The organism is Sphingomonas sp. GW821-FHT09E03 (assembly GCF_059416225.1).
The window spans coordinates 549,697-606,743 of record NZ_JBWKOS010000001.1 but is presented as its reverse complement, the minus strand read 5'-3'; the positions used below and the strand labels follow the sequence as shown (position 1 = coordinate 606,743).

Sequence of the window (57,047 nt, the reverse complement as noted above, 5' to 3'; positions counted from 1 at the left end):
AACATTGTCCGCGCGTCCGCGGCCAGTTCGGCCCATGTATCCTAAAACAAGTTCAGGATGACGGCGGGAGAGTGCCCCTAGCCGACCATTCATCAGCCGAACCAATCGCCCGCGCAAAGGCATCGATATCCACATTGCCGCCGGACAGGATCACCAGCATCCCCGGCGCGGCGGTCACCTGCCCCGCCAGCACCGCCGCCAGCGCCACCGCCCCGCCGGGCTCCACCACCAGCCGCAGCGTTTCCGCCGCCCACCGCTGGGCGGCACGGATCTCCGCCTCGCTCACCGCCACTCCCGTCGCATCGCGGCGCGACAGCACGTCGAAGGTCAGCGGCGACACCAGCCGGGTCTGCAGCGCGTCACAGGCGGTTGGCGGCGGATTGTCGCCCACCGGCTCGATCCATGACGCCTCCAGGCTGCGGCGCATGTCGTCCCAGCCCTCCGGCTCGACCACGGTGATCCGCGCCTCGGGCAGCGCCAGCGTGATCCCCGCAGCCAGCCCGCCGCCGCCACAGGGAATGACTGCATGCTGCGGCGCCCCGAGCCCCGCCACCGCCATCTGCGCGGCCGCCTCGATCCCGGCGCTGCCCTGGCCCTCGATGATCCAGGCATCATCGAAGCTCGGCACCAGCGTCGCCCCGCGCGCCTCCGCCAGCCGCGCCGCGATCGTCTCGCGGCTTTCGGTAGCGCGGTCATAGCGCACCACCTCGGCGCCGAGCGCCAGCGTGCCCTCCAGCTTCGCTCGCGGCGCATCCGCCGGCATGACGATGGTCGCGGCGATACCGAGTCGCTTCGCCGCCCAGGCCACCCCTTGCGCATGGTTGCCGGACGAGAAGGCGACCACGCCCCGCGCCCGCGCCGCATCGTCGAGCGCGGTCAGCCGATGCCACGCACCACGGATCTTGAACGCGCCGATCGGCTGCAGCGATTCCGCCTTAAACGCGATCGTCACACCATTGATTTCATGCGTGAAAAGCGGCGTCGGCGGCAGCACCCGGGCGATCTTGGCGGCGGCATCGCGCACGCCGGCCCGCGTCGGTTGTCGCAGAATAGTCACTTTTCACCCCTTCCGTCGCATAGCCACTTTACATGGGACCGCAGCGACCATAGATCGCGCCTCCGCTGCCCCATGGGACTTCCAACCGCAAGGCAGCTTTTGTCACCGTATGCCGAAAGGCAATTGGAGGTCCCTTGAATTGGCCAAGCACTATAGCGCGTTGGGGTTAGCGCCCCTCTCGACCGCCGGCTCCTCCGTTCTCGGAGGCGGCATCGATATCGCCACGCGACGTCCGGTTGATCCGGTCACGCTCGTTCGTCCGCATGCAGCTGCGCGGGCCGCCCGTTTCTTCGTCGAGAAGTTTCCGGGTCGCTCGATGTATGCGGTCAAGGCAAACCCGTCGCCCGACCTGCTCCAGATCCTCTGGGACAATGGCATCACGCATTACGACACGGCGTCGATCGCCGAGGTGCGTCTCGTCAAGGCGACGCTGCCGGACGCCGTCTGCTGCTTCATGCACCCGGTGAAGTCGGAAGAGGCGATCGCCGAGGCGTATTTCAGCCACGACGTCCGCACCTTCTCGCTCGACAGCCTGGAAGAGCTCGACAAGATCGTTCGCGCCACGACCCAGCAAGACGGGAACGCTGCGACGGATCTGACGCTCTGCGTGCGCCTGCGCGTGTCGTCCGAATATGCCAAGCTCAGCCTCGGCTCGAAGTTCGGTGCCGGCCCGGCCGAAGCCAAGGAGCTGCTGATGGCTACCCGCCAGGTCGCCGACGCGCTCGGCATCTGCTTCCATGTCGGCAGCCAGACGATGTCGCCGGACGCCTACACCAATGCCATGGAGCGGGTGCGGGCGGCGATCGTCGATGCGGCGGTCACCGTGGACGTGATCGACGTCGGCGGTGGCTTCCCGTCGGCCTATCCGGGCATGACCCCGCCGCCGCTGGAGCGTTTCTTCGAGACCATCCACCGTGCGTTCGAGAGCCTGCCGATCAGCTATTCGGCCGAACTCTGGGCCGAGCCCGGCCGGTCGCTGTGCGCGGAATATTCCTCGGTGGTGGTCCGCGTCGAGCGCCGCCGCGGCTCCGAGCTGTACATCAACGACGGCGCCTATGGCACGCTGTTCGATGCCGCGCACATCGGCTGGAAGTATCCGGTGCAGCTGCTCCGCGAGCCGGAGTCCGACGCGCGCGACATGGACTTCAGCTTCTGGGGCCCGACCTGCGACGATCTCGATTACATGGCGGGGCCGTTCCCGCTGCCGGCGGATACCAACACCGGCGATTATTTCGAGATCGGCATGCTCGGCGCCTATGGCGCGGCGATGCGCACCGCCTTCAACGGCTTCGGCTCGGGCGAGACGGTGATGGTGAGCGACGAGCCGATGCTGTCGGTGTACCTGCACGACGAGGCGGCCGAAGAGCATCGCGGCTCCAACGTCGTAAAGCTGTAACGCCAATCACTTAGATAAAGGTTCTCTCCTCCCGCTGTGGCGGGAGGAGACGCTACGGGTTTCCGCGTCCCCATTGAACGACGACGGGTTCTGGATAGCCAAAGGCCAGCCATGACCGATACCCTCACCAAGACTGCCGGCAGCAACGCGCCGATCAACGACACCCGCAAGGCGGAACTGCTTTCGAAGCAGGTCAAGCACATCGACATCAAGAGCTTCGACGCCCGCCCGATCGTCGATGCGATGGCCGACATGAGCTTCACCAGCCGCGATCTCGGCCGCGCCACCAATATCTACAACCAGATGCTGGCGGACAAGGACTGCTCGATCTTCCTGGTGATCGCGGGCTCCACCTCGGCCGGCGGTTGCATGGACCTCTATGCCGAGCTGGTCCGCAACAACATGATCGACGGCATCGTCGCCACCGGCGCCTCGATCGTCGACATGGATTTCTTCGAGGGCCTCGGCCACAAGCATTACCAGGCGCTCGAGGTGCCGCACGACGACGTGCTGCGCTCGCTGTACATCGATCGTATCTACGATACCTACATCGACGAGGAAGCGCTCCAGAACGTCGATCATACCATCTTCGAAATCGCCGAGACGCTCGAGCCGCGGCCTTATTCGAGCCGCGCGTTCATCCGCGAGATGGGCAAGTATCTCGTCGAGCACGGCAAGAAGGATAACAGCCTCGTCAAGCTCGCCTATGAGCATGACGTGCCGATCTTCTGCCCGGCGTTCGTCGACAGCTCGGCCGGCTTCGGGCTGGTCAAGCATCAGGTGGATCGCGCCAAGGCCGGCAAGCCGTACATGGTGCTCGACGCCATCGCCGACTTCCGCGAGCTCACCCAGATCAAGATCGAGGCGGGCGTCACCGGGCTGCTGATGATCGGCGGCGGCGTGCCTAAGAACTTCATCCAGGACACCGTGGTCTGCGCTGAGATCCTCGGCCATGACGACGTCCAGGTCCACAAATATGCGGTGCAGATCACCGTCGCCGACGTCCGCGACGGCGCCTGTTCGTCCTCGACGCTGCAGGAAGCAGCGAGCTGGGGCAAGGTCAACACCGCGATCGAGCAGATGGTGTTCGCGGAAGCCGGCAGCGTGATGCCGCTGCTCGCCTCCGACGCCTACCACCGCGGCCTGTGGAAGGATCGCCCGGTCCACAAGTGGGCGACGATCTTCGACAAGTAAGCGCTGACGACGAAGGGAACTGACGATGGCCAAGGGTGAAGCATTCGAACGCCATCGTCAGCCCTGGACGACCGACGAGATCCAGAAGCTGCACCAGTTCGCCAAAAAGGGCATGGCGCTGAAGGCGATCGCCAAGGCGCTCAAGCGCTCCGAGGAATCGACCAAGGACCGTGCCAAGGCCGACGGCCTGTCGATCGCCAAGCTGCGCTGAGGGCTGACATCCTTTACGCTCGACGCGCGGCGTGACATCCCCGCTCGACTTACGTCACCACCCCCGGCAGGTAACGCGGCCATGACCGTTGACCGCCGCCACCTTATCGCTCTGTCGCTCGGTCTCGGCGCGGTCGCCGCGCCGGCGATCGCGCGCGCGCGCGCCGCCGCGCTGGCGGCGGACGGCAGTTTGCCGAGCTGGCCGCCGGCCGAGCGCTTCGACCTGTGGCCCGCCGGCGAGTTGCGCGTCCCCCCCGGCCTGCGCCCCCGCCCGCAGATCACCCGCGAACGCACCGACGGCTATCGCAACCTGCTGATGCGCGGCACCGTGCGCCCCGACGTCGGCGTGTTCCGGCCGCGGCGACCGGACGGCCGCGCGGTGCTGATCGTGCCCGGCGGCGGCTATTCGGTGACTTCGCTGCGCGGCGAGGGCATCGATGTCGCGTTGACGCTCGCCGCACAGGGCATCACCGGCTTCGTGCTCAACTATCGCCTGCCGGGTGAGGGCTGGGCCGATCGCGCCGACGTGCCGCTCAGCGACGCCCAGCGTGCGATGCGGCTGATCCGGGAGAATGCGGCGCGATTTCGCATCGATCCCGCCAGGCTCGGCGTGCTCGGCTTCTCCGCCGGGGGCCACCTCGCCGCGTCGCTGGCGACGCTCCACGACCTGCGCGTCTACCGCTCGCTTGACGCCGCCGACCGCCAGTCGGCGCGCCCGGCCTTTGCCGGACTGATGTATGCGGTGTCGAGCATGGACCCCGGCCGCAGCCACGGCGGCTCGCGCGCCAACCTGCTCGGCCCCGATCCCGATCCGGCGATGCAGCGCCGCTATGCGGTCGATCGCCACATCAATGTCGTCACCCCGCCGCTGTTCGTCCTCGCCGCCGAGGACGATCCGACGGTGCCGGTCACCAACAGCCTCGATCTCCTCGCCGCCGCGCGCGAGGCGCGGGTGCCGGTCGAGGCGCACATCATCGAGCGCGGCGGCCATGGCTTCGGCACCCGCCTGCCGCGGATCAACCCGGGCTCGCTCTGGCCCGACCTGTTCGATCGCTGGACGCTGCAGACGCTGGCTGGGGTGCGCTAGGCGAACGCCTACAGCGCCGCCACCACGCCCACGAACCCCTGCGCCCGCTCGCGCAGCCGATCGGTCGATCGCGTCAACGTCGCCGACAATCGCTCGAGCACGCGCGCATCGTCGCCCAGCGCCGCCGCCTGCTCGCTGATCGCCCCCACCCGCGCACGGATGTCGCCGCCGGCTTCCACCGATTGTTCGACGTTGACCGCGATCGCATGGGTGGCGCCGGTCTGCGCCTGCACCTCGGCGTCGATCGAGGCGCCGGTCTCCGCGATCGCCTCCATCGCCAGCCCGAGCAACTCATGGCCGCCGACCACGTCGCCGAGCAGGTCGTTCATCTCCACCACGTGGAGCGCGATGTCCTTGGCCGCGGCGCTGGTCTGCTGCGCCAGGGTCTTCACCTCCGCGGCGACCACCGCGAAACCCTGGCCCACCTCGCCCACCCGCGCGGCCTCGATCCCCGCGTTGAGCGCGAGCATGTTGGTCTGGGCGGCGATCGTCTGGATCAGCCGCAGCATGTCGTCTACCGCCACCGCGGACTGGGCAAGCGCCGCCACCCTCGTGCCGGTCTGATGCACCGCCGCGCGCGCATCGCCGCGGATCCGCGCGGCCTGCGCGGTGTTGCGCGCGATGCTGTCGAGCGTCGCGGCGAGGCTGCGCCCGCGCCCGGCGATCTCGCCCAGCGCCTGCACCGTCTGCCCCGCCGCCGCCGCCACCGAGGCGGAGCCGTCGCGGGTGCTGCCGGCGCGCTCGATGAGATGGCCGGCGAGGCGCTGCACCTGACCGGCGATCTCGCCCAGTTCGGCCACCAGTGCGGCCACCTCCTGGGTAAAGCCCCGTCCCGCCGCGTCGATACGTTCGGCCCGGGCGCTGCGCTCGGCCGCCTCGTCCAGCTGGCGCTGGGCCGCGAGCCGCGCCAGCTCGCGCGCGTCGATCACCGAATGGAAGACGCCGCCGCTGGTCAGGATCATCCCCTCGCCGCCCGGCGCGCGATTATAGGCATCGAGCAGCGCGGCCGGGGCGAGCTGCGCGTCGGCAGTCGCGCACGGCCGGATCAAGCCGTCCAGCGAACCGCCGATGCTCGGATTCTGCATCAGCGCATGGCCGAACGGGTTGAACAGGATGCTGCGCACGTCGATCTCGTGGATCGCGCCTACCGGCCGGCGGGCATCGTCGACGATCGGCAGCAGCCGGAGATCGGCATGCGCGCGGAACATGTCCACTACCGCAGCCAGCGTCGCGGTGCGCGGCAGCGCCTGCCGGTTGACCTTGATGGACGAATTGATTGAGCCGATCGATCCGCTGCGCAACATCTCTACGTCCAACAACATGGCGCCGCTGCTAGAGCCCGATGGTAAAGGCCGCATTATGTTTTGGTGACGGAACGATGACGGTACTGCCGCCCCCAGCCTGACGGAAAGTTAACCAAACAATCGCCTGAGACTGCGCTCGAGCATGGTGAACTGCCACAGGGTGCGGCCATGCTCGGCGCGACCGGCGCGGTGGTCGGCCGCCAGCGTCGCCAGCGCGCCCTGGTCGAACCAGCCGGTATCCGCCAGCAGCCGCGATCGCCCCATCCCCGCGGCTGCCTCGGCGAGCGGGCCGCGGAACCAGGCACTGATCGGCGTCACGAACCCCATCTTGGGCCGGTAGAGGATCTCGCGCGGGAGATAGGGCTGTAGCGCGCGCTTCATCAGCCACTTGCCCTCGCCATGGCGCAGCCGCATCGCCGCCGGCAGCGTCGCGCAATATTCCACCAGACGGTGATCGAGCAGCGGCTCGCGCGCCTCCAGGCTCACCGCCATGCTGGTCCGGTCGACCTTGGTGAGGATGTCGCCCGGCAGCCAGATCTTCATGTCGGCATATTGCGCGCGGTCGAGCGCATCGCGCGCCGGCGCCGCGCGCATCGCCGCGACATAGCGGTCCTCGGCGCGATGCCCGCCAAGCGCGGTGCGCGCCTCGGGCGAGAACAGCCGCCGGCGCATCGCCGGCGCGGTAACCCCCACCGCCATCGCATAGGCCTCGTCGCCATCGGCAGCGAGCGCCTGGAACGTCGATTTGGCGCGCAGCGGCCGCGGTGCCCAATCCGCCTTGGGATACCACCGCCCGAGCGCGCCAAAGGTCGAGCGGCGCAGCTCGGTCGGCAGCAGCCCGCGCACCCGCTCTTCCGCCGCCTGGAACTTGTAGCGGCGATAGCCTGCCATCGCCTCGTCGGCACCGTCGCCGGACAGCGCCACCGTCACGCTCTCGCGCGCCAGCGCCGAGACGCGATAGGTGGCGAGCGCCGAGGCGTCGGCGAACGGCTCGTCGAAATGATGCACCAGCGTGTCGATCAGCCCGAAGTCGTGCGGAGAGACCACCCGTTCGTGATGATCGGTGGCGAAACGCCGCGCCACCGCATCGGCATGCGCGCGCTCGTCATGCCCCGCCTCGTCGAAGCCGATCGTGCAGGTCTTCACCGCCTTGGGGCTCGCCTCGGCCATCAGCGCGACCACCGCCGAGCTGTCCACCCCGCCCGATAGGAACGCACCGAGCGGCACGTCCGCGACCATCCGGCTGCGAACGCCATCGCGCAGATGGCCGATCAACTGCTCGCCGAGCGCCTTGGCCGACCCGCTTGCGCGGTCCGCGAAGCTCACGTCCCACCATTGCCGCTGCCTCGGCACCGGCCGGCCGCGCTCCACCAGCAGGAAATGACCCGCGGCGAGCTTGCGCACCCCGGCGACCAGGCAGGCATCGTCGGGCACATAGCCAAAGGCGAGATAATCCTCGACCGCGGTGAGATCGGGCACCCGGCGCAGCAGCGGGTGCGCGAGCAGCCCCTTCAATTCCGACGCGAACGCCAGGCTGCCGTCGGACAGCTCAACGTAATGGAGCGGCTTCACGCCCATCCGGTCGCGCGCGAGGAACAGCGTCGCCGCATCGGCGTCGTGCAGCGCGAAGGCGAACATGCCGTTGAGCCGATCGAGCAAGCCCGGGCCCCACGCGCGCCAGCCATGCAGCAGCACCTCGGTGTCGCCGGCGGTGTTGAAGCGTGCGCCCTTGCGCTCGAGCTCGGCGCGGAGGTCGGCGAAATTGTAGATCTCGCCATTGTAGGTTACGGTGAGCCCGCCCGCCTGCATCGGCTGCGGCGAGCCCTCAAGATCGATGATCGACAGCCGGCGATGCCCCAGCCCGACGCCGGGCGCGGTGAAGATGCCGTCGCCATCGGGCCCGCGATGCGAGAGGGCGGCGATCATCGCCGCGATGCGGTTGGGGTCGACCGGCTTGGGGGTTGCGGGATGGAAAATCCCGGCGATGCCGCACATTTAGCGCAGGCCCGCGGCGCGATCGGCGAGCGCGTCGACCGGGCCGATCGCGGCAAGCAGCCGCTCGATCGCCCCGCGCGGATCGCGCCCCGGCCCCGCCTCGGCGGACAGATGGATCGCGACCGCACGCTGCGGACCGCCGAGCAGCCTTGCCTTCATCGTCTCGATCTTCACCAATCGCTCGTCCGCCGTCACCAGATCACCGACGCAATACCATGTCGCGACCACGCGCTCCACCGGCCCCGGCGCGGTGATCCGCATTGCCGATCCACCCCGGATTGCCGGCTCGTCCGCAACCCGCACCCAGCGATCCTCCTCGCGCAACACGCCGGTGCCGAACGCGGCCAGCTTCTTGCCTTCGCGCTGGCTGCCATAGACCGCGATCGCGACATCCACGGCGTTGGGGCCATCGCTGTAGCGGCCGAACAGGTAATGATCGGCACCCGGATAATAGGGCTGCCACGGTGCCACCGTGCTGAGCGGCGCGCGCGTCCACCCCTTCACCGCGGGCAGTTCGATATGCGCCGGCAACGCCGCGGCGCGCCCCGCGACCAGTCCGCTCCACCCCGGCGCCATCGCGATCACCACGATCGTCAGCCCCAGCGCCGCGGCGAGCGGCAGTCGGCCACGCCGCGGCGGCGGCAACGCCGCAGGGTCGAACGCCGGTGCATCGGGGGCGCGATCGAACCAGCGCCAGCCGATCGCCAGCACCGCCGCCATCACCAGCCCGAAGAAGATCCAGCCGTAGACGATATGGTCGAAGCCGGTCGCCGCCTCGACGCTGGTGAGATTGGCGGCATAGATGGTCGCGAACGCCCGCAGCGCATTGGCAAGGACGGGCACGATAACAGCCGCAACCATGAACAGCGCGCGCCGCCGCCACGAGATGAAGCAGACGTTCGCCACCAGCAGCCCGAACGCGACCATCGCGATCACGAATTTGGCGCCCGAACAGGCCTCCGCAACCTCGAAGAAAAAGCGGCCCGCATGGATCAGCACGCCGTTCGATGCGGCTGGCACGCCGACGAGGTGGAGCATCGGCATCACCAGTGCGACCGTCACCGCCTGGAGCGGCGGCTCCAGTTCCTCGCCGAACGGCACCAGCAGCAAGGCATAACCGAGCGGAAACGCGAGCGCGCGGGCGACATGCGGGCCGAGCAGCGTCACGGCCGCGCCCTGCAGCATCACCACCAGCCCGAGCTGCCGCGCGAAGCTTACCGAGCCGGCGTCGCCCATCAGCCAGCACGCCGCTCCCACCGCGACCAGCGCCAGTCCCGGCCCCCACGCAGTCGGGCTTAGTTGGTCAAGCTCGTCCCGCCGCTGCCACACAAGCCAGGCGATCACCGGCCCGATGAACAGGCAGTGGCCGAAGGTGGTGCTGGTCCACCAGATGCCGACCAGCCGCGCCACATCGGCGCGGAACACCAGCAGGATCGCTGCCACGGCCACCGCCAGCGCCGCGCCATGCAGGCGCCAACCTTTTGCAGCAACATCCGTCATCCCGGGCTCGACCCGGGATCCAGGGCCACGGGCAATAACGGCTGCATCAGGTCCCCCCAGCAAAAGCCGGCGTCTCCCGCGGCTCCTTTCCCGCCCTCACAGCCGAAGATCCCAGCTTGCGCTGGGATGACCAAGGGGTTCAAGGGAATGGTACCACCATCCGTCATCCCAGCGCACGCTGGGATCTCTAGCGGCTCCTGTCCCGCCCCAATGCCAAAGATCCCAGCCTTAGCCGGGATGACGAAGATTTGTGCGGATGAAGCCAGATCAGCCATTCGCCCCGCCCCCGCCGGCAATCTCGGCCAACACCCTATCCAGCGGCGCCAACCTAGCCGCCCAGTCATAGCGCGCCAGCACCCGCGCCCGCGCCGCTGCGCCCAGCGCCGCCGCGCCAAGTGGGTCTCCCAGCAACACCTCGATCGCCGCGACCTGTGCCTCGGCATCGGCGGCCACCCGGATCGTCCCGCCATGGTCGATCCCCTCCGCCGCCGCGGCCGAGGCGACCACCGGCCGCGCCATCGCCATCGCCTCGAGCACCTTGTTCTGGATCCCGCGGGCCTGCTGTAGCGGTGCGACGCACACCGTCGCCGCTGCAAGCCACGGCCGGACATCGTCCACCGCCCCGGTCACCACCACCTGAGCGCCGGCGAGCGCCGTCACCGCCGCGGTCGGCGCGCGGCCGACGATCGCGAGCCGCAGGTCCGGATGCCGCGCCACCAGCCGCGGCAGTACCGTCGTCGCGAACCAGCGCACCGCCTCGATATTGGGCGGGTAATCCATCTGCCCGGTGAAGACGATCAGCGGCCCGCGGCCCGACCCTGCTTCGGGTAGTGCGGTGACACGCGCGGGATCGTACTGCCCGGCGTCGATGCCGTTCTCGACCGCGAGGATTCGCCCGTCGGCGCCAGCCGCGCAAAACAGCGCCGCCTCCGCCTCGCTGACCAGCAGGCTGGCAGCCACCCGGGTGGCCATCTGGCGTTCGAACGCGCCGAGCAGCCGCGCCTCGCGCCGCATGAGCCAGCGCAGCGGCGGCAGGCCGCGGCTCGCATAACCGGCGAACTTGGCCGAATCCACGTCGACGAAGTCCATCACTACCGGCGGGCCGATGACGGGAAGATATTGCGCCATCTGCCCCGAGAAACAGTAGATCGCGTCGATCGCATGCCCGGCGAGCACCGCGTTCACCGCGCGCCGCAGCGCCGGCGCCGCAAAAGCGGTGAGCGACACCGGCTTTCCTCTGGCCAGCGCTTCCATCGCCGCGACCGCCCGCGATTTGCCGCGCGGCACGATGGTGCAGCTCGCCAACAGCTCGCTGAACGCCGGCGGGGGCGTCAGATCCGCCGCTTCCTCGCCGAACGCGACCAGATGGACCCGGGCCGTGCCGGCGAGATGGCGAAGGATGTTGAAGCTGCGGATCTTGTCGCCGCGGTCGGGCGGGAACGGGGTACGATGGGCGAGGAACAGGATGTCCATCACCCCAGGCCCCGAGATATCCATGGCCCGACGAGGTTGGCGATCGGCAACGGCAACCGCTGCCATGTGCGCACCATCAGTGCATATTTGGGGTTGAGCGGATTGACCTCGCGCACCGGCCCGTCGCTGCGCTTGGCGTAGCGCCGCGGCTCGGGTGCGAACCCCCAATTCTTCTTGAACGCCGCCGCGCCGGTGCCGGTCTTCGATCGCCCGAAGTCGAACCGCGTGCAGCCGCGCGCGCGGGCGTGCGCCATCAGCGCGAAATACATCCGGTCGTTGGCGCGCAAGCCCCGCGCCGCCGCGGTGCCACCGCCCCAGTAGGGATAGACGGTGCCATTGAAATACAGGCTGAGCACGCTCGCCACGGCCTCGCCGCCGTGGCGCACGGTGAGCACGTCGGCGTCCAGCTCCCCGGCGACCGCGCGCAGCAGCCTGGCGGGGAAGACCGGCGTGCCGAGGTTGCGCACCGATTCGGCGTAGACCCGGTGATGCTCGGCGTAGGCGTGTGCATCGGCGCCGGTCGCGACCTCGAGGTCGAACCCCAGCGCCCGGCGCACCTCGGCACGCTGCTTGCGGGGGATCGCGAGCAACTCGGCCTCGTCGTCGGCGGCCAGCGCGCGGACGAAGCCCAGATAGGATCGGTCGTCGGTCGCCCAGCCTTCCGGCGCGGCGCCGCCGCGCAGCTCGACCTCGGGGCAGCCAAGCCTTTCGGCCAGCGCCCAGGCCGCAGCGGCGAGCGGCTCAGCGCCCGCGCCGAGGATCCCGCCATCCACCGCGAACGCCGCCGAGACCAGCGCCTTGCCGAACAGCGGCGAACGCATCGCGGTGAGCGGCAGCACGCCCGTGATCCGCCCCGCCCCTTCGGCGACCAGATAATGCGCGCGCTGGCCGCTGCCCGCCTGCACGCCGCGGCTCCATCCCGGCAGGTGGAACGGCGTCGCATCGGCCTGGCCGCGCACGAACGCGTCGATCGCCGCGCTGTCGCGCGCGTCGGCGAGGTCGGCGTCCCGCACCGTCAGGAGATGGGTCACGGCAGCGCCGCCGCCTCGCGCGCGACCACCGCATCCACCCGGCCCCAGTCGTGCCGGGCGATCAGCCCGCGCAGCTTGCCCGCCATCGCGCCGAGCCGGGAATAGTGGCGGATCTTCGAGCGCAGCGGCGCCGCCGCGACCCGCGGCTGATCGGGATCGATCTCCCAGGGGTGGAAATAGAACACGGCGCCGTGGCCGGCGCCGTTCACCTGGCGCACCGCAAAATCGGTCAGCGCCGCGGGCAGCAGCCGGAAGAAGCCGCCGCCGGTGGCGAGGTGCTTCTGCCCGATCTTCGCTACCGTCACCGGCAGTTCGACCAGCGCGCTGTCGGCGAGCGGGCGGAACGCATAGCGCGGCGCCTCGCGCCAGCCATAATGGTCGTGCCGCACCGGCGCGACGCTCGACGAATAGGCATAGCCCGCCGCGGCGAGCTCGGCATGCGCGAACGGGGTACGGGTGTCGATCGAGAAGCTCGGCGCGCGATAGCCGGTCACCGCCTGGCCGCCGGCATCCTCCAGCGCGGTGCGGGCACGCAGCAGATCGGCGCGGAAGGTCGCGGCGTCCATGGTGAACACGCGCTGGTGATCCCAGCCGTGGCTGGCGATCTCATGGCCGGCATCGGCGATGCGCCGAATCAGCGCGGGGTAGCGATGCGCCACCCAGCCGAGCGTGAAGAAGGTCGCCTTGACCCCGCTCTCGGCAAACAGCGCCAGCACCGCATCGCTGTTCTGCTCCACCCGCGCGGGCAGCCGGTCCCAGTCGCCCATGTCGATCACGCGTTCGAACGCGCCGACCTGGAACCAGTCCTCCACGTCCACCGACATGCCGTTGAGAAGGCGGGCGTTTGCCGCCGCAGCGCTGCTCACCGGATCAGGCCGCATCGCCCCAGGCGGTGCCCCGCCGGATCGGCGCATAATCGGTCTGGTCGGCGATCCCCGCGGCATCGGTGCGATCCGATTCCACCCAGTCCACCAGCAGCGTCAGCACCCGGCGCAGCGCCGCATCCTGCTCGTCGACCCGCGCCTCGAGCGCCTCGAGCCGGTCGCGGTCGATCGCCGACGGCTCGGGCACCGACGCCGGCTCGGGGTCAGGCTGCGGCTCGGGCGCGTCGTTGTTGACGATGTTGAGCCAGCGGTCGGTGCGCGGGGTGAAGCGGCGCGGCTCCTCATCCCCGACAGGTTCGGCCGCGGCGATCGGCAGCGGTGCCGCTTCCCCGGCGTCCGCCTCGATCGTCACCAGCGGCAGGTCCGCCGCGAGATCGCGCAGCACCGCGCGCACCACGCGGGCATCGATCAGGTCGAGATCCTCGATCGCGGCATGCAGCATCACCCGGCCGGCAAGCAGGTTGAGCCGCCGCGGCACGCCGCCCGAGCCGCGATACAGCGCCTCGAACGCATCCACCGCGAAGTCCGGCCGCCCTTGCCAGCCGACGATCGACAGCCGGTGGGCGATGTAGTCGGCCACCTCATGCTCCTCCATCGGATCGAGATGGTGGATCGCGATCACCCGCTGGCGCAATTGCTCGAGCCGGTCCGAGCCATGCAGCCGGTCGCGGAACTCGGGCTGGCCGAGCAGCACGATCTGCAGCAGCGCATGGCCGCCGGCCTGGAAATTGGAGAGCATCCGCAGCTCCTCGAGCGCCGAGACCGGCAGCGCCTGCGCCTCGTCGACGATCAGCAGCGTGCGCCGCGCGCTACGCGCCACCGCGTGGAGGCCGCGCTCGATCGCGGTGAGCAATTGCGCCTTGGCGAGCCCCTTGGGATCCACCGCGAGGCCGGTGGCGACGATCCGCAGCAGGTCGTCTGCCTCGATCGCGGTGGAGACGATCTGGATGACGTTGAGATGCGCAGGATCGATGCCGTCGGTGAGGTGCCCCATCAGCGTGGTCTTGCCCGCGCCGATATCGCCGGTGATGACGATAAAGCCCTCACCCTGCGCCAGGCCATAGCCGAGATAGGCCATCGCCTTGCGGTGCGTCGCCGTCTCATACCAGAATTTGGCATCCGGGGTCAGCTGGAACGGCCGGCCGCTCAGTCCATAATGATTATCGTACATGAGCCGCCCTCAGAATGAATAACGCGCGGCGAGCAACGCCTGCGCCGACCATTGGGTATCCAGATCGCCGATGTCGAACGCATACACGCCCGCCGAGGCGGTGGTGGTGACGCGTCCGAAGCTGCGCCCGTAGCTGGCGGTGCCGCCGTACGACCACACGCCATCGGTGTCGGCGATACCCGATTGATAGTAATTGACGAAGAGATTGCCGTCCAACGACGACCGCGCGGTCAGGCTGCGATTGTAGAACAGCTCGCCATAATAGCTCTCGTCCTCGATGCCGTAGAGCAGCACACCGGGCACGTCGTCGCGGTTGAACAGCTTGCGGTTGGCATAGCCGACGCCGCCGCCGAACGTCGTCCGCCCGCGCGTCGCCGACAGCAAGGCATCCACCCCGCGGGCGCGATAGCTCGCCGTCGAAATCGACTGGAACACGTCGTTGAGGCAGCCGCCCGGCGCCGCACCGCTGGTCGCGAACACGCAGCCGTTATACTGCTGGGTGAAGGCGTCGCGCGCGGCGATGAAGCTGGTCGGCAGGTTGGCGAGCCCGGCGCGCAGCTGCTGGCCGAACGTCGTCACCTGGTCATAGACCTGCGCGGTGAACCCCACCGACTGGCTCGCCTGATAGGCGATCGTCCCGGTATAGCTCCACGAGCCGTAACGCCGGCCGACATGCGCCTCCGCCGAGGTCCGGTGATTGGGCCGCCACACTACGCCGGCGTCGTAATAGACGCCATCGGTGCGATAGGCGATCTGCCGCGGCGATGCCTTGTCGGTAACGTAGCGGCCATCATTGCCCAGCACCGGCGTGCCATCGGCCGCCACCAGCGCAGAGCGCTCGCTCGTCTCGATCTTCTCATAGCCGACACCCGCGGTGAGCGCGACATTGGCGGAAACCGGCGCGAGCACATCGCCGCGGACGTGATAGCCCTGGTAACGGCCGTCGAGCTGACCGGCGTCCTCGCGCTCCCAGCCGGCGCTGGCGGTGGCGCCGATCGGCGCCACCTGCCCCGGCTGAACGCCGACGCTCACGCCCGCGACCTGGCCGAACGAGTGATCGTAATTGTCGAGGCGCACCTGCCCTGCAGGCACCGCCGTATAGCTCGGCTGCTCCACCTTGGTGTAGCCGGCCTGATAGCTCGCCGCGATCGCCAGCGGCCCCGCGCGGGTGGCGTAGCTCGGCCCGGCATAGACCGCATAGACCTGGCTGATGTTGTCGTTGTTGCCGGTCAGCACGCCCGGCGCCGCGCCGCGGATGTCGCTGCGCGTCCGCGTCGCGAGCCCGCCGGCTTCCAGCGTCAGCCCGGGTGCCACTGTCGCGGCCACGCGCGTCAAGCCGGTATGGACGTCGCTGTCGCCGACATCCTTATCCCACGAGATCTGCCGCTCGTAGCGGTAGGACAGCTGCCCATCGACGCGCCGCGTGCTTGCCGACAGGTCGATCCCGGCCGCCACCGTCGAATAGGTCAGCACATCGCCGTTGGTGAGGTCGGCGTCGAGGATCTGCCCCACCTCGATATAAGGCGTCGCGGTGACGCGACTGCTCTGCGCGGTGGCAGGTGCCCCCCCCAGCGCGGCGACACCCAGCACGGCGCCCCCCGCGCCGCCCCGGATCAAGGCACGGATCATCTGTCGATCTCCTGGCCATAATAGGTGCCGAACCGTTGCCCCCCCGGCACGAACGACACTGCGTTGAGCACGAGTGCGATATGCTCGCACCCGTCGAGTTGATGCACCGCCTGGCGCAGCTCGCTTTCCGGCGTGCGATCGGCGCGCACCACCAGCAGCACCTGGCCGACCAGCATTGCCAGCACCGAGGCGGGCGACGCCGCCAGCGCCGGCGGCGAATCGAAGATCACGATGCGGCGCGGATTGGCCTCGAGCAGCCGCGCGATCACCGCGCGGGTCCGCGCCGAGGCGAGCAATTCGGTGTCGGTCGCGGTCTTGGTGCCCGCCGGCAGGATCGAGAGCCCGCCGACGTCGGTGCGGATCACCAGCGATTCGACATCGAGGTGGCTGTCGCTCAGCGCATCGAGCAGCCCCGGCGTCTCGGCGATGCCGAGCTGATCGAGCACGTCGGGCTTGGCGAAATCGGCGTCGACCAGCAGCACCTCGGTATCGCGCTCGGCCGCCATCGACAGCGCCAGATTGACCGCGCAGAAGGTCTTGCCGTCGCCCGGCTTGGCCGAGCACACCAGCACGGTACGCGCCTTGTCCGGGCTGCCGCCCTCGGCAACCCGCTCGCGGGTGATCAGCAGCTGCCGCTTGATCAGCCGGAACTCCTCGGCGAGCGGCCCCACCGGTGCGCCCGGCACGATCATGCCCGCCTCGGCGAGCATGCCGCGATCGATATGCGCGATGTCGGTGAGTTCGGGTGTGTCGTAGAAGGCGTCGGGCAGCTCGTGGCCGATCGGCGCGCGCAGTTCGGGCGGGATAGCGAGGAAGGTCGGATCCTCGTTCACCGCCGCCGCGGCGTCCGCCTCGCCGGTCCAGGCGATCGGCTCGGGCGCGTAGACCGGCGCGTCGTCCGGCTCGGCCGGCGCATCGAACGTCGGGATGAAGCGGATCTTCTCCGGTTCGATCGGGATCGGCGGCTGCGGCCGCACGGCCGCGCCAAGGTCGTAGATCCTGGCGGCACGCTCGAGCAGCGAGTCCCCGCTGGCGGGGTCGGGGCGGGCGGGATTGGGCATCATGTTCATGTCCTCGGCTGCCCGCTCACGCCGCCATGCCGCGCTGGAGCACTTCGACGAACAGCAGCAGCACATAGGCTGCCGCCAGGCCCGCGCCGCCGCCGAGGAACAGCTTCAGCCGCTTGGCCCGCTGATCCGATTGCGCGCGCGTCACCACCTCGCCGATCGAGCCGATCACCGGCATGCCGGTGGCGCGCTCGAGCCGGGTGCCGGTCGCGAAGGTGGAGCGGAGCTGCCCCATCGCGAACGCCGCGCCGATCCCGGCGGCGACCCCGGCGATCAGCACGCCGGTGAGCAGCAGCATCCGGTTGGGTGCCGTGGGCGTGCGCGGGGTCGTCGGCGGGTCGATCACGCTGAACTTCACCGTATCGGTCTGGCTCTGCGCGTCGCCACGCAGCGCGATCTGCTGGCGCTGGGTCAGCAGCGTGTCATACTGGTCTTTCAGCACCTGATAGTCGCGATCGATCTGGCCCTGCTCGGCAGCGACCTGCGGGTCGCCCGCAAGCTTGGCGTTGAGCTGGTCGAGATCGCCCTGCAGCTGCGCCTTGCGCATCTTCAGCGCGGCGACCGCGGATTGCTTGTCGGCCGCCATCGATTGCAGCGACAGGTACAGCGGGTTGGGCGAGCCGCCCCCGGCGCCGCCGCCGGTCAGCGGCTCGCTGCGGGCGGCGGCCTGCGCCGCGACCAGCTGGCTCTTGAGCGCGATCACGTCCGGATGGTTCTCGGTATAGCCACGCGCGCGGGCATCGGCGAGCTGGCCCTGGATGGCGATCAGCCGCGCGCGGGCCGGGCCGGCCGTGCCCGCCCCACCGACGCCGGCGATGCTCTGCTGGGTGCCCGCCATCTGGCCCTGCACCGCGGCGAGGCTCGATTGCGCCGCGGCAAGATCGCCGTCGACCTGCGCCATCTGGCTGCGCGAGGCGCCGATCCGATCGCTCACCGATCCGGTGCCCGGCAGCGAGCCGAGATAGCGATTCTGGAAGTCGGCGCGCTTGGCCTCCGCGTCGGCGAGCTGCTTGGTGAGATCGTCGAGCTGCTTGTTGAGGAAGGTCAGGCTCTGGCTGGTCTGGCGGCGGTCGCCGGCCAAATTCTGCTCGACGAAGATGTCGATCAGCTTCTGGGTGATCGATCGCGCCAGCTTGGGGCTGGAGGCGGTGGTGGTGATCTGGAACAGGTTGTTCTGCTGGCTGTCCACCTTGATCGCATTGGCGAGCCCGGCCACCCGGTCGGCGACATCGCGGTCGCTCGACACGGTGTTGGCGAGATCGGTGCCGCGCACCACCTTTTCCAGGTTCACCGCCGAGATCAGCGTTTGCCGGATGGTGTCGACATTGTCCTGCTGGCTTTGCGCGGGCGCGTCCACCGAGGCGGGCAGCAGCGACTGCATCTGCACGAACACCCGCGCCCGCGATTCGTAACGGCTCGGCATCTGCGACACCACGAACCAGCCGAGCACGCACACGCCCCAAGCGACGCCCAGCGCCAGCCAGCGCCGCGTCCAGATTGCGTGCAGCGCGAGCCGCACCTCATCGTAAATGCCGTTCACCCCCGCGGCCCCTCAGAACATCGATTCGGGGATGATGATCACGTCGCCGGGCTGCAGGCCGACGTTGGCGCTGCTGTCGCCCTTCTTGAGCAGGTCGGCGATCTGCAGCCGATATTCGTGCTGCTCGCCGGTCTTGCGATCGTGGCGCACCAATTTGGCCTTGTTGCCAGCGGCATATTGGTTGAGCCCGCCCACCGCGATCATCGCGTCGAGCAGCGTCATGTTGGCGCGGTACGGGATGGAGGCGGGCTTCTCGGTCGCGCCGATGATCCGCACCTGCTGGCTGTAGGTGCCGGAGAAATTCTCGACGATGACGGAGACGATCGGGTCCTTCACATAGTCGCCCAGCGCCGCCTTCATGTCGGCGGCGAGCATCGACGGCGTCTTGCCGACTGCGGGCATGTCGTTGATCAGCGGCGTGGTGATGCGGCCATCGGGGCGCACCTGCACCTTGGCCGATAGTTCCGGGTTGCGCCACACGAAGATGTTGAGCTGGTCGAGCGGCCCGATCACATATTCCTCGCCGGGCTGCTCCTTGCTCGCGACATAGGTGGCGGGCGGCAGCTGCGGGCGATTGCCGTCGCTCGCACACGCGCTCAGCGTCGACGCGGCCAGGCCGGCGATGAGGAGGGAACGGACGGCAACCCCGGAACGCATAGTCAGTCTCCTGTCGGCGCGCCGCGAACGGCAGGCGCACGATTGGCTTGATCCGGAGGTATGAGGTAAGAGAGGTGAAGATAGCGTTAGGAACGCTGTGACAGCCCGGACGCCGCGACTAACAACCGACGTTCATTCCCCCGTTCGTGCTGAGCCTGTCGAAGCACAGTGAGACTCATGCCCTTCGACAAGCTCAGGGCGAACGGCTTGCCTAGGCGATGATCTCCGCGGCCGGAGGATGCCCCAGGAACGCCGCCGGGCTCGCCGAGGCGCCATAGGCCCCCGCCAGGAACACCGCGACCAGATCGCCCGGCGCGCCGTGCGGCAGCCCGACGCGGTCGCCGAGCCGGTCGAGCGGCGTGCACAGCGGTCCCACCACCGATACCGTCTCGCTCGCCGCCGCGCCCATCTGTGCGGCAAGCGCGAGCGGGTAGTTGCGCCGCACCACCGTGCCGAAATTGCCCGACGCGGCGAGCTGGTGGTTGAGCCCACCGTCGGTGACGAGGAAGGTCTCGCCGCCGCTCTCCTTTCGGTCGACGATCCGGGTCAGATACACCCCCGCTTCCGCCACCAGCCAGCGGCCGAGCTCGATTGCGAACCGGCAATCCGCCAGCACCGCGGGCCGCGACGCCAAGGCGTCGGCGAGCGCCGCGCCGACCCGCTCGATGTCGAGCGCGACGTCGCCGGCGAAATAGGGCACGCCAAAGCCACCACCGAGGTTGACCAGTGGCGGCGCCGCGCCGGCCTCGTCGGCCAGCTGCGCGGCGAGCGCCAGCGTCGCGCTTTGAGTGTCGATGATCGCCTGCGGGTCGAGCGCCTGGCTGCCCGCATAGATGTGGAAGCCCCGCCAGTCCGCCCCCGCCGCCACGATGCGCCGTACCAGCGCCGCGGCGCGCACCGAGTCCACCCCGAATGGCGACGGGCGCCCGCCCATCTTCATCCCCGAGCCGCGCAGCTCGACATCGGGGTTGACCCGCACCGCGAGCCGCGGCGCCGTCCCCAGCGCCTCGCCGATCGCGATCGCCCGCGCCGCCTCGCCCTCCGATTCGACGTTGAGCGTCGCCCCCGCCGCCACCGCGGCGCGCAATTCGTCGTCGCGCTTGCCCGGTCCGGCGAAGCTGATCGCGCTCGCCGGCTTCACCGCCAGCGCCGTTGCCAGCTCGCCACCCGAGGCGACATCGAGTCCGTCCACCCACGGCGCCACTGCCGCGAGCAGTGCCGGCAGCGGATTGGCCTTGATCGCATAATGCAGATCGACCCCCGCGAACGCCGCGCGGAACCGCACCACCCGCGCCGCGATGATCGCGCGGTCGTAGACGAACACCGGCGTCTCCACCGCCCACGCGCTGGCCGGCCGCCCGGCGATCACCAACTCGCCCTGCTGGCCGGCGAATTCCGCCGGCAACGGTCCCATCGGCTTCATGCCGTCACCTCGGCGCGGATGCCGGCGCGATCGAGCTTGCCGTTGGCGTTGCGCGGCAGGTTGTCACGCCACGCATAGCGCGCCGGCTGCATGAAGCTCGGCAGCATCGCCCGCAACCGCGCCCGCAGCGCCGCCTCACCCGCCGGGTCGCCCGCCAGCACCACCACGATCGCCTGCCCAAGCCGCTCGTCGGCGACCCCCACCGCCACCGCCTCGCGCGCCTCGCCGCCGGCGAGCACCGCTTCCTCCACCTCGAGCGGGCTGATCCGGTTGCCCGCCGACTTGATCATCTCGTCGTCGCGCCCGACGAAGCGGAACAGCCCGTCCGCGCCCTCGATCACCGTGTCACCTGACCACACCGCCATGCCCCCGCTCCTGGCCCAATCGGGCGCCGGCCGAAACCGCTGCGCCGTACGCTCGGAGTCGCGCCAATAGCCCTGTGCCACCAGCGGCCCGGCATGGACCAGCTCGCCCGGCACCCCCACCGCGCGGCGGCCGTCCGCCGCCACCGCCATCACCTCGGCAAAGGGGATCGCGCGCCCCATCGCTTGCGGATGGGCATCGATCAGCGCGGGATCGAGATAGGTCGAGCGGAACGCCTCGGTCAGCCCGTACATCGCGAACAGCCGCGCCTCGGCAAACCGGTCGCGCAGCCCGCGCACCAGCCGCGGCGTCAGCGCGCCCCCCGAATTGGTCAACCGCCGCAGCCGCGCCGCGGTCGCCGCCGGCCAATCCGCCTCGAGCAACTGCACCCACAAGGGCGGCACCCCGGCGAGCGTCGTCGCCCCGACCCGGTCGACCGCCTTCACCACGTCGCGCGCGGTGAGATAATCGAGCGGCGCCACCGCCGCCCCCGCTGCCCAGGTCGAGAACAACTGGTTCTGCCCATAATCGAAGCTTAGCGGCAGCACGCCGAGCACGCGATCGTCCGGCTCCAGCGCCAGATAATGCGCCACCGCGATCGCCCCCAGCCACAGATTGGCGTGGCTCAGCATCACCCCCTTGGGCCGCCCGGTCGATCCCGAGGTATAGAGGATCGCCGCCAGATCGTCCGGATCTGCCGCCGATCGCCCCGGCCCCGCCCCCGCGAGCGGCACCGCGCGCTCGTCCACCACCCTCGTTGTCGACACGTCGACAGGATCGAGCGTCGTCGCTCGCGATCCTTGCGTCACCAGCAGCGCGGCGCCGCTGTCGGCGAGGATATGCGCCACCTGCGCGCGCCTCAGCGCCGGGTTGATCGGCACATGGACAAACCCTGCCCGCGCCGCGGCGAGCGGCATCACGCACGCCAGCCGCGTCTTGGGCAGCCAGCTCGCCACCCGCGCACCCGGCGCCAGCCCCTGAGCCGCCAGCCATGCTGCCGCCGCCGTCACCGCCGCCTCAACCTCGGCGAAGCGCCAGTCCCCTGCACGATCGACCAATGCCACGGCGTCGGGCGCGCCGCGCAGGACGTGATCGATCGGACAGGGCTGTGGGTCGAGGCTGATCATCGCCCCCTCATAGCGCCTCCCCGTTGCCGAATTCACCCCCGGCGATTATCGCGACGCACAACCATGGATCCCGACGAGGCCCCGATTTGCTCCCCGAAGGCATGAACCAGGTCGATCAGACCGTCCGCGCGGTGCTCGCGGACGTGCTCGGCCTCTCCCCCGAGCGCACCGCCGCCTTTACCGCGGCGACGCCGCTGTTCGGCGCATTGCCCGAGCTCGATTCGATGGCGGTCGCCGGCGTCCTCACCGAGATCGAGGACCGGCTCGGCATCCTGATCGAGGATGATGAGGTTGATGGCGACATGCTCGAGACGTTCGGCGCGCTGGTCGCATTTGCCGCGGGCAAGGCGCTGGTCTAGCCTCCGCCCGGCATGGCGCCGCGCTTCGATCACTATGACTGGCCCGGCGGCCGCGAGACGCTGCTGCGGTTCGGCCCCGATCATGGGCCGGTGGTGATCGCGCTGCTGCCGCTGTTCGAGGAAGCCAACCGCACCCGCACCTTCACCGTCGGCCTGCTGCGCAAACTGGCCGACCGCGGCATCGCCAGCCTGCTGCCCGATCTGCCGGGGCAAGGCGAAAGCCTCGTGCCGCTCGCCGCGTTGACTGGTACGGCGATGACCGAGGCTGTCGCGGCGCTGGCCGATCGCTGCGGCGCCGAAGGTAGCCAGGTCTATACGCTCGGCATCCGCAGCGGCGCGCTGCTCGATACTCGGGCCCGGCTCGGCGGCCGCTGGCGGTTCAGCCCGCAAACCGGCGACGAGCTGCTCCGCGAGCTGCGGCGCGTCTGGCAGGCCGCCGGCCATCGCGGCGGCGCCGAGGCGATGATGGACCCGGGCGCCGGGCCGATCGAGATCGCGGGCAACCGCCTGTCCGCGCCGCTGCTCGCGTCCTTCGCCGGCGCAACACCGTTCGACCAGCCCGGCGTCCCCCGCCGCGTGATCCGCCTCGCCACCGACCCCGCGCCCGCTGACCGCAGGATCGACGCCGCCCCGCTGTGGCGCCGCGCCGAACCCGGTGACGACCCCGCGCTTGCCGCTCTGCTCACCGACGACATCGCCCAGTGGCTCGCCGCATGCGACGCCTGATCGCCTTTCCGTGCGAGCGCGAGACGCTGATCGCCACGCTCGATCCCGCCGCCGGCCGCACCGGCCTGCTGATCGTCTCGGGCGGCAACGAGCCCCGGATCGGCGCCCACCGCGGCATGGCGCTGCTCGCCGAGCGCATCGCCGCCGCGGGCCATCCGGTGTTCCGCTACGACCGCCGTGGCATCGGCGATTCGACCGGTGACAATCGTGGCTTCCTCGGTGCCCGGGCCGACCTGATCGCCGCCGCCGCCGCCTTTCGCGCCGAGGCGCCGCAGCTCGATACGCTGCTCGGCTTCGGCAATTGCGACGCCGCCAGCACCCTCGCCTTGTTCGGCCGCGACGCCGGCGTCGACAGGCTGCTTCTCGCCAACCCCTGGGTGATCGACCAGCCCGACGATCTCCCCCCCGCCGCCGCGATCCGCGCCCGCTACCGCGAGCGCCTGCGCGACCCCGCCACCTGGCGGCGCCTGATCAGCGGCAAGATCGATTTAGCGAAATTGGTCAAAGGCTTGAAGAAACTGGCTACCACCCCGTTGCAACCCGATGACCTTGCCAGGCGTGTCACCCAAGCCATCGCTGACTGGGGCGACCAGGCGCGCATCCTACTCGCCGCGGGCGACGCCACCGCAATCGCCTACCAGGCCGCGGCCACCGGCGCGTCGACCAGAACGACGATCATCGACACAGATTCCCACAGCTTCGCCCGCGAAGCCGACCAGCACCAAGTGCAAGCCGCCATAACAGCCGCCCTGACAGCCACCGCCTAACCGTCATCCCAGCGAACGCTGGGATCTCCCGCCGCACGCCGTTCGGATCAACAAAAAGGATGTTCGCGCGGAGACGCGGAGGCGCGACGATGCGGCGCCAGCATCAGCCGTTGCCCGATCCGCCAGCCGAGCTCGAACCGCTCCGCGGAGATTCGAACCAGCCGGCCACCACATGCCTCGTCACGCCGGACTTGTTCCGGCGTCTACTCCGCCTTCAAGGGATTTGCAGCGCGAGGCCCCGGAAGACTCCGGAACAAGTCCCGCGTGACGAAGGGACAAGCGCGCCCGCAAGGCCCCTCCGCGCCTCCGCGCGAACCACCTTCTTCTCTGAAACGCTCGCTCACGCCGACAGGCAGTCCCACTCTCCAACGTCACCCCGACTTGCACCGACGTGACGATGGCGCCCTGCATCCCTTTCTTCGCGCCATCGCGCCTTCGCGCGATCATCAAATCCAGAAGCCTATTCAGCCGCCTCGGCCAGCTCGGCAAATTCCGCCGCCGCCAGGAAGCGCTCGGCGTCCAGTGCCGCCATGCACCCGGTCGCCGCCGCGGTTACCGCCTGACGATACACCTTGTCGGCGACGTCGCCACAGGCGAATACGCCCGGCACGCTGGTCCGCGTCGATCCCGTCTCCACCGCGACATAGCCGTCGCTGTCGAGATCGAGATGGCCACGGAACAGCTCGGTCGCGGGATGGTGCCCGATCGCGACGAAGCCGCCGTCGACGTCCAGCCGGCTATGCTCGCCGGTCACCGTGTCCTCGAGCTCCAGCGCCACCAGCCCCGACGTGCCGCCGCCGTCCACGAATGCACGCACTTCCTTGTTCCACAACACGGTGATCCCCGGATGGGCGTGCAGCCGCTCCTGCAGGATCCGCTCGGCGCGTAGGCTGTCGCGCCGGTGGATCAGGGTCACGTCGGGCGAATGGTTGGTGAGGTACAGCGCCTCCTCCACCGCGGTGTTGCCGCCGCCGATCACCGCCACCTTCTTGCCGCGATAGAAGAAGCCGTCGCAGGTCGCGCAGGCGGAGACGCCCTTGCCCTTCATCGGCTCCTCGCTGTCGATCCCCAGCCACTTGGCCTGCGCACCGGTGGCGATCACCAGCACCTCGCCCTCGTAAACGTCGCCGCCGTCGCCGATCAGCCGGAACGGCCGCCGCGACAGATCGACCTCGACGATCGTGTCCCACATCATCCGCGTGCCGACATGCTCGGCTTGGCGTTGCATCTGCTCCATCAGCCACGGCCCCTGGATCACCTCGGCAAACCCCGGGTAATTTTCGACATCGGTGGTGGTGGTGAGCTGCCCGCCCGGCTGGATGCCCTGCACCACGATCGGGTTCATCCCGGCGCGCGCGCCGTAGATGGCGGCGGACAGACCGGCCGGGCCGGAGCCGAGGATGAGCATGCGGGTCGAGTGGGTGGTCATGGGACGGCCTTGTGGTGGACGGGGTGACGAACGGACGAAGGAAGAATCACCCCTGATCTAGGTGATGAGGACGCGAATTTGAACCGTCGCTAAATCTGTTGCCGCTGCATCGAAATCTGGGGCACCGCGTTGACCTGCCAGCGGAGGGTAAAGTGTGACCGACAAGATCGATATCGAACCATATACCGGACCAGCAGGCGGCTGGGGATCGATGAAGTCGGTCGCGGAAATCAGCATCCGCGAGAAGGTCGGGCCCGAAACCGCGCGCGAACTCACCCGCCAGAACAAGCCGGGCGGCTTCATGTGCGTGAGCTGCGCCTGGGGCAAACCCGCGCACCCGCACATCGCCGAATTCTGCGAGAATGGCGCCAAGGCGACCGCCTGGGAGCTGACCAGCTATCGCAACACCCCGGCCTTCTTCGCCGAGCATACCGTCACCGAGCTGCGCACTTGGAAGGATTATGATCTCGAACAGGCCGGGCGGCTCACTCATCCGCTCAGATATGATGCGAGCAGCGATCGCTATGTTGCGGTAAGCTGGGAAGAAGCGTTTGCCGACATCGGCGCGCATCTCAAGACCTACGATCCCAAGAAGGTGGTGTTCTACGCCTCGGGCCGCGCCAGCCTCGAGACCTCGTACATGTGGGGGCTGATGGCGAGGATGTACGGCAGCCAGAATCTGCCGGATTCGTCCAACATGTGCCACGAGACCACCTCGGTCGGTCTCAAGTCGGCGATCGGTTCGCCGGTCGGCACCATCCATCTCGCCGACTACGACGAATGTGATGCGATCTTCTATTTCGGCCAGAATCCGGGCGTCAACAGCCCGCGCTTCCTCCACCCGCTGCGCAGCTGCGCCAAACGCGGCGTTGAGATCGTCGTGTTCAACCCGCTCAAGGAGCGTGGGCTCGAGCGCTTCACCGATCCGCAGAACCCGCTCGAGATGGCGACCGGCAAGTCCACCCCGATCGCCAGCCAATATCATCAGGTAAAGGCTGGCGGCGACATCGCCGCGCTGATGGGCATCTGCAAGTTCGTGATCGAAGCCGATGACAAGGCGCGCAAGAACAACGCGCCGGCGGTGCTCGATCACGCCTTCCTTGTCGAGCACACCAAGGGCTTCGACGCCTTCGCCGCCAAGGCGCGCGCGACCAGCTGGACCGAGATCGAGCGCGAGAGCGGCCTCGCCCGCGCCGACCTCGAAGCGGCGGGCGCGGTCTATGCCCGTTCGCAGCGGGTGATCGCGGTCTATGGCATGGGTCTCACCCAGCATGTCGGCGGAATCGACAACGTCCACATGCTGGTCAACATGATGCTGCTGCGTGGCAACATCGGCAAGCCGGGTGCCGGCATGGGCCCGGTCCGCGGCCACTCCAACGTCCAGGGCCAGCGCACCGTCGGCATCACCGAAAAGCCCGAGCTGGTGCCGCTAGACCGGATCGCCGAGCAGTTCGGCTTCGAGCCGCCGCGCGACAAGGGCTGGGACACGGTCGCGGCATGCGAGGCGATCGTCAAGCGCGAGGCTCAGGCTTATATCGGCCTCGGCGGCAACCTCGCCCGCGCGGTGCCCGATACTGCCGAGATCGAGCCCGCCTGGCGCGATCTCGATCTCACCGTCACCATCGCCACCAAGCTCAACCGCACCCATCTGCTGCCCGGCAAGACCTGCTATCTGCTGCCCTGCCTCGGCCGCATCGAGACCGACGAGCAGGCCGCCGGCGCCCAGGCGGTGACGATGGAGGATTCGTTCAGCCGCATCTACGGCTCGCGCGGCCGCGCGACACCCGCGGCGGAGACGCTCCTGTCCGAACCGGCGATCCTGGCGGGTATCGCCAAGGCGACGCTCGCGCCCAATCCCAAGCTCGACTGGGATGCCTGGGTCGCCGATTATGGCGTGATCCGCGACGCGATCGAGATCACCTATCCGGACAAATTCTCCCGCTTCAACGAACGGATGTGGACCCCGGGCGGCTTCTGGAAGGGTGTCGAGGCGTCGCACCGCCAGTGGCTCACCGAAAGCGGCAAGGCGGAGATCAACATCCCCAAGGCGCTGAACGCCACCGGCTTTGCCGAATCCGCCGGCCGTTTCCGACTGATGACGCTACGCTCCAACGATCAGTTCAACACCACCATCTACGGCTATTCGGATCGCTTCCGCGGCATCAACGGCACCCGCGACGTGGTGCTGATGAACCGCGCCGACATGGCCCGCATGGGCCTCGCCGGGCATGACAAGGTCGATCTGGTCGGCGACGCCGGCGACAATGGCGAGCGGCGCGTGTCCGGGCTGCTGGTGGTGCCCTACGACATCCCCGCCGGCTGCATTGGCGCCTATTATCCCGAATGCAACATCCTCATACCGGTTGCTCACCACGCCGTGGAAAGCCATGTTCCCGCAGCGAAATCCGTGCCGGTGCGGGTGGAGAAGTCGGCCTGATCCTCGCGGCCATCCTCGCCGGCGGCCGCTCGAGCCGTTTCGGTTCCGACAAGGCTGCTGCCCTATTTCAGGGTCGGTCGCTGTTGGCGCATATGCGTGAGGTTAGCGAAGTTAGCGCCGACGCGGTGGTGATCGTCGGGCGCGCTGAAGGCATCCCCGATCTGCCCGCGCCCGGCCTCGGCCCGCTCGGCGGCATCGCAGCGGCGCTCGACTATGCCGCCGATCACGGCTTCGCCAGCGTCCTCACCTTGCCCTGCGACATGCCGGGCGTGCCCCCCGCGCTGGTCGAGGCCCTGCTCCGCCGCGCGCCGGCCTATTGCGCCGACGCCCCGGTGATCGGCCACTGGCACGCCGCGGTCGGTGCCCAGCTCCTCGCCCACCTCGACCGCGGCGAGGATCGCTCGGTGCGCCGCTGGGCCCTTATGATAGGCGCCATCCCGATCGCCTCGTCCGTCCCCCTTGCCAACATCAACACGCCGGCCGACCTGTCGGCGCTATGACGCCTACCCGCCACGAACAGACCCTCATCCTCCGCCCCGATGGCAGCGCCACGCCCGGCACCCGCGAGGTCGCGGTCGAGGCGCCGGTCGCGATCGAGGTGGATGGCCTCGGCTACGCGGTGATGATGATGACCCCCGTTGATCTCGAGGTGTTCGCGATCGGCTTCATGCTCACCGAGCGGCTGGCGGATAGCGCCGCCGACGTCGTCGCGGTCGAGCCGTTCGAGGCCGAGGCCGGCTGGATCGTCCGCGTCGTCCTCGCGCCGCGCTGCGCCGGCCGCATCCACGACCGCGTCCGCCACCGCACCAGCGACTCCAGCTGCGGCCTGTGCGGCATCTCGGGGCTCGAGCAGCTGCGCCGCCCCGTCGCGACGATGCCCGCCGCGCCCCTAGCCAGGCCTTCCGCGCTGTTTGCCGCACTAGGCGGCCTGCGCGCCCACCAGCCGCTCAATGCGCTCACCGGCGCCGTCCATGCCGCGGCGGCGTGCGACGACGAGGGCGCGATCCTCGCCGCCTGCGAAGACGTCGGCCGCCACAATGCGCTGGACAAGCTAGTCGGCACCCTGGCGCAGCGCGGCGACGCCGGCGGCAGCGACTTCATTATCGTAACCTCGCGGATCAGCTTCGAGATGGTCGACAAGGCGCTGGTCGCGGCGACGCCGATGCTCGTCGGCATCTCGGCCCCCACCAGCACGGCGATCGATCACGCCCGCGAGCACGGCCTCACCCTCGCTGCGCTGGCCCGTGGCGATTCGATCCTGGTGCTCAACGATCCCTTTGCGGCCTTCGCCTAGCGCTCCCAGCCCCACAGATGGGCGGACCAATAGCGGATGCCGTCGAACAGGCCGTTGAACCAGCTGAGGAACTGGTGCCGATAATAGCCATCAAGGCAGCTCGCATCGACGACAACGAGGACGGTGAGCACCGCCACCCACAGCAGCGTGCGGTTGATCGGTTGCTTGTCACGGACCAGCTTCACCTCGGTGTTGCGGCGATCGGCGAGGCGGCGCTCCGGGCCGGCGTAAGCCGGGCTCGGATGCTGGCGGCGCTCGATCCTGCGCCGTTCGTTGGGAAAGTGGTACGCCATGCCCCGTCTTCTGCCACGCCTCACGGAGGCTGATGCCCCACCATGACCGACAAAGATTGACGAAGCGTTCGCGCTGGTAAGGTAGCCCAATGGTAGCGGAGGAGGGACTTGAACCCCCGACCCCAGGATTATGATTCCCGTGCTCTAACCAGCTGAGCTACTCCGCCCTACCGATTGGGAGCGGCGCCTATAAGAGCGGAACAATGGCATCGTCAAGCGAACATGTGACGAGACAGCGGCTCCCACGGCCCGCCGCGGTACCACCAGGTGGCAAGACCTGCGATCTCGATGTCGCGCGGGGCGAAATCGCGCGACAGCGTTGCCATCAGCACCTTGGCGATGGCGGGCTGGACCTTGTTTTGGATGGTGATGTGCGGGCGCCACCCCGCCGCGTCCTGCGGCGTCAGCAGCCCCGTAAATGCCTCGGCGAGCGCTTGGCGGATGGCAACGAGCCCCGGCGCCTCGATCCGATAGGCGACCCCGCGCCCGAGCGACATCAGCCCGCCGACCCGCGCCACCGGCGCGCGGACTCCGCGCGTCTCCTCCACCAATCGGTGCTTGAGCTCGGCCTCGCTCGACGGCGGCAGATGGTGGAACATCGTCAGGTGCGCCGCGAGCTGGTTGCGCTCGGGCGGGAAGAATTCTGCCCGCTGCGCATCGAACCAGCCCTGATCGCGCCGCCCGAGCAGCGCGGTGACGATGATCGGTGCCGCGCCGCCGCCCAGCGACGACGTCAAATCTCCACCTGGCTGCCGAGTTCGACCACGCGATTGGTAGGAAGGCGGAAGAACTCCATCGCGCTCTCGGCGTTGCGCAGCATCCAGGCGAACAGTTTCTCGCGCCAGATCATCATGCCGGGCCGCTCCGACGGCAGCAGCGTCTGCCGCGACAGGAAGAAGCTGGTGTCCATCATCTTGAAGTCGCTGCCGCATTCATGGACGCGATGCAGCGCAGCGGGCACGTCCACCTCCTCCATGAAGCCGTAGCGCAGCACCAGGCGGTAGAAGCCCTCGCCCATCGGCTGGCGGTCGGCGCGCTCGGCCTCGGGCCAGTAAGGCTGGCCGACGATCTTGACGGTGAGCAGGATCACCCGCTCGTGGAGCACCTTGTTGTGCTTGAGGTTGTGCAGCAGCGCGTGCGGCACACCGTCCGACGCCGACGTCATGAACACCGCGGTACCCGGCACCCGGCTCGCTGAGCTCGCGGCCGAGGTGATGAACACCTTGATCGGCATCGCTGCCTCGTGGAGCCGCTCCATCATCAGCTTGCGCCCCTTCGACCAGGTGGTGAGGAAGGTGAAGATGATCAGTCCGACCAGCAGCGGGAACCAGCCACCGTCAGGCACCTTGGTGAGATTGGCGGTGAAATAGGCGCCATCGACCAGGAAGAACACCGCGAGCAGCGGATAAGCGGCGTAGCGCGGCCAGTTCCACAACCGGGTCAGCGCCACGCCCAGCAGGCACGAATCGATGAACATCGCGCCCGTCACCGCAATGCCATAGGCCGAGGTGAGGTTGGACGAGGTGCGGAAGAACAGCACGAGCAGGATGACCATCGTCATCAGCGCCCAATTGACCAGCGGGATGTAGATCTGCCCCGCGGTTGCGGCGCTGGTATGCTCGATCCGCAGCCGCGGCATGAAGCCGAGCTGGATTGCCTGCTGCGTTACCGAGAAGGCGCCCGAGATCACCGCCTGGCTGGCGATGATCGCCGCCATTGTCGCCAGCAGCACCAGCGGCAGCTGGAGATTGTCCGGCGCCAGCATGTAGAACGGACTGCGCAGCGCGGCGCTGCCCTCGCGGAACAGCAGCGCCCCCTGCCCCATATAGTTGCACATCAGCGCCGGCAGCACGAACACCAGCCATGACAGGCCGATCGGCCTGCGCCCGAAATGCCCCATGTCGGCATAGAGCGCCTCGGCGCCAGTGACGGCGAGCACCACCGATCCCAGCGCCAGGAAGGCGCGGACGGGGTCAATCAGGAAGAACTCCACCGCATAATGCGGCGACAGCGCCCACAGCACGCCGGGCGTCTTGGCGACGCTGAGCAGGCCGAGCACGGCGATGACGGTAAAATACACCAGCATGATCGGCCCGAACACCAGCCCGATCCGCGCGGTTCCGCTCTTCTGCACCCAGAACAGCGCAATCAGGATCGCGATCACGATCGGCAGCACAAGGTTGGTAAAGGCGGGCGCGGCGATCGCCAGGCCTTCGACCGCGCCGAGCACCGTCACCGCAGGCGTGATCATGCTGTCGCCGTAGAACAGCGACGTCGCGAACACGCCGAGCAGGATGATGCCGGCGGACCAGCGCTTGCTCTTGGTGCGACCCGAGACGAGCGCGAGCAGCGCCAGGCTGCCGCCTTCGCCCTTGTTGTCGGCCCGCATGATGATCACGACATATTTGATCGTCACCACGATCATCATCGACCAGAACATCAGGCTGATCACGCCCATGATGTGCGCGGGGTCGAGCGTCAGCTTGTGGTGGCCCGCGAAGGTCTCGCGGAAAGCGTATAGCGGACTGGTGCCGATATCGCCGAAGACGATGCCGATTGCGCCCACGGCGAGCTTGAGCATGCCCTCGCTATGGCCGTGGCCATGGCTGTCTTCGTCGCGCGCTGCTGGCAGCGCGGCCATTGCGGGCTCGCTCACAGGACGCGTAACGCCCCGGGAAGTCGTGCAAAATGCGCCATGTTCACAGCCTGTTCTTCGCCCCTCGAAGGGCGCCACTTAGCATGGGCAGCGGAACGCAGGCAACGGGACAGCCCATCCTCGCCTCTGTATAGGCGCCTCCATGCTAACTGGAGAGATAGTGATGCGAGTCGGTGTTCCCAAGGAGATCAAGAACCACGAATACCGCGTGGGCCTGACCCCGCCATCGGTGGCGGAACTGGTCGCTGCCGGCCACGAGGTGGTGGTGGAAACCGGCGCCGGCGCCGGAATCGATTTCGACGACGACGCCTATGTCGCAGCGGGCGCGTCGATCCTGCCCGATGCGCGATCGGTGTTTGCCGGCGCGGACATGATCGTGAAGGTCAAGGAGCCGCAGGCCGGCGAGATCGCGATGCTCGAACCGCGCCACCTACTGTTCACCTATCTGCACCTTGCTGCCGACAAGCCGCAGGCCGAGGGGCTGATCGCCTCGGGCGCGACCTGCATCGCCTATGAGACCGTGACCGCAGCCCGCGGCGGCCTGCCGCTGCTCAAGCCGATGAGCGAAGTCGCCGGCCGGATGTCGGTGCAGGTCGGCGCGCATTATCTCGAGAAGGAACAGGGCGGCCGCGGCGTGCTGCTCGGCGGTGTGCCCGGCGTCGCCCCGGCCAAGGTGGCGATCCTCGGTGGCGGCGTGTCGGGCGTCAACGCCGCGCAGATGGCGGTCGGCATGCGGGCCGATGTCACCATCTATGACATCTCGAACGATCGACTCGCCGAACTCGACATGTTCTTCTCGAGCCAGATCAAGACGGCCTATGCTTCCAAGGCGGCGATCGCCGCCGCGGTGAAGAGCGCGCATCTGGTGATTGGTGCGGTGCTGGTGCCCGGCGCCGCCGCCCCCAAGCTGGTGACGCGCGAGATGGTCAAGACGATGAAGCGCGGCGCGGTGATGGTCGACATCGCCATCGATCAAGGCGGGTGTTTCGAGACCAGCCACGCCACCACCCATGAAGATCCGGTCTTCGAAGTGGACGGCGTCACCCATTATTGCGTCGCCAACATGCCGGGCGCCGTGGCGCGGACGTCTGCCATCGCCCTCAACAATGCGACGCTACCGTTCGCGATCAAGCTCGCGACCTTGGGCGCCGACGCGGCGATGAAGGCGGACCCGCATCTAGCCAATGGGCTCAACGTCTCGGCCGGCAAGATCCGCCACCAGGCCGTCGCCGAAGCGCTCGACCTGCCGTTCGAGGCCTGGGCCGGCTAAGCGCGGCCGCAAGGGAACGAAAAAGGAACACGGCGGTTGGGGTCTCCTGAAAGGAAGACCCCATGACCGACACGCCCAATCCCAAGGACCACCCCACCGGCAACGCCGAAAAGAACCCGGACGACTGGACCACCGGCGGCGAGCCGATGACCGGCGCCCAGGCCAGCTACCTCAAGACGCTGAGCGAAGAAGCACATGAGGAGTTCGACGACGCGCTGAACAAGGCCGATGCCTCCAAGCGGATCGACGAGCTGCAGGCGGAAACCGGCCGCGGGCAGTAAGGCCTGCGTCGCCGTACGTGGTACGACGTTCGATCGGGCCAGCCGCTTCCCGCCAAGGCTGGAGTGGCTGGTCCCCGATCCCGGCAAAAAGCGCGACGTTAAAGCGAATTACGTCGCTTCCCTCGTCATCCTGAACTTGTTTCGGCCTTCGATCGATTCGCTCAACGGGCCTTAGGTCTTAAAGATGTAAAAGGCGGCACGCCTGCTAGCCGGCGGCCTGCCTACTTTTGCGCAGCGAGATAACGGTCCAGCAACGCGAGACGCACCGCGATATCCGGCCGATACGAAGCGGAGGCCGACGTCAATGCCAGCGCTTTCGCCCAATGATCCCGCGCCGTCCGGAAGTCGTTGCTGCGCACCGCCGCCAGCCCCAGAAAGAAGCGCGGTGCTGGGTGCCTCGGCGACAGGCGGATCGCCTGCTGAAACGCAAAAAGCGCCGGTGGCGACAGCTGTCCTCCATCATGCGCCGCCAGGGCGGTGCCGAGCGCGGTCCACAGCATCACGCTTTCGGGAATATGGCTGATCCCGCCGAGGATCACTCGCACAGCCGCATCGCGATTGCCCGATCGCGCCATCGCATCGGCCGCCGCGAGGTAGGGATAGTCGCCACTGAATGTGCCCAGCATCCGGTTGCGCAGGTCGATTACTACAGGATCCTCGGCGTCGACGTGGAGGTCAGACTGCGTCGGTTGTGCAGGCAGCAACGGCCGGCCCTGCCAAGCATAGCCGGCCGCCGCGAGCATCAGCGCCGCGCCGAGCATCGACCATAATGGCCGGCGCACGCCGAGCCTGATTGCCGCTGCCAGCGCGGCAAGGCCAAGCAGCAGAAGCGCGATCCAGCCCATCAACGCCGCCGCCGGAAGCTCGAGCGCGCGATCGCCGCGCCGATCAGCAGCAGCGCGAGCGGCGTCAGCCACAAGGGCCAGGTCGCCGCGCCGAGCGGCGGATCATAGGTAACGTAGGCGCCATAGCGATCGATCAGCCAGCGGCGCACCGCGGCTGGGGTGTCACCTTGACGGATCCGTTCGCGCACCATCGATCGCATGTCGCCAGCCATCGCCGCATCGCTGTCGGCGATCGACTGGCCCTGGCACACCAGGCAACGAAGAGTACCCATCAAGGCACGCGCCGCCGCTTCCTGGCCAGGATCGCGCAACTGGGTGTTGGCGAGCGGCGCTGCCGGCGTCGACGGGTCCGCCGACGCCCCGACGGGCGCCAGCATCAGCATGGCAGCCGACCAGACGACACCGGCAACGCGTCGACCCCGGGCCATCATCGAGCGGCTCGCACGGCGGCGGCGATCGCATCGACCTCGTCGGCCCGAATATCGCCGACGTGCTGGAGAACGATCCTTCCCCGACCATCGACCACGAAGCTTTCGGGAACGCCCGACGACCCCAGGGCGAGCTGGACGGCACTCTGCGGATCGTCGCCGACATGGGCGTACGGATCGCCGTTGCGGGCAAGAAAGTCGGCGAGCGCCGGTGCGGTATCGCGGATCGCCACCCCCTCGATCGGTACGCCCAGCTCCTTCAGCCTCATCAGCTGCGGCGCCTCGGCGGCGCAGGGAATGCACCAGCTCGCGAACACGTTGAGCAGACGCGGCTGCCCCTGCCGGAACACCGCCACGTCCAACCCCGGTTTCCCCGCTGCCAGCGGCGCGAGGCGGAACGCGGGCAGCGGCTTGCCGATCATCGCCGAGCGAACCGTGCGGTCGGCGGGCTTGAGCAAGCCGAGCGCGACGACCGCGAACACGGCCGCAAACGCCGCCAGCGGCAGCCACAGCAGCCAGCGCCTCATGCCCAATACTCCGCCAGAGCACGAAGCTGCGACCGTCGCTCGCGCTGCCAACGCCCGACCAGCGAGAGCAGACCGCCGAACGCCACCAGCACACCGCCAAGCCAGATCAGCGTGACGAGCGGCTTCCACCACAGCCGCAGCTGCCAGCGTCCGTCACCGTTGGGCTGGCCAAGCACCGTATAAAGCTGGCCATCCCAGGCGGTGGCGATCGCGCTTTCGTTGGTGGTCGTCGCCGGCGTGCTGAAGAAGCGCGATTGCGGGCGCAGGATCAGCGTGTCGTCGTCGCGGGTGGCGCTGAGCCGCGCTTCGAGCGCAGACCAATTGTCACCCACCACCGGCTTGATACCATCGAGCCGCACCACATAGGGGCCTACCGCCACCGGCTGGCCGACCGTCGCTGCGACCAGGGTCTCGCTGGTGAAGGCGCTGTCGCAGGCCATGCCAGCCAGGCTGACGGCGATGCCGAAATGGGCGATAACCATGCCCCAAGTGAACAGCGGAATGCGCCGCACTGCCCGGCCGGTGACCGGGATCACGCTGGCGACGGCAAGCCCCGCGGCCAGCGACAGGCCGAGGAACGGCAGCAAGCCGATGTCCGCGAACACCACCAGCCCGGCGGCGGCAAAGCAGCTCGCGCCGATCGGCCAGATCAGCCGAGCGATCAGCGCCGTTGGCTCGTCGCGACGCCAGCGCAGCAGTGGCCCCACCGCCATCGCCACCACCAGCGCGAGCGCGATCGGCCCCGCCGCCTTGTTGAAGAACGGCGGCCCGACCGAGAGCTGCACGCCGAAGCTTGCCGCCACCAGCGGGTAGAGCGTCCCGATCAGGACAATGCCGAGGATTACCGACAACAGCAGGTTGTTGAGCACCAGCCCGCCCTCGCGGCTGATCAGTTCGAAGGTGTTGCCGATCCGCACGGTGCCGATCCGCGCGGCGAACAGCGCCAGCGCGCCGCCGATGTAGATGGCGAGCAGGGCGAGGATGAAGGCGCCCCGCGCCGGATCCACCGCAAAGGCGTGGACGCTGGTGAGGATTCCCGAGCGCACCAGGAAGGTGCCGACCATCGACATCGAGAAGGCGACCACCGCGAGCATGATCGTCCAGGCGCGCAGACCGTCACGGGCGGCGAGCACCGTCACCGAATGGAGCAATGCGGTCGCCGCCAGCCAGGGCATCAGCGACGCATTCTCCACCGGGTCCCAGAACCACCAGCCGCCCCAGCCGAGTTCGTAATAGGCCCAGTAGGAGCCGGCGGTGATGCCGAGGGTGAGAAAGATCCATGCGCCGAGCACCCATGGCCGCATCGCGCGGGCGAACACCGGGCCGACGTCGCGGGTAACCAGCGCGCCGACCGCAAAGGAGAAGGCGATCGAGATGCCGACATAGCCGATGTACAGCGTCGGCGGATGAAAGGCGAGGCCGGGGTCCTGGAGCAGCGGGTTGAGCCCCAGACCGTCCGACGCGGCGGGATTGAGCCTCGCGAACGGGTTGGAGGCGAACAGCAGGAAAACGTAGAAGCCGAGTGCGATCGCCGCCTGCGCGCCGAGCGTGGCGGTCAACGTCGCCTCCGGCAGTCGCCGCTCGAACACCGCGACCGCTGTGCCGCCAAGACCGAGGATCGTCACCCACAGCAGCATCGAGCCTTCGTGATTTCCCCAGGCGCCGGCAAACTTGTACAGCCACGGCTTGGCGGAATGGCTGTTCTCCACCACCAACTTGACCGACATGTCGGAGTCGAGGAACACGCCGATCAGCATCGCCATCGCGATCAGGACCAGTGCGCCCTGGATGATCGCCACTGGTCGCACCGCAGCCAGCAGGTCGGCACCAACCGGCGACGTCGACGATCGAACCGCCAGCCCGGCGACGAGCAGTTGCAACGCCGCTAACGCCGCAGCCAGCCACAACGCCGCCAACCCTGCCTCGGCCATCATTGCGCCAGCGTCCTGGTCTCGTGCATCGCCCCCGCTTTGGTCTTCACCATCGGCGGTGGCATGTACTTCTCGTCATGCTTGGCAAGCAGGTTGGTCGCGGTGAAGCTGCCGTCGCGGTTGAAATGCCCCTCGGCGACCACGCCCGATCGCTCACGAAACAGATCGGGCACGATGCCGGCGAATTGCACCGGCGTGGTTGCCTGCCCATCGCCGACCACGAAGCGCACGGTCACCCCGTCGTCGGCACGGTGGATAGAGCCCGCTTCGACCATCCCGCCGAGGCGCACCGCGCGGCCGAGCGGCAGACCGTCTCGCTTCACGTCAGATGGCGCGTAGAAGAACGCGGCCTGGTCCTTGAGCGCCGACAGCGCCAGCACCCCCGCCGCGACCACGGCGGCGAGCGCGAGCAGGGCAAGCGTGAGACGTTGGTGGCGCGGCTTCATCGCCGCTCCGCGCGGCGCATCGCCCAAAAGCTCACCAGTGCGACGATCGCGCCGCCAGCCAGGGTGATGCCATAAGCGGTGGCGACGAACGGCCAGGGGTTCATGCCCGCGCCATCCGCCGCATCCGCGCCTCGGCCTTGGCGGTCGCGAGCATCGCGCGCATCCGCATCAGCACGATGGCGGCGAAGAACAGGCTGAACCCGATCAGCATGATGGGCAGCGGCCATAGGATGGAGGAATCGATCGACGAGCGGGTAAGGCCGATGCTTGGCCCCTGGTGGAGCGTGTTCCACCACACCACCGAGTAACGGATGATCGGCAGCAGCACCGAACCGGCGATGCCGTAGAGCGCTGGGATCCTGCCGTCTCCCCCGCGCTCGGCATCGGCGCGGGCCAACGCGATATAGCCGCAGTAGACGAAGAACAGCAGCAGCATCGAGGTCAGCCGGCCATCCCATTGCCACCAGGTTCCCCAGGTCGGCCGGCCCCAGATCGATCCGGTGACAAGGCACAGCGCCGCGAACGTCGCGCCGGGCAGCGCGATTGCGCGCGCGGCGATCTGCGCCAGCGGATGCCGCCACACCAGGAATGCGATGCTTGCGATCGCAATGCCGCTCCAGCCGCCCATGCCGAGCCACGCCGCGGGAACGTGAATGTACAGGATCCGCACCGTCTCGCCTTGCAGATAGTCGGGCGGTGTCTGGGTCAGCCCGGCCCAGCAGCCGATCGCGATCAGCAAGACGCCGGCCCAGGTGAGCAGCGGCGTCAGCGGCCGGGCGATCTGGAGGAAGCGCGCAGGCTTGGCGAGGGCGTGAAGGGCTGACACGATCTGTGGGTGATATGGCCAAAATGGCGCCGCGTCACCTGCCCGCGCGACGGGCTGCCCCGACTTTAGAAACCAGGAAGGATGGCGCTGACGCGATGCGTTGTCAGGTCGTCAGCCTTAACGGCCGATCAGCCGCTCGGCCTGGATGTCGGCGACCTCGGCCGCGGAGGTGCCGGTGCGCTCGCTTTCGTCCCAGATCGCGTCGAGGCGGCCCGGAATCTTGGCGATCCGCGCCATCACCTCGGCCTCGTCGCCCTGGCCGAGATATTCAAGCCCGACATTGATGATCCCGCCGGCGTTGATCACATAATCTGGGGCATAGAGGATGCCGCGCGCGTGGAGACGATCGTAATCCTCACGGGTGGCAAGCTGATTGTTGGCACCACCGGCAACAACCTTGGCGGTCAGCGTCGGGATAGTCGCCTCGGTGAGGATCGCGCCGAGCGCGTTGGGGCTGAAAATATCGGCCTCGACGCCGAGGATGGCGCCCGCGGCAACCGTCTCTGCGCCGAGTTCGTCGGCGAGCGCGGCGGCGCGTGCCGCATCGACATCGGCGAGGGTCAGCTTGGCGCCGTCTTTGGCGAGCAGCCGGGCAAGCCCGCCGCCGACCGAGCCGACGCCTTGGATGGCGACGTGCACGCCCTGCATGTCTGACGCGTTCAGCCCGCGCTTGGCGGCGGCCTTGACGCCGAGATAGATGCCGTGGGCGGTATAGGGACCGGGGTCGCCGCCCGCCGCACCGCTCGCGACGGGCAGGCCGGAGACGTAGCGGGTCTCGCCGGCGATCACCTTCATCCGCGCTTCGGACATGCCGACGTCTTCGGCGGTGACATATTTGCCGCCGAGCGATTCGACCGCGCGGCCGAAAGCCTGGAGCTGTTCGGTCGAGATCACCTGGCCTGGGCGATCGGCAAGGATCACGCCCTTGCCGCCACCGAGCTCCAGCCCGGCCATCGCGTTCTTGAAGCTCATCCCGCGCGATAGCCGCAGCGCGTCGGTGATGCCTTGGGCGGCATCGGCATAATGCCAGAAGCGCGCGCCGCCGGCCGCTGGGCCGAGGTGGGTGGAGTGGATCGCGATCACGGCGCGGAGGCCCGACGCGGGATCCGTGAACAGATGGACGCCCTCATGGTCGTCAAAGTCAGCGAATCCCCAGCCAGCCATCGCGCATCTTTTCGCAAAAAGGGAATGGGGCGACCGACGGGACTTGAACCCGCAACATCCGGCATCACAAGCCGACGCTCTAACCAATTGAACTACGATCGCCGCGAAGGATCGTGCCCCTAGCCGGGGTGATCACGGCCCGTCAAGGCAATCAGAAGCTTCCTTCGATCGAAAGGCGATATCCCTGTGCGGTGGCGATGAAGCCGGACGCGGTGAGCCGCTGTGCGGCGGCCGGATCCGCCGGGACGATCTGCAGCACCGCGGTATAGCGGCCCTCGCCGGTGATTCGCAGTTGCACGCTTTCGGTGCCGGCCTGGCTCGCCAGCGGCAGCAGCAGCGCGCCGCCATCGCACCGCGCGGTGCCGGACACCGATGGCGGCAGCCCGATCCCCCCCGCCTCCCCGACCAAGGTCGCGCGAACCCGGCCCTCGGCCTTGTCGCACGTGGCATCGGTGAAGTGGACGGTGACGTCCTCCAGCGACAGCGCGGTCACCGGGAGCGGCGCGAACACCCGCCCAGTCGGCAAGGTCGCGGTGAGATCGTCGACGCCCTGGCTGTGGCGGCTGAGCGTGATCGCGCCGTGCAGATCGCCGCTCCTGCCGCGCAGCGACACCCGCGCGCGGCCGATCAGCAGCGCCAGCGGCGACACGCCGGCCTCGAGCGAGCCGAGCGCCAGATCGCCGAACTGCGCCTCGCTCAACCGGCCGGCCCAGACACTCCCCGAGACGGATCGGGCGGCAAATCCCTCGTCGGCGAGCCCAGCCCAGCCGAGCGCCAGCCGCATCGGCAGGAACAGGATCAATGCGATGACCATCATCAGCCCGAACAGCACCGCCGGCGTGATGGTGAGGCGGATCCGCCTCATGCCGCCCGCGCCCGCAGCACGAGATCGGCGGCCACGGTGGTGTCGCCATTGTCCCGCCACGTCGCCGATTCGATCAACACGCCGCTTCGCTCCAATTGCGCCAGCCATCGGCCGAGCGCCGCCGCGCGCGCCGACTGGATGACGAGGTGGACCCGCCCTGACCCCGGCTCGTCGAGCGAGGTGACCGAAAAGCCGGCGGCATCGGCGCGCAGGCGCACCGCGTCGGCCAGCGATCCGGTGAGCGGCACCAGCCGGCCGGCGCCCTTGATCGCGGCGAGCTCGGACTGGGTGGCGGCGAGCCGCACCACGGCATCGGCGTGGCGTTCGCGCGCGCTCGACAGCCCATCGCGCACCGGGCGGATGATCCCGCCCCACAGGATCGTAAGCGCCAGCAGCCCCAGCATGACCAGGATCATCCGCCGCTCGCGCAGCGATCGCCCCTCGAACCACGGGCGGATCCCGCTCATGGCCGCTTCACCGTCATCTCGCCGGTGACGCGGCCGCCAGCGGACTGGAAGGTGCCGGCGGTGACGACGAAGCCTGCCGCTTCGAGCTGGCGCTTGAGATCGGTCGGCAGCGATTCGCGGGAGGCGGCGACGGACAGGCGAAGGTCTCCATTACTCTGGAAGTCGAGGCCGGTGAGTTCGACCCCCGGGACCGCCCGGACCGCGGCGTAGACGGCGGCGGTGGTGGTGGTGAAGCCGAGCCCCGGTCCGCGCACGCCGGCGACGCGCTCGCTCAACTGGCGATCGACATCGGTGACGGTCTCGCCGCGCGCGAGGCCCGTCCGTCCCAGCGCGTCGGCGCGCGCCTCGAGCGCGTCGGCACCGAAACTGTATTTGGCGATGCGGACAAGATCGATCGCCAGCGTCGCCAGCAGGATGCCGGCGGCAAGCAGCGCAAGACGACGAATCAGGGCCCAATCGAGCGCTACCTTGCGCCGCCGGGCGAATGCGCCCTGGCGTAGATCGAGCGGCGGACGCGCCGCCGCCGCGAGCAGCGATCGCGCCAGCACGAGGTCGTCGAGCAGTTCGGGCGCGGTACCGCCGGTGACGAACGGCGTGATCACCTCGTCACCGGCAAAGCCGGTGGAGCGGCCGCGCACCAGTTGCGCACCGGCGAGATGAGCCTGGACGTAGCCATCATCGGGTCGGGGCAGCAGCATCGGCGCCGGGATCATCGCGGCAGGATCGATGCCCGCGGCGCCGAGCGTCGCCAGCCAGTCGCGCATCGCCGCGGCATCGACGACTCCAATCGGGCGATCCACACTCGCCTCGTCGCCCACCGTGACGTGCAGCTCGGCGAGCGGCGCGGCGCTGGCCTCGGCGGCGAGGATGCGCGCCGCCGCGGTCGCCTGCGCCGGCGAGCGTGACGGCAGCTCCGCCCAGTGCAGCGTCACTGCCTCAGCGGGCACGATCGCGACCGTGGCATCGTCGCCGGCAGGAATGCCATCGCCTTCCCCCGTCACGCCCGATGCGTCGAGCGAGATCCAGCGATAGTCGCGTGAGGCGGAGGGGAGGAACAGCAAGGTGGTCATGTGTCGTCTCCCCATTGCCGCGCCACGAGCCGCGCGGGAAGACGGCTTGCGTCGATCAATGCCCTTTCCTGCAATTGCGTGCTCCCCAAGGTGACATCGACGCGCAGCGCGAACCATTGCGACGTCACCGCCGCCTGGCTGGAATCCTGGCCGGTCGAGCTGCTCGCCGATGCCAGGTTGAAGAAGGTGGTGGTGTCGGCGAAGCCCTGCGGCGGGCGGCGGAGGATCATGCTCCGCGCCGCGCCGACCGACAGGTTGTCCGGGAACAGCATCGCGATCAGCGGCGCCTGCTCCGGCGTCAGCGTGTTGATGTTGAGCGCCGCGAGCTTCGCATCGGGCAAGGTGCAGATCCACGGCTTCAGCGTCGCGTAGACCGCCGGCGTCACGCCCTGCACGGCACGCAGCTCGCTGGGATCGGCCATCAACGTGCCGCCGGTGCGGTATGGTGTTTCGCGCGCCAGATAGACGCTATCCTCGGCGCCGCCGGCCTGCTGGTCCTGATCGGTGTCAATCCAGTCGGCGGTGCTCGCGGCGATGCCGTCGGCGATCTGCGCGGGCACGTTAAGTAGGCGCATCAGCCGCGCGAACTCAAGCCGGGCCGGGTTCGATCCGGTGCTGGAATAAACGCCGGGGCCGCTGCGGGTGACCAGTCCGTTGAGGTTGAAGCAATTGCCGCCGTCGGTCACCCGCGCCAGCGCGACGCCGCCAGGCAGCGGCAGGCCAAACGGCTTGCCGCTCCAGTCCCCCGCCAGCGTGACGCGTGAGGGGCTGCGGCTGAGCAGGTCGGTAATCCGGCTGGTCGCCAGCGTCTCCGCGGCCTGCGCATAGGCGCGTGCCTGCTCGCCGGCAGCGGCATTCGCCGCCAGCCGCGTGGTCAGCCGCAGCCGTTCGAGCGCGGCGCCGGCCATCACCGCGATCACCGCGACCAGCATTAGCACGGTGAGCAACGCGGCTCCGCGCTCGCGGTCAGGCCGGTGCATTGGTGCCTCCGACCGGGTTTGACGCCGGGGTATAGCCGGTGCCGACCAGCAGCATGATCCGCAGGCCGCTGCCGGTGTCGCGCTGGATGGTGAACTCCACCGCCTGCGGCAGGGCCGCGCCCTGGCTGCCGTCCCAGCGATCGCTCCACGCTCCCTGGAAGCGGTAGCGGGTGCCGACCTGGCGGACATGATCGAGCAGCGCCACCGGCGGCAGCGGCGCCGCGCCATCCAGCATCGGATAGGCCAGACGCTGCAGCACGCCGCCGACCAGCTGATAGGCAACCTTCTGCGCGCTCGCCCTCGGCGCCGCATCGATATTGCTCCAGCCGGTGCGGACGAAGCGCAGCTGGCCATCGGCGCTGCCGACGAAGGCGGGGAACGTCGTTCCCGACTCGTCGCGCGCCGGGCGGTCCACCGCCTGGCCGAGATCGCCCGACAGTAGCGACGCGGTGCGGTTGAGCGCGGCGATGTCGTCGAAGCGACTGTTGGTCACGCCCTGGGTGCGGATACTGAACGACAGGATCGCCACGCCCGCCGCGGCGATCATGCCGAAGATCAACAGCGCGACCATGACCTCGACGAGCGTGAAGCCGCGGGTTCGCTGGTCGATGTCGGCGCGCGTCATGATTTGCTGCCCGGCGTCGGCGTCGGGCTCGGGCTTGGGCCGGGCGCCGCTTGCGGGGCCGGCGGCGGCCTGATCATCGTCGTATGGCCGAGCGTGGTGCCGGTACGATCCTGCACCGCGACGTCGATGCGCATGATCTGGGCATTGCCGGTCGGGCGTACCTCGCGAGTCCACCGCCACGAACGGCCGGCATTGACCTCGACCCCGCTCTCGCGGCCGACTCCTGGAGGTACGCCGTCGGTGACTGCATCGACCGCGACGTTGTGCGCGACCAGATTGGCTACCATCGTGTCGTCGAGGATCGAGGCGCCGCGCACCGTCGCGCCCTCGAGCCGGATCAGCGCGAGCACCGCCAGGCTGAATACCGCCAGCGCGACCATGATCTCGATGAGGGTGAAGCCGGCGACCCGGGCGCGCTCAGCTGGCGACACGGACGGTGCCATCGGCGGCCATGTCGATCACCGCGCGCGCGCCGCCACGGCTCAGCGTCACCTGCGCCGGTCGATCGGCGAGACCGGTGGGATCGTAGATCACGCGCAGCCGCGCCTCGCCGATCGCGGCACGGGTGCCGTCGCTCCAGCGCGTCACGCGCAGCGGCTTGTCGCCGATCGGCACCCAATTGCCCGCGAGCCGCCGGTCAAAGCCATATCCGCCGGCGGTGACCCACAGGCTCACCGGCCGCGCCTCGACGATCGCGGCGTCATGTGCCGCACGGGTGCGCACCGCAAAGCGCGCCGCCTCGTCCACCACCCGCCCGCGCGGATCGGGCATCGCCCACAGCGCCACCGCCGAGGCGAGACCGATGATCGTGACCACGACCATCAGCTCGACCAGCGTGAAGCCGTGTTCGGCGGCACGCCTCACGGGCGTGAAGCCGTGTTCGGCGGCACGTTTCACGGGCGTGAAGCCGTGTTCGGCGGCACGTTTCACGGGCGTGACGCCGCGATCGGCGCCGACCGGCGAGTGGTTATTGCCAGCTGCCGATATCGGCATCGATCCCCTCGCCGCCTTCCTTGCCGTCGGCACCGAAGGTCCAGACGTCGGCCTCGCCATGCTGGCCGGGCGACGCATAGAGATAGGGGCGGCCCCAGGGATCGTTAGGCAGCTTCTTGAGATAGCCGCCGCGCTGGTAGCGCGAGGCATCGATCCCGGCGGGGGCGCTGACCAGCGCGGCCAGGCCCTGGGTGGTGTTGGGATAGACCGACATCTGCAGCCGGTAGAGCTCGAGCCCGCCCTCGATCTGCGCGATATCGGCCTTGGCCTTTTCCACCCGCGCCTTATCGCCCGAGGGCAGCACGTTGAGCGCGACGATCGTCGCGAGCAGGCCGATGATGACGATCACCACCATCAACTCGACGAGCGTAAAGCCCTCCTCGTTCCGGCGGCGCTTGTTGGGTTCGGTACGCATAAGGGTCCTCATTGACCGGCCAGCGTGTTGAGCTGGAGGATCGGCAGCAGGATGGATAGCACGATGGTGGCAACGATGCCCCCCATCACGACGATGATCGCCGGCTCGAGCAGCGACAGCGCGGTCGCGGTGAAGCGGTCGAACTCGCGCTCGAGATAGTCGGCGGCACGCTCGAGCATCTCGTCGAGCCGGCCCGCCGCCTCGCCGGAGGCGGCGAGATAGGTGAGCAACGGCGGGAACACCCCGGCGCGGCGCATCGCCGCCGACAGGCTGCCGCCGCCGCGGATGGCGTCGACGATCTCGTCCGAGGCGAGGCGGAGGCGGCGGTTGTGTATGGTGCTGGCCGTCAGCGTCATGCCCTCGAGCAGTGGCAGGCGGCTCGCCACCATGGTGCCGAGCGTGCGCGCCATGCCCGCGGCATGGAGGTCGCGGAGCAGCCGGCCGAGCAGCGGCAGGCGCAGCAGCCAGCTATCCACCGCAAGCCGGAAGGCGGGATCCTTGAGCGCGTACCAGCCGCCTAAACTCACTAACATCACGCATAGGAGCATCACCCACCAATAGCCGACCAGCACGTCCGAGAAGCCGATCACGACCCGGGTGAGGAACGGCAATTGCTGGCCAACCGTATCGAATTGCTCGACAACTTGGGGGACGACGAACATCATCAGGGCGGTGACGACGCCCAAAGCGACCACCGCGAGGATGGTCGGATAGGCAAGCGCGGTGATCAGCTTGCCGCGGATCTCGGCCTGGCGCTCGAGCAGCGCGGCGAGGCGATCGAGGATGGTGGGCAAGGTGCCCGAGCTTTCGCCGGCGGCGACCATCGCGCGGTAGAGCGGCGGAAAGCTCTTCGGCTCGCGCGCCATTGAATCGGCAAGGCGTCGGCCTTCGACGACGCCGGTGTGGACCTGGGCGACGATCGCGCGGACGCTGTCCTGCTCGGTCTGACGGGTGATGGTGCGCAGCGACTCCTCGAGCGGCGAGACGCGGTTGAGAGTGGCGAGCTGGCGGGTGAACAGGGTGAGCTGCTTGGTGCCCATCTTGGCGCGGCCGAGCTGAAGGCCGAACAGCGGGCGGCTGCGCGCCGGCGGCGGCGAGCCGGGCTCGATGCGGACGACATAGAGCTTGCGGCGATCGAGCGCGGTGCGCGCGGCGTCGAGGCTCGCGGCCGCGACATGGCCGCGCTGCTCCTGGCCGCGGGTGTCGATCGCGAGATAGTCGAAATCAGCCATGGTTCAGCCTCTCCCCGACCGGGGAGGGGAAAAGACGATGACAAGCCCATCGCTGGCGCCGGACCGTCGATCACGCATCCACGTCGTCCACCACCGGGTCGGTCGCGTCGCGCCGAGACACGCGGATCGCCTCCTCGGGCGTGGTCAGCCCTGCCCTCACCAGCTCGCGCGCGGCCTGGCCGAGGGTGGGGCTGCGTGCGAAGGCGTGGCGGGTGATCGCCTGTTCGTCGCCGCCGTCGTTGATCAGGCGACGGATCGTCTCGTCGACGCGCACCGCCTCGTAGACGCCGGTTCGGCCCTTGAAGCCGGTGTGGCTGCAGGCCTCGCAACCGGCGGTCTCATAGACGATGGCGCCGGGCTCGATGCCGAGCAGCGCGGCGATACCGGCGTTGGCGGGCACCGGATGGCGGCACACCTGACAGAGGCGGCGGACCAGCCGCTGCGCGATCACCGCGCGCAGCGTCGAGGCGAGCAGGAACGGCTCGACCTTCATGTCACGCATCCGGGTAATCGCGCCGACCGCGTCGTTGGTGTGGACGGTGGAGAGCACCAGATGGCCGGTGAGCGAAGCCTGGACCGCGATCTCCGCGGTCTCGCGATCGCGGATTTCGCCGACCATCACCACGTCGGGGTCCTGGCGGAGGATGGCGCGAAGGCCCGCGGCAAAAGTGAGCCCGACCTTGGCGTTGACCTGGGTCTGGCCGACGCCATCGACGGCATATTCGACCGGGTCCTCGACGGTGAGGATGTTGCGGCTGCCATCGTTAAGCAGGCGCAGCGCGCCGTAGAGCGTGGTGGTCTTGCCCGAGCCGGTCGGCCCGGTGACGAGGATGATGCCGTTGGGCTCGGCGAGCGCGCCGCGCAACAGCGCGTACATGGCATCGTTCATGCCGAGCGCCTCGAGATCGATGCCGGCATTGTCCTTGTCGAGGATACGCAGCACCACGCGCTCGCCGGCGCGGCTCGGCAAGGTCGAGACGCGGACGTCGAGCAGCTTGCCGCCGAGGGTGAGCCCCATGCGGCCATCCTGCGGCACCCGCCGCTCGGCGATGTCGAGCCGGGCCATGACCTTGATGCGGCTGACCACAACGGGGGCGACATGCGGCGGCATGCGCAGCGTCTCGCGGAGCACGCCATCGATGCGCATCCGCACGACAAGGCCGCTTTCGTAAGGCTCGATGTGGATGTCCGACACGCCGTTGCGCGCGGCATCGGCAATGACGCCGTTGATCAGCCGGATCGCGGGGGCATCGTCAGCGGTGTCGAGCAGATCCTCGGCGGTCGGCAGGTCGCCGGCGAGGAGATCGAGCTCGTCGCCCATGCCGACCGCGGCGAGCGCGGTCGCCTGGCCGTCCATCGCGTAATTGTCGGAGAGCAGGCGGTCGAACGCCGGCGCCTCGACCACGGCGACCGCGAACGGCTTGGCGAGATAGCGGCGAACCTCGAGCAGCGCCTTGGGATCGGCGCCGGACCGGAGCGCGACGGTGAGCTGGCTGTCGGCGTCGGTATGCTGGATGACGACGCCGAACTTGCGGGCGAAGGCATAGGGAAGCGTCAGCTGGGGGACGACTGCTGGCGCGTCTCGCGCCTGCGCTTCAGGAGAGGTGGGCCGTGTTTCAGCGAGCGTGGCCTCCGCCGCACTGCCCCACCCCACCCCCTCCCCTGAAGGGGAGGAGCTTTGATCGATTTCGTGGCCCTGGCGGATGATCATCGCCGCTTGCCGGTGTGGATCACGGTGGTCGTGGTCCGCTGGACCGGCACGCCGATGCGCGGATCCTCGATGTTGCCGGGGATCGGTGCCGAGGGGATCGGCGGCGCCGCGCCGAGATAGTCGCGGACCAGCTCGTCGATCGACGGCTCTTCGTTGGGACCGCCCTGCAGGCCCTGCTGGAGGCGGAGATAGCCATAGCGCTGCTCGGTAATGCGGCGGCTGTCCTCGGCCGAACGCAGGATGGTCGGGCGGATGAAGATCATCAGGTTGGTCTTCGCGCGGGTCTTCGCCTTGGAGGTGAAGAGGTTGCCGAGCACGGGGATGTCGCCGAGCAACGGGATCTTCTCGATGGTGCGGCGTTCGTTGTCATCCAAGAGGCCGCTGATCACCGCGATCTGGCCGTCGTCCACCGTCCGCGTCGTCTCCACCTCGCGCTTGTTGAGGATCAGATCGCTGTTGTCGCTCGACACCGGGCCGGCGATCGAGCTGACCTCGAGGCGCAGGTTGAGCTTCACGGTGCCGCTGGAATTGACCTGCGGGCGCACCGTCAGCTCGATGCCGACATTCTCGCGCTGGGTGGTGCGGAACGCATTGTCGAAGTTGGTCGACAGCGCCTGGCCGGTGGTGATCGGGATTTCCTGGCCGACCAGGCTGTGCGCTTCCTGATTGTCGAGCGTGACGAGGTGCGGGACCTGGAGCAGGTTGGACTGGGTGTCGCTCTTCACCGCGTTGATGATCGCGCCGAAGAAGGTGCTGCCGATCTTGCCGCCGAAGCCGCCAAAGCCGCCGCTGGCGCCGAGGATCGAGGTGATCGCCGATTGCGCGAGCGTGTCGGCGGCATCGCTGGTGGTCTTGGTGGTGGTGGTGCTGCCGTCGGTGTTCTGGGTCGTGGTGCTCGAGGTGGCGAGCTGGGTGGCGCCGATCGCGCCGGCGATCTGGAGGATGTTGGGCGCGGAATTGGCGAAGGTGGAGGCGCCGAACGCACCGCCGCTGGGATCGCCGATCAGGAACTGGGCGCCCAGCGTCTTGGCGGTGGTGTCCGACACCTCGGCGACGATCGCCTCAACCAGCACCTGCTCGCGCCGGGTGTCGAGCTGGCGCACCACCTCGGTGAGCTGGCGCTGGATATCGGCGGGCGCGGCGATGACGATGGCATTGGCGCCGGCGAAGCGGGTGACGACCGCGGCGGTCCGCCCGCCCTGCGTGGTCAGCGCCGGCTGGCCCGAGCCGCCGCCCGACGACGAGGAGGCGGAGGGCTGGACGACCTGCTGCGACTGTTGGCCGAATGATTGGCCGCCGCCGCCGCTGGTGCCGGTGCCCGAGCCGCTCTGGCCGTTGCTGCCGAAGGTGGAGCGCGACAGCTGGGTCTGCTGCGGCTGGTCCGGCGTCTGCCCGACGAGCTGCTGGAGCACCGGCAGCAATTGCTCGGCATCGGCATTCTCGAGGTAGATGACCTTGATCTCGGTGCCGTTCTTGGCCTTCTGATCGAGATCGAGCGCGACCTGGGCGAGCCGGGCGACGCTGGTCGCATCACCGCGGATCACCACCGAGTTGGAGCTTTCGACCGCGACCACCGAGGCGCCGGGGCCGCCGCTCGGGCCGCCGGCGGTGCCGCCCGTCCCCGCGCCACCGGCCGCGCCCTGCAGCGCGGTGGCGATCTCGCGCGCATTGGCGTTCTTGAGCGCGATCACCCGGGTGGCGGCATTGTCGAGATCGACGCGGCGCAGCACCTCGCGAATACGGCGGATGTTGTCGGCGAAATCGACGACGACCAGGCTGTTGCCCGCGCGATTGGCGCTGACCGCGCCCTGCGCACTGACCAGCGGGCGCACCGTCTCCACCGCCGAGGTGGCGTCGATCGAGCGCAGGCGGACGATTTCGGTGACGTAGCTGTTGCGGTTGGCACCGGCGCTGCCGATCCGGCTCGGCTGCGAGGCAGCATTGTCGATCGGCTGGACGCGGAAGGCGCCATTGCCGGTGGGCACCGCGACCAGGCCGTTGGCGCGCAAGGTGGAGAGGAACACCTCGAAATATTCAGAGCGCGACAGTGGCCGATCGGTAACCACCGTCACCTTGCCCTGCACCCGGCTGTCGATGATGAACACCCGGCCGGTCACCTTGGCGGCATCGGCGATGAAGGCGCGGATATCCGCATCACGGACGTTGAGCGTGGTCTGCGCGGCCGCGGGGGCCGCCAGCAGCGCGGGCATGGCGAGCGCGAGGCCGGTGGTCAGGAAAAGGTTCTTCATCGAGCTCATGGGTTCGGTGCGATCGTGATGGCGAGCGGCAGCGTCTGGGTGCCGCGCTCGACGGTGATGGGGATGTTGCCGCCCTTGGCAAAGTCAGTGGTGATGCGGTCGAGATCCCCCGGGCCGGTGACCGGGCGGCCGCCGATCGCGGTGACGACGTCGCCGTCGCGCAGCCCCGCGGCGCGGAACGCGGCGCCGCTGCCCTGCGGGCGGACGACGAGCCCGGAGATGCGGCCGCCGTCGATCCGCGGGATGAAGCCGAACTCGCTGCGCAGCTGGCCGATGGCGATGCCGGCGCTCGGTGGAGACGGCGGCGCCGGCGGGGTGCCGCCGGACTGGATGGCTTCCGGCGAGGGTGGTGGCGCATCCGACTGGACCAGGAACAGGTCTTCCGACGCGCCGCCGCGATCGATGGTGACATGATCGAAGGCGACCGCCTTGAGATGGACGCCGGGCTGGATCTCCTCGCCCACCGCGATGCTCTTCTGGACATTATCGGGCCCGGCGAGGATCGCCGAGCCGCGGCCCGAGGCCTCGTCGACGCGGGTGCCGAACAGGGTGAGCTGGAGCGAGGTGACGGTGGCGGGGCCCTGCTGGCGGGCGCCGAGGCGGAAGAAGGGATCGAAGCTCGCGATCACGTCACCCGGCGAACCGGGCACGCTGATCTCGGCCGGACGCCAGTCTCCCAGCGGCGTCACCGGGGTCACCAGCGTCCACACCAATCGCGCCGCCTGGGTCGCCAACCCTGCGATCAGGATCAGCTCCGCCAGCGAATAGACGTTCACGACGGGCAGGCGCCGCAACCAGCGGCGCGCGCGCGCGTCGAGTTTCAACTGCATATGGTTACCCGTTCCCGCATGCTCACGCCTACGCATGCCATGTTACGCTGTTGCGTCAAAGGGCTGTCATGGCGCGGGAGCATGGCTAGTCGACGATAATCGAGGTTAGAAGATGCCATGACCGATCTTTCCCCTCCCCTGTCCGCCACACTCGGCAGCGGCCTCGACGGCGTGCCGATCGCAGCGCGGCTGATCGCCCAGCCCGGCATCCAGAAGGTGCCGAGCGCCAAGCTCGATCTGTTCGTGGCGCGCGGCTTCCTCTCGCCCGAGCAATGCGCGGGGGTGATCGAGCGAATCGACGCGGTGCGCCGGCCCTCGACGATCGCCGATTCGAACGGCGATGCGAGCTATCGCACCAGCGAGACCGGCGATCTCGACCCCGCGGATCCGCTGGTGATCGCGGTGGAGGCGCGGATCGCCGCGGTCACCGGGCTCGACGGTGCGCATGGCGAGCCGCTGCAGGGCCAGCGCTATGCGGTAGGGCAGGAGTTCAAGGGCCATACCGATTATTTCGAGCCGACCGGGCGCGACTATCAGCGCTATTGCGGGGTAGCGGGCAACCGCACCTGGACGGTGATGGTCTATCTCAACGCGCCCGAGGCGGGCGGCGCGACCCGGTTCAAGGCAGTCGACAAGATCATTCAGCCCGAGACCGGCAAGTTGGTCGCGTGGAACAACCGCCGCGCCGACGGTTCGCCCAACCCGGCGACGCTGCACCAGGGGATGAAGGTGCGCAGCGGGGTGAAATATGTGATCACCAAATGGTTTCGGGAGAAGCCGTGGGGGTGATGCGGGGCTGGCTACCTCGCCCCATTCGTCATCCCAGCTTGCGCTGGGATGACGATGTCGCTCTCTGATCAGAACGTCACGCTCGCCCCCAGCGTGAACACCCGACCGAGCTTGTAGCGGTTGATGTACACCTCGTTGCCGCCGGCGAACGTCTGGCTTTCGCGATAATTGGTGCGGGTGAGGTTGCGCGCCTCGGCCTTCAGTTCGAACTTGCCGCCGAACATGTTGACGCCCTGGCGCGCGACGAGGTCGAGGCGGATGCCGGGATGCTCGACGATGTCGGGCTGGAAGCCGTCCTGACCGATCAGCGCCGGACCGCGATTGGTGACGCGGTCGCTGGCGTAGTTGAACAGCAGGGTGATCTGCGACAGCGAGGCGGTGTCCTCGAGCCCGACCTGGACGTTGACCAGATGATCCGACTGGCCGGTGAGCGGCGCGCCGTCGCGGAACTGGTCGACGGCGGGGCGGAACCCTTCGCCGCAGCCGCCCAGGCCCTGGTTGGCGGTGGTGACGCTGGGCACGCAGCTGCCGTCGGCGGTGATCGACGACTGGGTATAAGTGTAATTGGCGATCAGCACCGCGCGGCGGGTGGCGAAGAAGTCGCCGCCGATCACGTCGCCGAGGCGGAAGTATTTCTGCAGCTCGACCTCGCCGCCGTACAGCGACGCGCGCGGCAGATAGGTGAAGCCGGTCTGCAGGCGATCGTCCGAGCCGGTGTAGAAGCCGACCTGCTCGATCGGGTTGTCGATCCGCTTGTAGAAGCCCGCCAGCGTGAAGCGCTCGTCACGCTTGAAGAACCATTCGTAGCGCGCTTCGAGGTTGTAGAGCTTGGAATCGCGCAACAAGGGGTTGCCGAAGAACAGCCGGTCCGAATCGGGATCGCGGAACTGCTGGGGCGCGAGCTCGCGGAACTGCGGGCGCGAGATCGTCTTCGACGCGCTGGCGCGAAGCTGCATGTTCGAGGCGAAATTCCACGTCAACGTCGCCGCGGGCAGGAAATAATCGTTGTTGAGGCGGGTGGAGGTGAAGTCCCCAATCGGCGTCACGTCTTCCTTGGCGGTTTCGTAGCGCACGCCGATCACCGCGCGCAGGCCGTCAAGCGCCTCGGCCTCGGCCTGGACATAGCCGGCATGGACGGTGAGCCCGGCATCATAGGCATAGGCGCCCTGCGGGGTGTTGAACTGCAGCTGGATCGTGCACGGGTTGAGCTGCCCCGGGCAGGCGTTGCCCAGCACGTCCGGGCTGAGCAGATAATCGGGGCGCAACAGGCTGTAGGGATAGGCTGGCGCGGTGCCGGCGCCGTTCGAGGTCTGGTAGTTGAACTGGAGCCGCGACGAGCTGCGCTGGGTGTCCTGGTAGAAATAGCCCGCCGACAGCGTCATCGGCCGCTCGGCCTCGATCTTGTAGGTGGCGTCGGCCTGGCCGGTCCACAGATCCTCGCTCAACTCCGAGAAGATGATCGAGGCGAACGGCGAGAAGCGGTTGCTGACCTGATAGGCGCCGTTGCACTGGTAGCCGGTCGCGCCATTGCCGCCGTCATAGGTGGCGGTGCCGCCCGGGGTCGCGGCCGAGCAGAGATAGTCGAACTGGCGCTCATAAGGCGCGTTGCGCTTGGAATTGGCATAGGCGCCGCGCGCGTCGACCTTAAGCGCGTCGGTGACCTTGAACTCGCCAACCAGCTGCGATTCGATCAGCTGGCGCTCGAACCAGCTGGTGTTCTGCTGGAAGCGCAGCCCGCTGGTGTTGACATATTGCACCGCCGCCGCGCCACGCGCCTGCTTGAGCGTGTCGTGGATATAGACGTTGGTCCAGCGGATGGTGTTGGCGCCGAACTCGAGGCCGACGCCGACCAGCGCGTTGGCGACGACGCGGTTGTCGGTGATCAGCGTGGTGAAGTCGTTGCGCAGCGCGCCATCGGCGGTGACGCTGTCCTGCTGGGTGGACGAGCGGGTGCGGAAGGTGTTGCTGAGGCTCAAGGAAGAGATCAACCCGAGCCGCGACGAGCCGAGATCGAACACCGAACCTCCCGACAGCTCCGCCGAGAAGTTCGCCGGCAGCTGGTTGTTGCGCTGGAGCAGGGTGGTGGAGGCGTTGGACAATTGCCCGACCTGCGCGGCATCAATGATGCCGCTGCCCTTGGGCGCGTTGCGGATGAAGGCTGGCACCTTGCGGGTGCCGTCGTCGAAGCCCAGCCAGTCGGCATCGCCGCCGTAGTAGGTGTAGCCGAGCTCGCTGGTGGTGGCATCGTCCGCCGACACCGAGGCGCCCGCCGAGACGAAGCTCTTCTCCGGCACCGCCTTGGTGGTGAGGTTGATGACGCCGCCGCCGAACTCGCCGGGATAGTTCACCGAATAGGTCTTCTGGACCAGCGCCGAGCCGACGATGGTCGTCGGGAAGATGTCGAGCGGCACCGAGCGGCGCAGCGGCTCGGGGCTCGGCAACGGCGAGCCGTTGAGCAGCGACGAGGAATAGCGATCGCCGAGGCCGCGGACGTAGACGAAGCCGCCGCCGACCACCGACAGGCCGGTGACGCGGGTCAGCGCGCCGGCAATGTCGCCCTCGCCCGTCCGCGCGATGTCCGCCGCCGACAGCACCGAGACGATCTGCGCGGTGGCGCGGACCGTGTTGGGGATGTTGCGCCCGACGACGACGATGTCGGCGACATCGTTGCTCATCCCCGGCGCCGAGATCTCGACCTGCTCCTCGCTGGCCTCGCCAGGCACGTCGGCTGCGGCGCCGCCGGTCTGGACCGAAGTCGCCGGGGTGGAGGTCTGCGCCGCGGGCGGGGTCGCCGCGCTCGGCGAGGCGGTGCCACCGGCGGTCTGCGCGAGCACCGCGGGCGCGACGAGGAAGGACGAAAGAAGAAGGAGAGTGCCTAGGGCGTGCCGCTGCTGCATGGCCGAGTTTCCCGGATCAGGAGGCTTTAAACAGATCGCCGGGGCGGCGCTGCCGCCACCCCGGGATCATTCACTGAGGAGCGTGAGGCGCCTCAGCGGCCTTGGCAGGCGAAGTAGACCGAGTTGAACGACGGCGCGCCGAACTCCTGGATCGACGCGTCCGCCGGGCGCACCGTCGAGCGGTCGGCCTGGCTCTTCTCGGACGCGATGAAGTTGACGCAGGTCACGTTGGCCGGCGTGCGGACCACGCCGTTGACGAAGCGCATGTCCGAACCGCCGCGCTGGCGGATCGCCGACGGGGCGAGCGCGGTCTGGATGAAGGTGAAGTTCGCGTAGGTCGCGAAGGTCCGCGGCAGCAGATCCTCGTTGCCATTCGAGTCGATCTCGGTCGAGAAGGAGTCGGCGGTGGCGCCGAGCAGCCGCTGCGAGGCGATCATGAACTGCATGAAGCCGCGATAGCCGCTGTCGATGTCGAAGCCGTCGTCATCGGCGCCGGTGACGGCGATATATTTGATGTTGGTGGCGCCACCGAAGATCTCGATGCCGTCGTCGGCCGAATTGTGGCTCTGGATGTGATCGAGCGTTGTGCCCGAGCCGGTGCCGCCGAGGGTGAGGCCCTGCAGCTCGTTGCCTTCGGAGATGGCGATGCCCGAATAGCGGATCTGCACATAGGACATGGCGCCGCTCGAGTCGGCCGCGGTGGGGCCGCCGTAGAAGCGGCCGGTGACGCCCTCGATCGCCTGCTGGCAGGTGGTGGAGGTGCCGCCGGCGTTGTTCGCGCCGCTGGCGCAGGGCGCGATCGGCGCGCGGCCGAGCAGAATGACCCCGCCCCACTGGCCCTGGCTCGCATCGGATACGCCGTTGGCGGCGAGGTTCTGCTGCGAGGTGAAGATGATCGGCAGCGCGCGGGTGCCGACCGCGTTGATCTTGGAACCGCGGTTGACGAGCAGCAGATCGTTGGTCGCTTCCGACGAATCCGCGGCGACGACGACGCCCGGCTCGATCGTCAGGGTGATGCCGCTATCGGCGCCGGTGGTGCCGACATCGCTGCCGACCTCGGTCTGGCCGCGCAGGCGATAGAAGACGCCGGCGATCTTGGGCAGCGTCAGGCTGGTGGTGATTGCGGCCGGCAGGCGGCAGGCGCGGAAGGTCTGAACCAGGCCGTCGTCGATCGTGCCGGTCGGGCAGGCTGCGGCCGAGCCGCCGGTACCGACCGCCGGCACCGCGGTGCAGGCCCCGCCGCTGCCGCCGAACTGCGCGGTGGTCGAGTTGCAGGTCCAATCCTGGAAGGCGGTGTCGGTCGGGCCGTTGAGCGCGCCGACATAGTTGGTGCTGGTGAAGAAGCTGTTGATCGACGACGGGTCGCTCGCGGTGGTCAGCGACGCTGCGGCCGCCGGGTAGATGCCGTTGAGCGTCGCGCCGACGCCGTTGACGTTGTTGTTGGCACCGGCGTTGACGATCGCGAGCTGCTCTTCGGGCGTGATCGCGATCGCTGCCGGCTGGCCGGCGGTGGCGGCGAACTGCGCGGCGGTTATCGCGGCAGTGGGCGTCGGGGTCGGCGTGGCCGTCGGCGTCGGCGTGGGCGTCGGGGTGACGATCACGACGCTGCCGGCGCCGGGCGAGGCGACATTGTCCGCGCCGCCGCAGCCACCGAGCGCGAGGCAGGCCGACGTCGCCATGAGGAAGTTGCCGTAGCGCTTGATGCTCGCCATGTCGAAATGCTCCCTGAAAGTCTTCTTGCAGCCGGGCGACCGTGCCCGCGATCGACCCAAAGGCTCCCCCTTCCGTCGATCATGATGCTGCGGTTAGGGGGCGCCGATGACGCTACGATGCGATTCGGGTGACGCGGGGATGACAGCGGCGTGACAGTGATGTGACAGCGGCATGCCACGCGTCGCGGCGCCGATGACCTTGCTCGTGCGTTGCGTCGCCGATGCAGGCGTTCGAAATCATTCTGGTGATGCTGGGCGGCGCGGTGTTGCTGCTCGGCCTGGCGCGGCGCACCGGCCTGCCCTTCCCAGTGCTGCTCGCGCTGGCGGGCGTGCTGCTGGCGGTGGCGCCGTTCGACGTGCCGCTGGCGATCGACCCGGCGCTGGTGCTGGCGCTGCTGGTCGCGCCGATCCTGCTT

53 protein-coding genes and 2 tRNA genes (1 of these 55 running past the window's edge) are annotated in these 57,047 nt (G+C 68.8%); 14 read left to right on the top strand and 41 right to left on the bottom strand.

The annotated features are described in order from the left end of the window. Positions 1–52 precede the first annotated feature (52 nt). Positions 53–1,057, bottom strand: coding sequence for a threonine ammonia-lyase (locus AC07M8_RS03230; RefSeq protein WP_495172955.1), 1,005 nt, complete (start codon positions 1,055–1,057; stop codon positions 53–55). A gap of 139 nt (positions 1,058–1,196) precedes the next feature. On the opposite strand from AC07M8_RS03230, the gene AC07M8_RS03225 reads away from it, so the two are divergent. The 4 genes from AC07M8_RS03225 to AC07M8_RS03210 all read left to right on the top strand — a co-directional run bounded on the left by AC07M8_RS03225 (position 1,197) and on the right by AC07M8_RS03210 (position 4,944). Next, a complete protein-coding gene (locus AC07M8_RS03225; protein ID WP_495172954.1) occupies positions 1,197–2,453 on the top strand; it encodes a type III PLP-dependent enzyme domain-containing protein in 1,257 nt (418 codons plus the stop codon). Positions 2,454–2,564: 111 nt separating this feature from the next. After that, on the top strand, positions 2,565–3,647 hold the full coding sequence (locus AC07M8_RS03220; RefSeq protein WP_495172953.1) for a 1,9-bis(guanidino)-5-aza-nonane synthase: 1,083 nt from the start codon (positions 2,565–2,567) through the stop codon (positions 3,645–3,647). A 25-nt stretch (positions 3,648–3,672) separates the two neighbouring features. Continuing rightward, positions 3,673–3,858 (top strand): hypothetical protein, encoded by a 186-nt coding sequence (locus AC07M8_RS03215; RefSeq protein WP_267396035.1) that lies wholly within the window; start codon positions 3,673–3,675, stop codon positions 3,856–3,858. Between the two features lie 81 nt (positions 3,859–3,939). Next, positions 3,940–4,944 carry an alpha/beta hydrolase gene (locus AC07M8_RS03210; RefSeq protein WP_495172952.1) on the top strand — a complete coding sequence of 335 codons (1,005 nt, stop codon included), beginning with the start codon at positions 3,940–3,942 and terminating at the stop codon, positions 4,942–4,944. 8 nt (positions 4,945–4,952) lie between these two features. Here AC07M8_RS03210 and AC07M8_RS03205 read toward each other — a convergent pair whose 3' ends face one another. From AC07M8_RS03205 to AC07M8_RS03145, 13 genes are all read right to left on the bottom strand, one after another. Then, a complete protein-coding gene (locus tag AC07M8_RS03205; protein WP_495172951.1) occupies positions 4,953–6,266 on the bottom strand; it encodes a methyl-accepting chemotaxis protein in 1,314 nt (437 codons plus the stop codon). A 90-nt stretch (positions 6,267–6,356) separates the two neighbouring features. Next, a complete protein-coding gene (locus AC07M8_RS03200; protein WP_495172950.1) occupies positions 6,357–8,243 on the bottom strand; it encodes an XrtA/PEP-CTERM system amidotransferase in 1,887 nt (628 codons plus the stop codon). Next, complete coding sequence (gene xrtA / locus AC07M8_RS03195) at positions 8,244–9,743, bottom strand: exosortase A (RefSeq protein WP_495172949.1); 1,500 nt, start codon at positions 9,741–9,743, stop codon at positions 8,244–8,246. Positions 9,744–10,010: 267 nt separating this feature from the next. Continuing rightward, positions 10,011–11,240, bottom strand: coding sequence for a TIGR03087 family PEP-CTERM/XrtA system glycosyltransferase (locus AC07M8_RS03190; protein ID WP_495172948.1), 1,230 nt, complete (start codon positions 11,238–11,240; stop codon positions 10,011–10,013). Continuing rightward, positions 11,216–12,247, bottom strand: coding sequence for a FemAB family XrtA/PEP-CTERM system-associated protein (locus AC07M8_RS03185; RefSeq protein ID WP_495172947.1), 1,032 nt, complete (start codon positions 12,245–12,247; stop codon positions 11,216–11,218). The genes AC07M8_RS03190 and AC07M8_RS03185 overlap by 25 nt, the downstream gene beginning before the upstream one ends. Next, entirely contained in the window at positions 12,244–13,071 is an 828-nt protein-coding gene (locus AC07M8_RS03180; protein ID WP_495173138.1) for an XrtA system polysaccharide deacetylase, read from the bottom strand. Before AC07M8_RS03180 ends, AC07M8_RS03185 begins: the two co-directional genes overlap by 4 nt. A gap of 46 nt (positions 13,072–13,117) precedes the next feature. Then, positions 13,118–14,302, bottom strand: coding sequence for an ExeA family protein (locus tag AC07M8_RS03175; RefSeq protein ID WP_495172946.1), 1,185 nt, complete (start codon positions 14,300–14,302; stop codon positions 13,118–13,120). Between the two features lie 9 nt (positions 14,303–14,311). Further along, positions 14,312–15,931 carry a hypothetical protein gene (locus tag AC07M8_RS03170; RefSeq protein ID WP_495172945.1) on the bottom strand — a complete coding sequence of 540 codons (1,620 nt, stop codon included), beginning with the start codon at positions 15,929–15,931 and terminating at the stop codon, positions 14,312–14,314. Further along, a complete protein-coding gene (locus AC07M8_RS03165; protein WP_495173137.1) occupies positions 15,928–16,992 on the bottom strand; it encodes an AAA family ATPase in 1,065 nt (354 codons plus the stop codon). Before AC07M8_RS03165 ends, AC07M8_RS03170 begins: the two co-directional genes overlap by 4 nt. Before the next feature lie 25 nt (positions 16,993–17,017). After that, positions 17,018–18,538, bottom strand: coding sequence for an XrtA system polysaccharide chain length determinant (locus AC07M8_RS03160; protein WP_267414571.1), 1,521 nt, complete (start codon positions 18,536–18,538; stop codon positions 17,018–17,020). Between the two features lie 12 nt (positions 18,539–18,550). After that, a complete protein-coding gene (locus AC07M8_RS03155; RefSeq protein ID WP_495172944.1) occupies positions 18,551–19,195 on the bottom strand; it encodes an XrtA/PEP-CTERM system exopolysaccharide export protein in 645 nt (214 codons plus the stop codon). A gap of 211 nt (positions 19,196–19,406) precedes the next feature. After that, entirely contained in the window at positions 19,407–20,618 is a 1,212-nt protein-coding gene (locus AC07M8_RS03150) for a pyridoxal-dependent decarboxylase, exosortase A system-associated (RefSeq protein ID WP_495172943.1), read from the bottom strand. Beyond that, positions 20,615–22,108, bottom strand: a complete 1,494-nt coding sequence (locus tag AC07M8_RS03145; protein ID WP_495172942.1) for an AMP-binding protein — start codon at positions 22,106–22,108, stop codon at positions 20,615–20,617. The genes AC07M8_RS03150 and AC07M8_RS03145 overlap by 4 nt, the downstream gene beginning before the upstream one ends. A 101-nt stretch (positions 22,109–22,209) precedes the next feature. Between AC07M8_RS03145 and AC07M8_RS03140 the strand changes: the two genes are divergently transcribed. Genes AC07M8_RS03140 through AC07M8_RS03130 form a run of 3 tightly spaced genes read left to right on the top strand, consistent with a single transcriptional unit; the run spans position 22,210 to position 23,960 of the window. Beyond that, positions 22,210–22,467: an acyl carrier protein gene (locus AC07M8_RS03140; RefSeq protein WP_267397283.1), complete on the top strand. Its 258-nt coding sequence runs from the start codon at positions 22,210–22,212 to the stop codon at positions 22,465–22,467. 12 nt (positions 22,468–22,479) lie between these two features. Next, positions 22,480–23,193, top strand: a complete 714-nt coding sequence (locus AC07M8_RS03135) for a hypothetical protein (protein ID WP_495172941.1) — start codon at positions 22,480–22,482, stop codon at positions 23,191–23,193. Next, complete coding sequence (locus tag AC07M8_RS03130; RefSeq protein ID WP_495172940.1) at positions 23,181–23,960, top strand: hydrolase 1, exosortase A system-associated; 780 nt, start codon at positions 23,181–23,183, stop codon at positions 23,958–23,960. Before AC07M8_RS03135 ends, AC07M8_RS03130 begins: the two co-directional genes overlap by 13 nt. Before the next feature lie 460 nt (positions 23,961–24,420). Here the strand turns inward: AC07M8_RS03130 and trxB are convergent, their stop codons facing one another. After that, positions 24,421–25,389: a thioredoxin-disulfide reductase gene (gene trxB, locus AC07M8_RS03125; RefSeq protein WP_495172939.1), complete on the bottom strand. Its 969-nt coding sequence runs from the start codon at positions 25,387–25,389 to the stop codon at positions 24,421–24,423. A 154-nt stretch (positions 25,390–25,543) separates the two neighbouring features. On the opposite strand from trxB, the gene AC07M8_RS03120 reads away from it, so the two are divergent. From AC07M8_RS03120 to fdhD, 3 genes are read left to right on the top strand one after another with little or no spacing between them, the layout of a single operon-like run. Further along, positions 25,544–27,826, top strand: coding sequence for an FdhF/YdeP family oxidoreductase (locus AC07M8_RS03120; protein ID WP_495172938.1), 2,283 nt, complete (start codon positions 25,544–25,546; stop codon positions 27,824–27,826). After that, positions 27,793–28,326, top strand: a complete 534-nt coding sequence (gene mobA / locus AC07M8_RS03115) for a molybdenum cofactor guanylyltransferase (protein ID WP_495173136.1) — start codon at positions 27,793–27,795, stop codon at positions 28,324–28,326. The genes AC07M8_RS03120 and mobA overlap by 34 nt, the downstream gene beginning before the upstream one ends. Further along, positions 28,323–29,120: a formate dehydrogenase accessory sulfurtransferase FdhD gene (fdhD, locus tag AC07M8_RS03110; protein WP_495172937.1), complete on the top strand. Its 798-nt coding sequence runs from the start codon at positions 28,323–28,325 to the stop codon at positions 29,118–29,120. The genes mobA and fdhD overlap by 4 nt, the downstream gene beginning before the upstream one ends. Here fdhD and AC07M8_RS03105 read toward each other — a convergent pair. The 4 genes from AC07M8_RS03105 to AC07M8_RS03090 form a co-directional block, all read right to left on the bottom strand. Continuing rightward, entirely contained in the window at positions 29,117–29,413 is a 297-nt protein-coding gene (locus AC07M8_RS03105) for a hypothetical protein (protein WP_495172936.1), read from the bottom strand. The genes fdhD and AC07M8_RS03105 overlap by 4 nt on opposite strands. A gap of 90 nt (positions 29,414–29,503) precedes the next feature. Continuing rightward, a tRNA-Met gene (locus AC07M8_RS03100) sits at positions 29,504–29,580 on the bottom strand. A gap of 45 nt (positions 29,581–29,625) precedes the next feature. Then, positions 29,626–30,150, bottom strand: coding sequence for a 2'-5' RNA ligase family protein (locus tag AC07M8_RS03095; protein ID WP_495172935.1), 525 nt, complete (start codon positions 30,148–30,150; stop codon positions 29,626–29,628). Then, a complete protein-coding gene (locus tag AC07M8_RS03090) occupies positions 30,147–32,054 on the bottom strand; it encodes a potassium transporter Kup (protein WP_267397290.1) in 1,908 nt (635 codons plus the stop codon). The genes AC07M8_RS03095 and AC07M8_RS03090 overlap by 4 nt, the downstream gene beginning before the upstream one ends. Before the next feature lie 178 nt (positions 32,055–32,232). On the opposite strand from AC07M8_RS03090, the gene ald reads away from it, so the two are divergent. Then, a complete protein-coding gene (ald, locus tag AC07M8_RS03085; RefSeq protein WP_495172934.1) occupies positions 32,233–33,339 on the top strand; it encodes an alanine dehydrogenase in 1,107 nt (368 codons plus the stop codon). Between the two features lie 62 nt (positions 33,340–33,401). After that, positions 33,402–33,620 carry a DUF3072 domain-containing protein gene (locus AC07M8_RS03080; RefSeq protein WP_495172933.1) on the top strand — a complete coding sequence of 73 codons (219 nt, stop codon included), beginning with the start codon at positions 33,402–33,404 and terminating at the stop codon, positions 33,618–33,620. A 221-nt stretch (positions 33,621–33,841) separates the two neighbouring features. On the opposite strand, the gene AC07M8_RS03075 is transcribed toward AC07M8_RS03080, so the two are convergent. From AC07M8_RS03075 to AC07M8_RS02980, 20 genes are all read right to left on the bottom strand, one after another. After that, the gene (locus AC07M8_RS03075) at positions 33,842–34,381 is read right to left on the bottom strand and encodes a tetratricopeptide repeat protein (protein ID WP_495172932.1); all 540 of its coding nucleotides are present in this window, start codon (positions 34,379–34,381) and stop codon (positions 33,842–33,844) included. Positions 34,382–34,464: 83 nt separating this feature from the next. Then, positions 34,465–34,842, bottom strand: a complete 378-nt coding sequence (locus tag AC07M8_RS03070) for a cytochrome c-type biogenesis protein (RefSeq protein ID WP_495172931.1) — start codon at positions 34,840–34,842, stop codon at positions 34,465–34,467. A 50-nt stretch (positions 34,843–34,892) separates the two neighbouring features. Next, positions 34,893–35,420 carry a DsbE family thiol:disulfide interchange protein gene (locus tag AC07M8_RS03065; protein ID WP_495172930.1) on the bottom strand — a complete coding sequence of 176 codons (528 nt, stop codon included), beginning with the start codon at positions 35,418–35,420 and terminating at the stop codon, positions 34,893–34,895. Beyond that, on the bottom strand, positions 35,417–37,354 hold the full coding sequence (locus tag AC07M8_RS03060) for a heme lyase CcmF/NrfE family subunit (protein WP_495172929.1): 1,938 nt from the start codon (positions 37,352–37,354) through the stop codon (positions 35,417–35,419). The genes AC07M8_RS03065 and AC07M8_RS03060 overlap by 4 nt, the downstream gene beginning before the upstream one ends. Continuing rightward, positions 37,351–37,797, bottom strand: a complete 447-nt coding sequence (gene ccmE / locus AC07M8_RS03055) for a cytochrome c maturation protein CcmE (RefSeq protein WP_495172928.1) — start codon at positions 37,795–37,797, stop codon at positions 37,351–37,353. Before ccmE ends, AC07M8_RS03060 begins: the two co-directional genes overlap by 4 nt. Before the next feature lie 100 nt (positions 37,798–37,897). Then, complete coding sequence (ccmC, locus tag AC07M8_RS03050; protein ID WP_495172927.1) at positions 37,898–38,623, bottom strand: heme ABC transporter permease CcmC; 726 nt, start codon at positions 38,621–38,623, stop codon at positions 37,898–37,900. Between the two features lie 117 nt (positions 38,624–38,740). Continuing rightward, positions 38,741–39,787, bottom strand: coding sequence for a Glu/Leu/Phe/Val family dehydrogenase (locus tag AC07M8_RS03045; protein ID WP_495172926.1), 1,047 nt, complete (start codon positions 39,785–39,787; stop codon positions 38,741–38,743). A 25-nt stretch (positions 39,788–39,812) separates the two neighbouring features. Next, a tRNA-His gene (locus AC07M8_RS03040) sits at positions 39,813–39,889 on the bottom strand. 49 nt (positions 39,890–39,938) lie between these two features. Further along, on the bottom strand, positions 39,939–40,652 hold the full coding sequence (gene gspN / locus AC07M8_RS03035) for a type II secretion system protein N (protein ID WP_495172925.1): 714 nt from the start codon (positions 40,650–40,652) through the stop codon (positions 39,939–39,941). After that, positions 40,649–41,119, bottom strand: coding sequence for a type II secretion system protein M (locus tag AC07M8_RS03030; RefSeq protein ID WP_495172924.1), 471 nt, complete (start codon positions 41,117–41,119; stop codon positions 40,649–40,651). Before AC07M8_RS03030 ends, gspN begins: the two co-directional genes overlap by 4 nt. Next, complete coding sequence (gene gspL / locus AC07M8_RS03025) at positions 41,116–42,189, bottom strand: type II secretion system protein GspL (protein WP_495172923.1); 1,074 nt, start codon at positions 42,187–42,189, stop codon at positions 41,116–41,118. Before gspL ends, AC07M8_RS03030 begins: the two co-directional genes overlap by 4 nt. Then, on the bottom strand, positions 42,186–43,169 hold the full coding sequence (gene gspK, locus AC07M8_RS03020) for a type II secretion system minor pseudopilin GspK (protein WP_495172922.1): 984 nt from the start codon (positions 43,167–43,169) through the stop codon (positions 42,186–42,188). Before gspK ends, gspL begins: the two co-directional genes overlap by 4 nt. Further along, on the bottom strand, positions 43,156–43,794 hold the full coding sequence (gene gspJ / locus AC07M8_RS03015; RefSeq protein WP_495172921.1) for a type II secretion system minor pseudopilin GspJ: 639 nt from the start codon (positions 43,792–43,794) through the stop codon (positions 43,156–43,158). Before gspJ ends, gspK begins: the two co-directional genes overlap by 14 nt. Then, a complete protein-coding gene (gene gspI / locus AC07M8_RS03010; protein ID WP_495172920.1) occupies positions 43,791–44,225 on the bottom strand; it encodes a type II secretion system minor pseudopilin GspI in 435 nt (144 codons plus the stop codon). The genes gspJ and gspI overlap by 4 nt, the downstream gene beginning before the upstream one ends. Further along, the gene (locus AC07M8_RS03005; protein WP_495172919.1) at positions 44,212–44,787 is read right to left on the bottom strand and encodes a GspH/FimT family pseudopilin; all 576 of its coding nucleotides are present in this window, start codon (positions 44,785–44,787) and stop codon (positions 44,212–44,214) included. Before AC07M8_RS03005 ends, gspI begins: the two co-directional genes overlap by 14 nt. Beyond that, positions 44,762–45,202, bottom strand: a complete 441-nt coding sequence (gene gspG, locus AC07M8_RS03000; RefSeq protein WP_267397258.1) for a type II secretion system major pseudopilin GspG — start codon at positions 45,200–45,202, stop codon at positions 44,762–44,764. Before gspG ends, AC07M8_RS03005 begins: the two co-directional genes overlap by 26 nt. A gap of 8 nt (positions 45,203–45,210) precedes the next feature. Further along, complete coding sequence (gene gspF / locus AC07M8_RS02995; protein WP_495172918.1) at positions 45,211–46,434, bottom strand: type II secretion system inner membrane protein GspF; 1,224 nt, start codon at positions 46,432–46,434, stop codon at positions 45,211–45,213. Between the two features lie 70 nt (positions 46,435–46,504). Beyond that, entirely contained in the window at positions 46,505–48,145 is a 1,641-nt protein-coding gene (gene gspE / locus AC07M8_RS02990) for a type II secretion system ATPase GspE (protein ID WP_495172917.1), read from the bottom strand. Continuing rightward, on the bottom strand, positions 48,142–50,394 hold the full coding sequence (gene gspD, locus AC07M8_RS02985; RefSeq protein WP_495172916.1) for a type II secretion system secretin GspD: 2,253 nt from the start codon (positions 50,392–50,394) through the stop codon (positions 48,142–48,144). The genes gspE and gspD overlap by 4 nt, the downstream gene beginning before the upstream one ends. Positions 50,395–50,399: 5 nt before the next feature. Next, positions 50,400–51,233 carry a type II secretion system protein N gene (locus tag AC07M8_RS02980; RefSeq protein ID WP_495172915.1) on the bottom strand — a complete coding sequence of 278 codons (834 nt, stop codon included), beginning with the start codon at positions 51,231–51,233 and terminating at the stop codon, positions 50,400–50,402. A 117-nt stretch (positions 51,234–51,350) separates the two neighbouring features. Between AC07M8_RS02980 and AC07M8_RS02975 the strand changes: the two genes are divergently transcribed. Then, positions 51,351–52,022: a prolyl hydroxylase family protein gene (locus AC07M8_RS02975; protein ID WP_495172914.1), complete on the top strand. Its 672-nt coding sequence runs from the start codon at positions 51,351–51,353 to the stop codon at positions 52,020–52,022. 68 nt (positions 52,023–52,090) lie between these two features. Here AC07M8_RS02975 and AC07M8_RS02970 read toward each other — a convergent pair whose 3' ends face one another. Further along, positions 52,091–54,919, bottom strand: a complete 2,829-nt coding sequence (locus tag AC07M8_RS02970) for a TonB-dependent receptor domain-containing protein (protein WP_495172913.1) — start codon at positions 54,917–54,919, stop codon at positions 52,091–52,093. Positions 54,920–55,011: 92 nt separating this feature from the next. Then, positions 55,012–56,631: a beta-helix domain-containing protein gene (locus AC07M8_RS02965; protein ID WP_495172912.1), complete on the bottom strand. Its 1,620-nt coding sequence runs from the start codon at positions 56,629–56,631 to the stop codon at positions 55,012–55,014. A 221-nt stretch (positions 56,632–56,852) separates the two neighbouring features. Here AC07M8_RS02965 and AC07M8_RS02960 point away from each other — a divergent pair, with 221 nt between their 5' ends. After that, positions 56,853–57,047 carry the 5' end (the start) of a cation:proton antiporter gene (locus tag AC07M8_RS02960; RefSeq protein ID WP_495172911.1) on the top strand. The gene runs 1,338 nt beyond the window's last position, so only the first 195 of its 1,533 coding nucleotides appear in the window; it begins with the start codon at positions 56,853–56,855; its stop codon lies beyond the right edge, outside the window.

Coding starts and splice junctions, on each gene's coding strand:
- AC07M8_RS03155 (WP_495172944.1), bottom strand. CDS start 19,195: ATGCGTTCCGGGGTTGCCGTCCGTTCCCTCCTCATCGCCGGCCTGGCC.
- AC07M8_RS03175 (WP_495172946.1), bottom strand. CDS start 14,302: ATGTACGATAATCATTATGGACTGAGCGGCCGGCCGTTCCAGCTGACC.
- gspJ (WP_495172921.1), bottom strand. CDS start 43,794: ATGACGCGCGCCGACATCGACCAGCGAACCCGCGGCTTCACGCTCGTC.
- fdhD (WP_495172937.1), top strand. CDS start 28,323: ATGACGCCTACCCGCCACGAACAGACCCTCATCCTCCGCCCCGATGGC.
- AC07M8_RS03170 (WP_495172945.1), bottom strand. CDS start 15,931: ATGATCCGTGCCTTGATCCGGGGCGGCGCGGGGGGCGCCGTGCTGGGT.
- AC07M8_RS03150 (WP_495172943.1), bottom strand. CDS start 20,618: ATGAAGCCGATGGGACCGTTGCCGGCGGAATTCGCCGGCCAGCAGGGC.
- gspF (WP_495172918.1), bottom strand. CDS start 46,434: ATGGCTGATTTCGACTATCTCGCGATCGACACCCGCGGCCAGGAGCAG.
- AC07M8_RS03220 (WP_495172953.1), top strand. CDS start 2,565: ATGACCGATACCCTCACCAAGACTGCCGGCAGCAACGCGCCGATCAAC.
- AC07M8_RS03215 (WP_267396035.1), top strand. CDS start 3,673: ATGGCCAAGGGTGAAGCATTCGAACGCCATCGTCAGCCCTGGACGACC.
- AC07M8_RS03200 (WP_495172950.1), bottom strand. CDS start 8,243: ATGTGCGGCATCGCCGGGATTTTCCATCCCGCAACCCCCAAGCCGGTC.
- gspE (WP_495172917.1), bottom strand. CDS start 48,145: ATGATCATCCGCCAGGGCCACGAAATCGATCAAAGCTCCTCCCCTTCA.
- AC07M8_RS03190 (WP_495172948.1), bottom strand. CDS start 11,240: ATGGATATCTCGGGGCCTGGGGTGATGGACATCCTGTTCCTCGCCCAT.
- AC07M8_RS03140 (WP_267397283.1), top strand. CDS start 22,210: ATGAACCAGGTCGATCAGACCGTCCGCGCGGTGCTCGCGGACGTGCTC.
- ald (WP_495172934.1), top strand. CDS start 32,233: ATGCGAGTCGGTGTTCCCAAGGAGATCAAGAACCACGAATACCGCGTG.
- AC07M8_RS03045 (WP_495172926.1), bottom strand. CDS start 39,787: ATGGCTGGCTGGGGATTCGCTGACTTTGACGACCATGAGGGCGTCCAT.
- AC07M8_RS03105 (WP_495172936.1), bottom strand. CDS start 29,413: ATGGCGTACCACTTTCCCAACGAACGGCGCAGGATCGAGCGCCGCCAG.
- AC07M8_RS03030 (WP_495172924.1), bottom strand. CDS start 41,119: ATGAGCGGGATCCGCCCGTGGTTCGAGGGGCGATCGCTGCGCGAGCGG.
- AC07M8_RS02965 (WP_495172912.1), bottom strand. CDS start 56,631: ATGGCGAGCATCAAGCGCTACGGCAACTTCCTCATGGCGACGTCGGCC.
- AC07M8_RS03145 (WP_495172942.1), bottom strand. CDS start 22,108: ATGATCAGCCTCGACCCACAGCCCTGTCCGATCGATCACGTCCTGCGC.
- AC07M8_RS03130 (WP_495172940.1), top strand. CDS start 23,181: ATGCGACGCCTGATCGCCTTTCCGTGCGAGCGCGAGACGCTGATCGCC.
- AC07M8_RS03090 (WP_267397290.1), bottom strand. CDS start 32,054: ATGGCCGCGCTGCCAGCAGCGCGCGACGAAGACAGCCATGGCCACGGC.
- gspD (WP_495172916.1), bottom strand. CDS start 50,394: ATGAAGAACCTTTTCCTGACCACCGGCCTCGCGCTCGCCATGCCCGCG.
- AC07M8_RS03210 (WP_495172952.1), top strand. CDS start 3,940: ATGACCGTTGACCGCCGCCACCTTATCGCTCTGTCGCTCGGTCTCGGC.
- gspN (WP_495172925.1), bottom strand. CDS start 40,652: ATGAGGCGGATCCGCCTCACCATCACGCCGGCGGTGCTGTTCGGGCTG.
- trxB (WP_495172939.1), bottom strand. CDS start 25,389: ATGACCACCCACTCGACCCGCATGCTCATCCTCGGCTCCGGCCCGGCC.
- AC07M8_RS03165 (WP_495173137.1), bottom strand. CDS start 16,992: ATGCCCAATCCCGCCCGCCCCGACCCCGCCAGCGGGGACTCGCTGCTC.
- gspL (WP_495172923.1), bottom strand. CDS start 42,189: ATGACCACCTTGCTGTTCCTCCCCTCCGCCTCACGCGACTATCGCTGG.
- ccmE (WP_495172928.1), bottom strand. CDS start 37,797: ATGAAGCCGCGCCACCAACGTCTCACGCTTGCCCTGCTCGCGCTCGCC.
- AC07M8_RS03080 (WP_495172933.1), top strand. CDS start 33,402: ATGACCGACACGCCCAATCCCAAGGACCACCCCACCGGCAACGCCGAA.
- AC07M8_RS03180 (WP_495173138.1), bottom strand. CDS start 13,071: ATGTCGGTGGACGTGGAGGACTGGTTCCAGGTCGGCGCGTTCGAACGC.
- AC07M8_RS02970 (WP_495172913.1), bottom strand. CDS start 54,919: ATGCAGCAGCGGCACGCCCTAGGCACTCTCCTTCTTCTTTCGTCCTTC.
- AC07M8_RS03205 (WP_495172951.1), bottom strand. CDS start 6,266: ATGTTGTTGGACGTAGAGATGTTGCGCAGCGGATCGATCGGCTCAATC.
- AC07M8_RS03060 (WP_495172929.1), bottom strand. CDS start 37,354: ATGATGGCCGAGGCAGGGTTGGCGGCGTTGTGGCTGGCTGCGGCGTTA.
- gspG (WP_267397258.1), bottom strand. CDS start 45,202: ATGCGTACCGAACCCAACAAGCGCCGCCGGAACGAGGAGGGCTTTACG.
- AC07M8_RS03065 (WP_495172930.1), bottom strand. CDS start 35,420: ATGAGGCGCTGGCTGCTGTGGCTGCCGCTGGCGGCGTTTGCGGCCGTG.
- AC07M8_RS03075 (WP_495172932.1), bottom strand. CDS start 34,381: ATGCTCGGCGCGGCGCTGATGCTCGCGGCGGCCGGCTATGCTTGGCAG.
- AC07M8_RS03005 (WP_495172919.1), bottom strand. CDS start 44,787: ATGCCGATATCGGCAGCTGGCAATAACCACTCGCCGGTCGGCGCCGAT.
- xrtA (WP_495172949.1), bottom strand. CDS start 9,743: ATGACGGATGTTGCTGCAAAAGGTTGGCGCCTGCATGGCGCGGCGCTG.
- AC07M8_RS02980 (WP_495172915.1), bottom strand. CDS start 51,233: ATGCAGTTGAAACTCGACGCGCGCGCGCGCCGCTGGTTGCGGCGCCTG.
- AC07M8_RS03070 (WP_495172931.1), bottom strand. CDS start 34,842: ATGCTGGCGCCCGTCGGGGCGTCGGCGGACCCGTCGACGCCGGCAGCG.
- gspK (WP_495172922.1), bottom strand. CDS start 43,169: ATGCACCGGCCTGACCGCGAGCGCGGAGCCGCGTTGCTCACCGTGCTA.
- AC07M8_RS02975 (WP_495172914.1), top strand. CDS start 51,351: ATGACCGATCTTTCCCCTCCCCTGTCCGCCACACTCGGCAGCGGCCTC.
- AC07M8_RS03135 (WP_495172941.1), top strand. CDS start 22,480: ATGGCGCCGCGCTTCGATCACTATGACTGGCCCGGCGGCCGCGAGACG.